This window comes from Isoptericola variabilis (assembly GCF_050311655.1).
Lineage (GTDB): Bacteria > Actinomycetota > Actinomycetes > Actinomycetales > Cellulomonadaceae > Isoptericola > Isoptericola variabilis.
Map to the genome: position 1 here is coordinate 1 of NZ_JBNOZM010000010.1, position 57671 is coordinate 57671.

Genomic DNA, 57671 nt, shown 5'->3' on the forward strand with positions numbered 1-57671 from the left:
CGGGCGGCGCGACGGGGGCCGCGCCGCGGTGCACCGTGTGCGCCTCGACCCCGGCGCCCTCCTCGGGCGTCTCGACGCCGGCGGGCCGCCCCGCCGGGTCGGCGGCGCCCGGCACGCCGGTGATGAGGCCGCCCGCAGCCGGCGGAGCGGCGGGGAACGCCCACGGGTCCGCCACGACGGCAGGCACCCGGCCTACGGCTCCGGGCGCCGACGGGGACGCCGGCGCGAAGCTGCGGGGCGCCACACCGCGCACGTCCCGCACCACGCTCCGGGCGGCCTTGTCGTGCCAGCCCTGGCGACGCCCGGACGCGTCGAACGTCGGCGAGACGAGCACCAGCACGGTGCCCACCAGCGGAAGGACTCCGCACGCCGCGAGCACGAGCCAGCGCAGGACGCCGCGCCCGGCGCCGATCGGTCCACCACCGTCGGCGGCGACGGTACGGACGCCGAGCAGCCGGTTGCCGACCGTGAGCCCTGTGGTGCCCTCCCACAGCGCGAGGCCGAGCCAGCCGAGCAGGCTCACGAGCCCGCCCACGAGGGACACCGTGAGGTACGCGCCCGCGGCCTCGCGCGCGGCCGCGTCCGCCCCCATCTGGGTGGACGCCGAGGCGAGGTCGGCCAAGCGGGCGGGCAGGCGAACGGCGACCGCCGTGATCGTCGCGGCCACGCCGGCGAGCAGCGAGAGGACCAGCAGGTCCAGCACGTAGGCGCCCGCGCGACGGCCCACGCCGGCCAGCGGAGGCTCCCCGGCGGGCTGCTGCGGCGACGCCGCGCGAGCCACGTCGTCCGGCGCGCGGCGCGTGCGCTCGCGCAGCTCCGGCTCCGTGGTGACCTCGAGGCTGCCCGTCGGCGGGCCCGGGGTGCGGTAGGCCGTCGCCACGGTGGGCGTGCCGCACACCGAGCAGAACGCGCCGCTCTGCTCGGAGGCGCCGCACGCGGTGCACGTCGTCGTCATCGATCCTCCTGCCGCCGCCCGGGCCGGGCGCCGTCCTTGCGGCGCCGGGCGCGTGCCATCCTGTCATGCAGCGGGCGCACGACCGCCCGTCCGAGGCGTCCCAGCGCCGCGGGCACGCTCGCCAGCGCCCGACGGGCGACGTCGCGCAGCGGAGGCGCGTCCGCGCCCCGCACGGACCGCAGGGAGAGCCGTGCCGCGACCCTGCGGCGCCAGGGCACCCCCGCGCGCATCGTCACGACCACGTCGTCCACCTCGGCCCAGAACTGCGACACCTCCTCGTCGGAGGGCACCCCGGCCCCGAACACGGTCGCGTCCGCGCGGTGCGCGAGCAGCGTCGTCGTCGGCGCCGCCGACGGCACCTGGTCGGCCAGGATGCGGGCGCCCTCGCGACGCGTCGCGGCGCGCGGCACGCCCGCCCCCAGGTCGGTCGCGGCGTCGACGACCTCGCGCCAGCCGCCGCTCACCCGGTCGGCCGCCACCGGCGCCGTCCTGCGCCTGCCTCGCCGGCGGCGCTTGTAGCCGAGGATCAGGAGCAGGGGGGTCGCCAGGACCGCGAGCGGCAGGGCGACGGTGACGGCGATCATCGCCACCTGCCGCCAGTCGATGGCGGACTGGTCCTCGTCCTGGTCCTCTTCCTCGACGTCTCCCGCCTCCGCCTGCGGCGGCTCCTCGGGCGACTCCGGCGACTCGAGGACCGGGGGCTTCGGGACCTGCTTGGAACGCGGCAGCGGCTCCACCTTGTTGTCCTCGTCGGGAATGACGTCGAACGGCACCCAGCCGTAGCCCTCGAAGGGCACCTCGACCCAGGCGTGCACGTCCCCGCCGGTGACGGTGTACGGCTCGCCGGCCTGGACCGCGTCCTTCTCCGGATAGAACCCCATCACCACGCGTGCCGGGATGCCCGACTGCCGCGCCATGAGCGCGAACGCGACGGCGAACTGCTCGTCGTCACCCACCATCTCCTCCTGCGCCAGGAGCGTGTCGATGCGGGCGGCCGAGTGACCGGGCCGTGAGGGCGGCTGGTTCTCCAGGCCGCTGGAGTACACGCCGGTCGCGACGAGGGTGTCGCGGATGTTGACGAGCCGCTCGAACGGCTCGGTCGCGTCCGCCGCGAACTGCGCGGCCTTGGCGGGCACCGCGTCCGCCACGTCCTGCGGCTTCGGCAGGGCCACGTCCTCGATCGGTACCGAGGCCAGCTCCTCCTCCGTGGGCGGCGGCGACACGATCGCGTCGATCTCGTACGAGTCGCCCGGCCGCAGCCCCGCGGTGGTCAGGGCCGTGCCCGACGTCGCGTTGTAGTAGGTGCTGGACGCCAGCTCCGCGGCGCGCTCCCCGGAGAAGCTGATGCCGCCCAGCTGACCGACGTCCGGCAGCCAGACGCCCCCGTACCCGGTGACGGTGACCTGCACGGTGCTGCGCGTTCCCGGCGCGACCGTGTCGACGACCTCGCCGGCACGGTTGAACACGCCGGCGGCGCCGCCGCTGGACGCGTCGTACACGGTGCCGGCGTAGGTGTCGAGGGTCGCGAGGCGCACGCGCCCGCCCTCGGGCATGCCCGTCACGGTGAACAGCTCGGCGTCCTTGAGGTCCTTGGTGTAGTGCCGGAAGCCGACCAGCGGGCTGGTGTACTGGTGCAGGTCGAGCGGCGGCGTGATCATCTCCCGCAGCGCGACGCGCTCCCCGGTCGCGGCCTGCGGGGCGAGCGCGACGGCGGCGACGCCGCCGATCGCCAGGAGCACGGCGCCGCCGCGCAGGCGCTGCGCCCGCAGTCGCCGCGTGGCCGACCGGCTCGCGTCGGAGAGCAGCCGGTTGGCACCCATCCGGCTCTCGGCCGCCCGCCACGAGGCCCACAGCAGCCCGATGACGGCCACCACGAGGCCCTGCGCCAGCGGGTACGCCGGCAGGATGGTGCCGAGCAGCGCGACGCCGGCCAGCGCCACCACCACCGGCAGCAGCGCCCAGGCGGCGAGACGCGCGCGCCACGCGATCGTCCCCGCCAGCACCCCGGCGAGGAGGAGCAGCAGGTACGGGACCACCGCCAGGTCGGGGAACGACGCGAGCGGCGGCACGGTGGTGACGAACTCCTTCCATCCGTGCACCGCACCGAGCGCCAGCTCCTGCAGCGTCGTCAGCGAGGGCAGCACGCCGCCGATCGCCGTCTCCGGCAGGGCCAGCACGCCACCGAGGAGGAAGTAGGCGAGCACCGTGGTGGCGGCCGTCAGGAGCACGGACCATCGCAGCCAGGCGCCCAGCCAGGCGACGAGGAGGCCGGCGACGGCGCCGCCGAGGGCCGGCAGCAGGTAGCCGGTGGTGCCCCAGGCGGGGCCGAAGCCGACGGCCACGGCGCCGAGCAGCAGGAGCAGCACGGCGCCGTCCACGGCCCCGGCCCCGGTGAGCGCGCGAGGACGGTCGCCGTCCCGGCCCCGGGCCCGCGTGGTGCCGGCCCGCAGCGCGGTGCGCGACGTGCCGCCGGTGCGCCCCGTCCCGCCGGTGTGCCCGGGCGTCGCGGCGTGCGACGTCCGGTCGTCCGGCGCGGGGGCGGTGCCCTCAGTCATTCATCCTCCGCAGCGCGTTCGGCAGGTCCGCCAGCTCGCCGAGCGTGAGCACCTGCATGTCGGCCACCCGGCCGCGGCTCACCGACGCCCCCGGCACGCACTGCATCGCGACGAGGCGGGCGTCGACGGGCAGGCGCACCGCTGCGGCCCGCAGGTCGGTCGGCGTGACGCGGCTGCCGACGACGACGGCGACCACGGACGCGTCCGTGACCGTCGCCGTCGCGACGCGCGCCACCTCCGCGAGGCTGGTGCGTGCCGGCGTGAGCTCGAGCCGGGTCAGGTCGTCGAGCAGGCGCGTGCGGTGGTCGCCGCGGACACGGCCCTGCTGGACCAGCACCGTCAGGCCGCCGTCCTCCCGGATCGCCTGCAGGCCGAGGGACCCGCACACGGACACGGCGAGCTCGAACTCCTCGGGGTCGGCGTAGTCCTCCTCGCGGGTGGACAGGATGACCGCGAGCCGCGAGCGGCGCGTCTCCTCGAACTGCCGCACCATGAGCTGGCCCGTGCGGGCCGTGGACTTCCAGTGGATGTGCCGGCGGTCGTCGCCGGGCACGTAGTCACGCAACGCGTGGAAGGACACGTCGGAGTCGGAGATGTCCGGGGTGACCCGGCCCTCCAGGTCGTGCAGCAGGCCCGTGGACGAGCCCGAGAGCGGCAGCGTGCGCGGGTGCACGAACAGCTCCTCGGGCTCGGTCCAGGTGAGCTCGCGGCGCAGCAGGCCGAGCGGGTCGGCCCGCACCGAGCGCACCGGGCCCAGGGGGATCACGGCGCGGCGGTGGGTGGGGACGGCGAAGATCTCCTCGTGCTCGGCGTCCGGGCGCAGACGGGGCACCGGGAAGGTCGCGATCCCCTGCCCCACCTGGAGCTCCATGACCGCGGGCAGCATCGTCCGGGACGAGCCGTTGCGCACCAGCAGCCGGCCGACCGCACGGTCGCCGACCACCACGCGACGCGAGGCGACGTCGAGGGTGACGTCGTAACGCAGGCGGCCGAGCACGAACGCGACCGCGCCGAGCAGCGCCACCGTCACGGTCACCGCGACGACGGCCCACTCCTCCCACCGCAGCACGAGGCCGGCCGCCCACGCGGCGGCGGTGAGGGCGAGGACGGTCCACCCGAACGGCGAGACGACACCCAGCACGGGCCGGGCGCGGGCCCAGCCGCGCAGCGCGACGTCGCCGGCGGCGCGGGACATGCGCCCGAGCGCGTCGGCCGTGCCGCGCGCCCCGGCGGCGAGGCCGCGCGCGGCACGACGGTGCGGCCGGTCCGCGGGCGCCGCGGCCGGCTGGTCCGGGGTCGAGTCGGCGGCCGGGGCCGCCGGCGCCTCGGTCTCCCGCTCGGTGGTGGTGGTCATGAGATCTCCGGGTCGGTTCGCTGGTCGGCTCCGGTCAGGCAGTCCGGCGCTCCTGCGGGGCGGCGACGTCGCTGAGCAGCCTGGCGATGGTGCCGTCGGCGGTGGCCCCGCCGAACTCGGCCTCGGCGTCGAGGACGAGTCGGTGCGCCCACACGGGCTGCACGAGCTCCTTGACGTCATCCGGCAGCACGTAGTTGCGCCCGTGGGCCGCGGCCCACACCTTCATGCAGCGCACCAGGGCCAGCGCACCACGCACGGAGACGCCGACGTGCACGTCGGCCGCCGCGCGGGACTCCTCCGCCAGCCGCGAGACGTACTCGAGCACCGCCGGGTCGACGTGGGTGGCCGCAGCGAGCGAGGCCATCTCCACCACTGCATGCCCGGTGATCACGGGCTGGAGGGCGGCGCTCCGGTCACGCACCGCCGAGCCGGCGAGGATCTCGACCGTCGAGGTGAGGTCCGGGTAGCCGATCGACGTCTTCATGAGGAAGCGGTCGAGCTGTGCCTCGGGGAGACGGTACGTGCCCGCCTGCTCGATGGGGTTCTGCGTCGCGATGACCATGAACGGGCTGCCGGCGGCGTGCGTCACGCCGTCCACGGTGACCTGCCCCTCCTCCATGACCTCCAGCAGCGCGGACTGCGTCTTGGGCGAGGCACGGTTGATCTCGTCGGCCAGCACGATGTTGGCGAAGATCGGGCCCTTGTGGAACTCGAACGTCCCCGACTTCTGGTCGTAGATCGTCACGCCGGTGACGTCCGACGGCAGCAGGTCCGGCGTGAACTGGATGCGGTTGTTGGTGCCCTGCACGCTCGCGGCCAGCGCGCGGGCCAGCATCGTCTTGCCGGTGCCCGGCGCGTCCTCCAGCAGCAGGTGGCCCTCCGCCAGCATGCACGTCAGCGCGAGGCGGATCTGGTTCTCCTTGCCGAGCACGGCCTGCGCCACGTTGCCGACGATGCGGTCGAACGTCTGGGCGAACCAGCTCGCCTGCTCGGGGGTCATGGTGGTCATGCGTCGATTCCTCCGTGGTTCACCAGGTCATCCTGGGGGTCGAGAAGCTCTGTCCGTTCACCGTGCCCGTGATCCACACCTGTTCTCCTGGTCCCCCGAAGTAGCACCAGGCGTCCTTCGGGCCGGCGTTCCCCGAACCGTCGGTGCGGGCGCGGCTCCCGTCGGCCCAGTTGGTCTGGGTGTTGCCGCTGAACCCGTTCGTGCTCGACTGGCAGGTGTACCGGATGTCGGCGTTCGCCGGCGCGTCGCGGATCGTCAGCGTGAGCCAGCGGCAGGACGAGTGCGTGCACACTCCCCATCGGGTCTCACCGACCGCGTTCGAGCCCTTGCCGACGGTGTAGGTGGGCTGCGGCTTGGCCGCCGACGTCCCGGACGCGCAGTTCTCGGCCCGTTGCCCCTCCGTGTCGGTGACCGTGACGCAGATCCGCTTGGTGTCGGAGTATCCGGCCGCCACCGACTGGTTGGACCCACTCTTGGCGGTGCTGGAGATCGCGCCGCTCACCCTGACGGAGATGTCACGTCCGTTCGTGCTGGTGGACCACGAGAACGTCACCCGCTGGTCCTGTCCGCTCACCGCGCTCACGCTCGGTGTCGGCACCGGCCCATACGGAGTGACCGCGTTCGAGTAGTCCGTCCATGCCGAGCAGCCGCCCGCGTTGCAGCCCTGCACCCGGAACCGGTACGAGGTGCCGTTGGACAGCCCGTTGAACGCCATCGACGTGCCGCCCGAGGTCGCCGACTGGCCCTTGTCGGTCTGGACGGTGTACGTGACGGCGGCCCCGTTGTCGTCGGACGCACCCCAGGACACGTTGGCCTGGCCGTTCGTCCCCTTGACGCTCGCGCTCGGGGCACCGGGCACGGTCGGCTTGCCGTACGGCTTGACCGCGTTCGACTGGGGGCTGGTGCCGCCCTTGCCCGCCTTGTTCTCCGCGGTCACGGCGAACGTGTACTGCGACTTGGTGTCGAGGCCCTGGAACGTCGTCGATGTGCCCGACACCGTGCGCGTGTCGACCTTCGAGCCGCCGCGGTAGACGTCGACGTGGTAGTTCTTCACGGCGTCGCCGTTGTCCTTGGGCGCGGGCCACGAGACGCCGATCTCGCCCCCGTCCGGCGCGATCTCCGAACTGGCACGCGTCGCCGTCGGCGCGCCCGGCGCGTCCGGCGGCCCGGCCGGGATCTCCGACGTGGACCAGGCGCCCCAGTCGGACGGGTCGGGGGCGGAGTTCACGGCCTGCACGCGCACCTTGTAGGCCACGCCGTTGGTCAGGCCGTCCCAGACGATGCGCTCGCCGGTGACGCCCACCTTCTGCGTCTCCCCCGACGCCGGCGCCGGGGAGATCTCCAGGTTGACCGAGGTGATCGGCGACCGGTCCGTGTACGACGCGTTGGCCCACGTGACCGTGAGCGACTCGTCCCCGAACTCGAGGGTCGGTGCCGCCGGCGGGTCGGGCTTCTCGTCCGGGCGTGCCTCCGCGGACGCCGGCGAAGGCTTCGAGTCGCCCACCTCGTTCGTGGCCTGCACCGTGAACGTGTACGTGACGTTGTTCGTCAGCCCGTCCAGCGTGCACGTCGTGGTCGCGCACTCGAACGTGTCGCCCTGGCTCGAGGTCACCGTGTACCCGGTGATCTCCGCCCCGTTGTTCTGGGGCGGCGTCCAGGACAGCACGACCGTCTGGGACCGCACCTCCTCGACCTGCGGCGTCGACGGCGCCTCGGGCACCCCGAGCACGTTCACCAGGACGCGGCCCTCGACCTCGCGATCCGGGTCCTGCGTCGCATCCTGCACCGTGTAGCGCACCACCATCGTGCCGACGAAGTCGGCCTTGGGCGTCACGACGACGGAGTCGCCGTCCACGACCGTGCCGCCGCGCCCGGTCTCGACCACGGGCTGTCCGACGATCTTCAGGGGGCCGCGGTCGGTGAACGGGTTCGAGTCGTTCGAGAGCACCGGCACGGAGACCGGCTTGCCCTGGTGCGCGTCGTCCACGCGGTCCTCGACCGCACGCGCCAGCGGGCGCGTGGACGCCACGACGGTGACGGTGAGCTCGCCGTCCACGGGCGGGTGCTCGTCGTCGGTCACCGTGTACGGCACGGTGAGGACGGTCCCCTTCGCCACGTCCGGCTGCGCCTCAAGCGTCACGCGGGCCCCGGAGAGGGTCGCGCCGAGCCCGCCGGGCAGCCGGCCGAGCTGGAAGCGCAGGTCGTCGTCGTCGGGGTCGGTGGCGAACCGGCCGAGGTCGACCACGCTCTCCTCGCCCGCGGCGACCTCGCCGGACGGGTTGCCCGCCTCCGGCGGCAGGTTCTCCGGGGGCAGCACCGTGATCGGCAGGGTGAGCAGCGCGACGGCGCCCTCCGGGTCGTCGACGGACGTGCCGTCGGTGACCTCGAACGTCACGGACGCGGGGCCGTCGTACTCCGCGCGCGGCGTGTACGTCAGCGTGGTCTCGCCCGTCACCTTGACGGTGCCCTCGGTCGCGGTGACCTGGTCCTCCGTCGTCAGGCGCGGGGTACGGCCCTCGACCACGAGGACGTGGTCGGTGATGTCCACGTCGAGCGTCTCGCCCGAGACCACCTCGAGCGGCGCCTGTCCCGGCTTGAGGATCGGCTGGGTCGATTCCATGCCCGGCACGACGACGAACGCCTTGGCGGTGAGCCCGTCCACGTCCGTCACCGTGTAGGTGATGACCTGACGGCTGCGGGTCAGCGGGACCTCGAGCGCGCCGTCGGCGGTGACGGTGACCCCGGCCGACGCCACGTCGGTGCCCACGGCGACCTCGAGGTCGTCCGCCGCGCCGTCCGGGTCCTCGTCGTTGTCGAGCACCGGCACGGTCACCGACGACTTGCCGAGGATGCTCGCCACGGGCACCGAGTCGTCGCGGGCGATCGGCCGCAGCAGCGGCGCGTCGTTCGCCACCGTCACGCTCACGGACGCGGAGGCCCGTGCGGCGTAGGTGTCCTCGATCGCGTAGAAGAAGGTGGTCGTGCCCTCCTCGGCCGGTGTCTTCACCACGATGCGCTCGTCGACGACCTCGGCCTTCAGGTCCTCGCCGCCCTCGACCGCGCCCGGCACGAGGCCGATCTGGTCGCCGTCGGGGTCGGCGTCGTTCGCCAGGGCGGGCACCGCGACGCGCCGCTCCGGGCGCACCGTGATCTCGTCGTCCGCGGCGACCGGCGGCTGGTTGGTCTCCGGGGGCTGCGCGATGCCGACGCGGATGACGCCGGTGGCGACCTCGCCGCGCGCGTCCTGGACGGTGTAGCGGAACGAGTCGCTGCCCTTGGCGTTCTTGCCGGCCTCGTAGTCGACGTAGCCGTCGGTCACCTCGGCCCGGCCCTGCGTGGGCCCGGTGGCGAGACCCGTGAGCTGCACGGAGTCGCCGTCCGGGTCGATCCCGTCCAGGGGCACCGGGATGCGGGTCGTGCCGCCCGACAGCACGCGCGCCTCGACGTCCTGCGGCACGGGGGCGGCGTTCTCCTTGCCGCCGCGGATGTGGATCGTGACCTGGGCGGAGTCCTCCTGCCCGTTCGGGTCGCGCACCTTGTAGATCGCGTAGGCCGTGCCCTGCTCGGCCCCCGCACGGAAGCGCAGGCGCCCCTCGGAGACGAACAGCTCGCCCTGCGCCGGGTCGACGGACTGCTCCAGCTCGTCGTCGAGCGTGAGCTCCAGCCCGTCCGGGTGGGTGTCGTTGTCCAGCACGTCGATGTTCACGTAGTCCCCGACGCGCACCGTGACCTCGTCGGCGGCCGCGTTCGGCGGCTGCAGCCGGTCCGGGGGCGGCACGGGCAGCACGCGCACCTCGCCCGTCGCGGTCTCCGTGCCGTTCGAGACCGTGTACTCCAGCACCACCGCCTCCGCCAGGCGGCGGGTCTCGGTGAGGCGCAGCATCTGGTGTCCGAGGACGGCGACGCTCAGCCCCGAGTCGTCCGGGACGCGTACCGACTGCACCACGAGCACGCCGCCCGCGGGGTCGGTGTCGTTGGCCAGCACGTCGACCAGGGTGGAGCCGCCCGCGGGCAGCAGCGCCGTGTCCGCCACCACGACCGGCGCACCGGTCGCCGCGTCCGGGTCCTGCACGTCGACGCGGACCACGCCCGTGGTGGACGACGGTCCGTCCGTCACCTGGTAGAGCACGTCGTAGGACTTCGGCTCCTGCGCCAGGAAGGTGAACGTGCCCGCGTCGTAGTTGCGGGTGATCTCCGCGGGAGCGGCGTCGCTGACGTTCGTCAGGCGCAGGTCGTCGCCGTTCGGGTCGGAGTCGTTCTTCAGCGGCGCGATCGTCACGGGCTGCCCGGCGGTGACGACGACGTGGTCGCCCACGGCGACCGGCGGCTCCTGGCCGCCGAGCACGTCCACCCACAGCGTGCCCTCGACCACGCCGCCCAGCCCGTCGCCCACCGTCAGCGTGACCTTCTTGCGGCCGGTCGCGGACCCGCCGTCACGGAACTCCACCGTGCCGTCCGGGTACGCGCGCACCTCGTCGCCCTGCACGGTGGGCGCGGCGGTCGCCAGGTAGACGTCGTCGCCGTCCCGGTCGCGGAAGTACGGCAGCACCTTGATCTGCGCGGAACCGCCCTGCTGCACGCGCAGCACGGGCTCGCCGGTCTGCTCCGGCTTCTCGTTCTCCGCGAGCGGCACCACCCGCAGCGCGACCTTCGCCTGGTCGGTACCGCCGCGGCCGTCGGCGACCTCGTAGGTGAACGACGCCGAGCCGGACGCGTCGGACGGCACCACCACCTGCAGCGCCTTGCCGCCCAGCACCTGCTGCACGGTGAGGCCCTCGGGCTGGTCGCCCTCCAGCCGCGCGGTGATGACGTCGCCGTCCGGGTCCAGGTCGTTGGCGAGCACGTCGAGCACCGTGGTCCGGCCGGGGCGGACGCCGAACGAGTCGTCGTTGGCCTCCGGCGGGTCCTGCTTCTCGCGGTCCACGACCGTGTTGTCGACGAGCTCCGGCTTGGCGTCCTCGGCGTCCTCGTCCTGGCCCTCGGCACGCTCGGGGAGCTTGATGTCCCAGTCGTCGACCTTCTCGTACTCGTCGAGCGCCATCCACAGCGTGCCGGCGGTGAGGTCGTTGAGCACCACGGCGTTGCGGTTCACGCGGTAGGCCAGGACCGTCGTCTGGTCGATGCCCTTGAGCACGTCGTCCACGTCGCGGTCGGTGCCCTCGCAGTCACGCACGATCTGCCCGGTTCCGGACCACGCGCCGTACAGGCAGCCCCCCAGCTGCACCGGTTGCGCGGGCGAGCCGGACGCCTGGCGCTGGGTGGCGGCGCCGCCGCCCAGCGGCTGCAGCACCAGCGCGCTCGACGTCGCGTACGCCACCGACGCCGTGGGCGCGCCCGGCAGCTGGAGCTGCGCGCCCTGCGCGTCGGCGACCTCCACGACGTCCCCGCCGGGCAGGCGCAGGCGGCCCGACGTCCGGTCGAGGACGACCACGTCGTCGCCGACCGTGGTGAGCACGACGTCGTCGCCCTCGCTCAGGAGGTCGAGCGTCGAGGTCCGCGGCTCCTCGCCGGGCTCCACCGTCCACAGCACGTCCCGCTCGGGCACCACGGCGTACGCCGTGCCCGACTCGGAGACGACGACCTCGGCGGCGCCGTCGAGCTCCGCGGTCGGGTCGTCCTCCGCGGTGTTCAGCCCGGGGAGCCGGTCGAGCGTCGTGACCCACAGGGCGCCCGTCTCGTCGTCGACCACCGCCGCGCGCCCGCCGCCCATGGCGACCTTCGCGCCTGCGGGGACCTTGGTCGTGGAGGCGAACTTCAGGCGCGCGACGTCCACCACGCTGGCGCTCGACGAGCCGTCGTCAGCCACGAGCACCTGCCCGGCCTGCTGGTCGACGTCGAACGCGGAGCTGCCCGCGAGCAACGTGCCGTCGAGGGCCTTGGCGTCGGTGTTGAACCGCCCCACGAGGCCGGAGGCCTGGTTGGTGACCCAGACACCCGAGTCGTTGAGATCGACGTCGGCCGTGGCCTCGCCGTCGTACAGGACGGCGGCGGCGACCACACCCGCGGACAGCGCGAGGACGACCGTCGTCGCGATGCTGGAGCGACGGTCGCCACGCAAGCGCGTGAGCACGCTCAAGATTTCCCCCGATGTGATGGCGCCCCCGGCCGACAGCTTCCGTCGGCGGCACTCAGCGCCCGCACAGGATAGCCAGGCTTACCCCGCGGGGGACAGCCGTTCCCACCCTGCGGGCATGGGGAGAGCTCCCCATGCCCGCAGGTGCGGGGACGGCCAGCGGCGTCACCACGGCCGCCTCTCGTACATCTTGCCGTCGATCTTCACGGCCACGTCCTTGCCGGGGTAACCGAAGACGCAGCTCAGCTCGAAGGACTTCGATGCGCCGAAGGACTCGGTGTACACGTAGCCGTTGTTCAGCACCGGCTCCCAGCCGTTCGATCCGTCGCCCCAGCACTCCACCTTGTGGGACCCCTGGCGGAAGTTCTCGACGTGCACGTTGAACTGGTGGCACGACGTGGACCCGCAGCCCTCCACGTTCTTCTGGCTGCCCCGTGTCACCCACGCCTTGGCGTCGAGCGCCGACGCCGAGGCGCAGGCCTGGTTCGTCTGCCCCTCGCTGTCCGTGGACGTCACGCAGATCTTCTTCGACTGGCCGGGGTCCGCGGGCACGGACCTGGTGCCGCTCTTGGCCGTGCTCGAGAACGCGCCCGTCACCTTGACGTCGATGGGACGCCCGTTGGTGGTCGTGCCCCAGACGAACTTCACGGCACCGCTCTGCCGGCTCGCGGTGACGCTGGGCTTCGGCACCGGGCCGAACGGCGTCACCTCGTTCGAGTAGTCGGTCCAGCCGGAGCAGCCCGCGGCGTTGCACGCCTTGACGCGGAACTGGTACTTCGTGCCGTTCTGCAGCCCGGAGTACGTGTACGACGTCGCCGTCGTGGTCTTGCTGCCGCCCTGGCTCGTGCCCACGGTGTACGTCACGGGGTTGCCGTTGGCGTCGGCCGCGCCCCAGGTCACCTCGGCCCGGCCGCTCATGCCCGTGCCCACGCTGGCCTTCGGGGTACCGGGCGCGCCCGGCTTCCCGAACGGCGTGACTTTGTTGGACTGCGGGCTGGTCCCGCCCTTGCCGGCCTTGTTCTCCGCCGTGACGGCGAAGGTGTACGTGGCCTTCGTGTCCAGGCCCTCGAGGTCGAGCGAGGTGCCGCTCGTCGTCTCGGTGGACACCTTCTGCCCGCCCTTGAAGACGTCCACGAAGTACGTCTTCACGGCGTCGCCGTTGGTGGCCGGCGCCTTCCACGCGACGTGCACCTGGCCGCCCAGCGGCGTGTCGACGCGCGCAGCGCTCGGGGCCGCCGGAGCGTCCGGCGGGCCCGCCGGCACCATGCTCGTCGACCAGGCGCCCCAGTCCGACGGGTCCGGCGCCGAGTTCACGGCCCGCACGCGCACCTTGTAGGCCGTGCCGTTCGTCAGGCCCTCCCACACGATGCGCTCGCCCGTGACGCCGACCTTCTGCGTCTCCCCCGACGCGGGCGCCGGCGAGATCTCCAGGTCGACGGAGGTGATGGGCGACCGGTCGGTGTAGGTCGCGTTGTCCCACGTCACGACGAGGGAGCCGTCACCGAACTCGAGCTGCGGCGCGGCCGGCGGGTCCGGCTTCTCGTCCGGACGCGCCTCCGCCGACGCCGGGGACTTCTCCGACGGGCCCACGGCGTTGTTCGCCACCACGGTGAACGTGTAGGTGACGTTGTTGGTCAGCCCATCGAGCGTGCACGTGGTCGTGGCGCACTCGAACGTGTCGCCCTGGTTCGACGTCACCGTGTAGCCGGTGATCTCCGCGCCGTTGTTCTGCGGCGGCGTCCAGGACAGCACGACCGTCTCGGACCGTACCTCCTCCACCTGCGGCGTCGACGGAGCCTCGGGAGCGCCGAGCACGTTGATCGTGATCCGGCCCTCCACCTGGCGGTCGGGGTCCTGGGTGGTGTCCTGCACGGTGTAGCGCACCACCATCGTCCCGACGTAGTCGTCCGCCGGGGTGACGACCACCTGGTCGCCGTCCGTCGTCGCCTGCGCCACCCCCGTCTCGACGATGGCGTCGCCCACGAGCTCCAGCGGGCCGCGGTCGGCGAAGGGGTTCGAGTCGTTGGCCAGCACCGGCACCGAGACCGCCTCGCCCTGGTGGGCGTCGTCGACCGTGTCGTCGACCGCCCGCGCCAGCGGACGGGTGGAGGCGACGACGGTCACGCGCATCTCCCCGTCCACGGGCGGGTGCTCGTCGTCGGTCACCGTGAACGGCACGGTCAGCTCGGTCCCCTGGGGGATCTCCGGGGACGCCTCGAGCGTGACCCGGGTGCCCGACAGCGTCGCGCCGATCCCGTCGGGCAGGCCGCCCAGCTCGAACCGCAGCTCGTCGCCGTCCGGGTCCTTCGCGAACCGGCCCAGGTCGACGGTGCTCTCCTCGCCCGCCGCGACCTCGCCGGACGGCGAGCCCGGCTCGGGCGGCAGGTCGTCCGGGGGCAGCACGGTGATCGGCAGCGTCAGCACCGCCGTGTGGCCCTCGGGGTCGTCGGGGCTCCTTCCGTCGGTGACCTCGAAGGTCACGCCCGCGGAGCCGGTGAACCCCTCGCGCGGCGTGTACGTCATCGTCGTGGTGCCGGTGACCTCGGCGTTGCCCTCCAGCCCCTGAACCTGGTCCGCCGTCGTCAGTCGGGGGCTGCGCCCCTCCACGACGAGCACGTGGTCGGCGATGTCGATGTCGAGCGACTCGCCCGCGACCACCTCGAGCGGCGCCTGGCCGGGCGCCAGGATCGGCTGCACCGACGTCAGACCCGGAACGACGACGAAGGCCTTCGCGGCCTGCCCGTCCACATCGGTGACGGTGTAGGTGATGACCTGACGCTGCTCGGCGAGGGTCACGGCGACCTCGCCCTCCGGGGTCACGGTGGCGTTCGGCGACGTCGCCTCCACGGTCAGGTCGTCCGCGGCGCCGTCCGGGTCCTCGTCGTTGTCGAGGACGGGGACCGTCACGGACGTCTTGCCCAGCAGGTCCGCCACGGGCACCGTGTCGTCCCGCGCGACCGGCGGCAGCAGCGGCGCGTCCTCGGCGACCGTGACGCTCACCGAGGCGGACCCCCGCGCCGCGTAGGTGTCCTCGATCGCGTAGAAGAACGTGGACGTGCCCTCGTCCCCGGGCGTGTGCACGAGGATCCGGTCCTTGTCGACCTCGGGCGACAGGTCCTCCCCGCCCTCGACCGCGCCGGGGACCAGACCGATCTGGTCCCCGTCCGGGTCGGAGTCGTTCTCCAGCGCCGGCACGGCCACCCGGCGGTCGGGTCGCACCGTGATCGCGTCGTCCTGGGCCACCGGCGACTGGTTGGTGGCGGGCGGCTGCGCGATGCCGACACGGATCAGGCCCGTGGCGACCTGCCCGCGCGCGTCCTGCACCGTGTACGTGAACGCGTCCACGCCGCTGGCATCCTTGCCGGCCGCGTAGTCGACGTACCCGTCGACGACCTCCGCCCGTCCCATCGCGGGGCCCGAGGCCAGGCCCGTCAGCTGCACGGAGTCGCCGTCCGGGTCGATGCCGTCGAGCGGCACGGGGATGCGCACGGTGCCGCCGGCGAGAGCGCGCGCCTCCACGTCGCGCGGCACGGGGGCGGCGTTCTCCTCGCCGCCCCGGACGTGGATCGTGACCTGGGCCGAGTCCTGCTGGCCGTTCGGGTCGCTCACGGTGTAGATCGCGTAGGCGGTCCCCGGCTCCGGACCCGCGCGGAACCGCAGCCGCTCCTCCGAGACGAAGAGCTCGCCGCGCTCCGGGTCCGCCGCCTGCTCGAGCTCCTTGTCGAGGGTGAGCTCGAGGCCGTCGGGGTGCGTGTCGTTGTCGAGCACGTCGATGTTCACGTAGTCGCCGACGCGGACGGTGACCTCGTCCGGCGCGGCGTTCGGTGGCTGCAGCCGGTCCGGCGGCGGCACCGGCAGCACGCGCACCTGTCCCGTGGCCGTGTCGTTGCCGTTGGAGGCCGTGTACTCCAGCAGCACCGGCTCGGACACCCGGCGGGTCTCGGTGATGCGCAGCGTCTGGTGCGCCAGCACGGCCACGCTGACCCCGGAGTCGTCCGGCACCTGCACCGACTGCACGACCAGCACGCCGCCTGCCGGGTCCGAGTCGTTCGCCAGCACGTCGACCAGGGTCGACCCGCCCGCCGGCAGCATCCCCGTGTCGGCCACGACCACGGGCGGGCCCGTCGCCTCGTCCGGGTCCTGCACGTCGACCCGGACCACGCCCGTGGTGGCCTCGGGGCCGTCGCTCACCTGGTAGAGCACGTCGTAGGACCCCGGCTCCTGGGCGAGGAACGTGAACGTGCCCGCGTCGTAGTTGCGCGTGATCTCGGCGGGCGCCGCGTCGTTCACCTTCGACAGACGCAGGTCGTCGCCGTTGGGGTCGGAGTCGTTCTTCAGCGGCTCGACCGTGAGGGGCTCTCCGGCCGTCGTGACCACGTGGTCGCCGACCGCCACCGGCGGTTCGTTGCCGTCGCCGAGCACCTGGACCTGCAGCTCGCCCTCGATCACCTCGCCCCGGCCGTCCCCCACGACCAGCTTGACGGTCTTGCGGCCCGTCGCGGAGCCGTTGTCGCGGAACTCGACCGTGCCGTCCGGGTAGGAGCGCACCTCGTCGCCCTCGACGGTGGGGTCCGCCGACGCGAGGTACACGTCGTCGCCGTCCGGGTCGCGGAAGTACGGGAGCACCTTGATCCGGGCCGACTTCCCCTGCTCGACCCGCAGCACGGGGTCGCCCGACTGCACGGGCGCCGCGTTCTCGTCCTCGGGCACCACCCTCAGGTCGACCGTCGCCCGGTCCGTGCCGCCGCGGCCGTCGGAGACCTCGTAGGTGAACGACGTCGCCCCGGACGCGTCGGCGGGGACCACGGCCTGCAGGGCCTTGCCGCCCAGCACCCGCTCGATCCGCACGCCGTCGGGCTGGTCGCCGACGAGTCTCGCGGTCATCACGTCGCCGTCGGCGTCCAGGTCGTTGGAGAGCACGTCCAGCACGGTGCTGCGGCCGGGACGCGTCCCGAACTCGTCGTCCTTCGCCGTCGGCGGGTCCTCCTTCTCGCGGTCCACGACGGTGTTGTCGACCAGCTCCGGCTTCGCGTCCTCGGCGTCCTCGTCCGAGCCCTCGGTCTGCTCGGGGAGCTTGATGTCCCAGTCGTCGACCTTCTCGTACTCGTCCAGCGCCATCCACAGCGTGCCCGCGGTGAGGTCGTTGAGGACGACGTTGTCGCGGTTGACGCGGTACTCGAGCCGGGTCTCGGAGTCGATGCCCTCGAGCACCTCGTCGACGTCGCGGTCGGTGCCCTCGCAGTCGCGCACGATCTGCCCCGAGCCGGACCAGGCCCCGTACAGGCAGCCGCCGAGCTGCACCGGCGAGGCCGGCGAGCCGGAGGCCTGGCGCTGCGTCGGCGTCCCACCGCCCAGCGGCTGCAGCACCAGGGCCGACGGCGTCGCGTACGCGACGGAGTCCGCCGGAGCCCCCGGCAGCTGGAGCCGCGCCTCCTGGGCATCCGGCACCTCGATCACCTCGCCGCCCGGCAGCCGGAGCTCTCCCGCGCTCCGGTTCAGCACGACGAGGTCGTCCCCCACCGTCGTGAGCAGGACGTCGTCGCCCTCGGAGAGCATGCCCAGCTCGGTCGTCGTCGGCTCCGCCCCCGGCTCGACGGTCCACAGGACGTCGCGGCCCGGCACCACCGCGTAGGTCGTCCCCGACTCGGAGACCACGACCTGTGCCGCGCCGTCGAGCTCCGCCGTCGGCTTCGCCGTCGTCGTGTCGAGTGCGGGCAGCTGCTCCGTCCTCGTCACCCACAGCGCACCCGACTCGTCGTCGACGACCGCGACGTTGCCCCCGCCCAGGGAGACCTCGGCGTCCGGCGGCAGCGGCGTCGTGGAGCCGAACTTCAGCCGGGAGACGTCGACGAGGTTGGCCGCGCTGCTGCCCTCGTCCCCCACGAGCACCTGGCTCGCCTGCTGGTCGACGTCGAACGCCGTGCTGCCGGCCAGCAGGACGCCGTCGAGCGCCTGGGCCTCCGTGTTGAACCGCCCGATCTTCCCCGAGGCCTGGTTCGTCACCCAGACGCCCGAGTCGTCGAGGTCCACGTCGGCCGTGGCCTCGCCGTCGTACAGGACGGCGGCGGCGACCACACCCGCGGACAGCGCGAGGACGACCGTCGTCGAGACGGTGGTGCGACGGTCGGTGCGCAGTCGGGCGAACAGGCCCAAGACTCCCCCAGGAGCATCGATCGACGACGACCCCGCGGCGCAGGCGCAGGACCAGGACACCGGTCAGCAAGGTCAGGACGCACGCCAGGGTGCCAGATTTCACCCACCCCGGGCAACGGATCTCGGCGTGCGGGCATGGGGTGCGCTCCCCACGGTCGGGCCGCCCGTCAGCGGGCGAGACGCTCCACGACCGAGCCGTACAGGCGCGGGAGCCGGGCGGCCGCCGGCACCACCCCCCGCCTCCACGGCGACGCGGCGGCGGCGACCAGGCCCGTGGTGAGGAGGCGGTAGTCCCGGGTGACGCGCGTCCACGAGCGCTCGTACGCGGCCGGGTCGTCGAGATGGGCGACGGCGGCACGCGCCTGCGCCAGGCCGACGCGCAGACCCTCGCCCGTGAGCGCGTCGACGTAGCCGGAGGCGTCGCCCACCAGGCGCACCCGGCCGGCCGTGCGGGCCACGGACCGCACCCGCAACGGCCCGGCCCCGCGCACGGGCCCGTCGGCTTCCGCGCCCGACAGGCGGCCGGCCAGCTCGGGCAGCGTCGCGAGCTCGGCGTCGACGTCCATGCCCCGCGGCCCGAGCAGGGCGACCCCCACGAGGCCGTCGGACACCGGCGTCACGTACGCCTCGACCCGCGGCCCCCAGTGCACCTCCACCAGGTCCGACCAGGGGTGCACTCGGTAGTGCCGGCGCAGCCCGAAGCGGCGCCGGCGCCGGACCGCGGTGCCGCGAGGCTCGTCGTCGCGCACCTCGAGCCCCACCTCCCTCCGCACCAGCGAGTGCAGGCCGTCGCACCCCAGCAGCCACCGCGCGCGCACCCCGCCCGCGGTCACGCCTCCCGCGTCCTGCACGACGGCGTCGGCCCGCCGCGGGAGCACCACAGCCCCCGCGTCGAGCGCGGCCGCGTGCAGGGCGGCGTGCAGCACCGTGCGGCGCACGCCGCGCCCGGTGCCGCCGGCGAACCGATGGTCGGCGGCGCGGCCCTCCTGCCGGTAGGAGATCCCCCGCAGCTCCCACCCGTCCGGGTCGACGCCGAGGTGCCGCACCGCGGCGAGCGTGCCCGGCAGGAGGCCCTCCCCGCACGCCTTGTCGACCGGGGCGGGGCGCGGCTCGAGCACGATCACGTCCAGGCCCGCACGGCGCGCCTCGACCGCCGCGGCGAGCCCCACCGGCCCGCCGCCGACCACCAGGACGTCGGCGTCGGGCACGGGGGCGCGGCCCGTCACGCGACGTCCGCGGCGCCCGGAGCGTCCGCGAGGCGCAGCGCGCGCTCCTCGGCGGGGATGCGGAAGGCGAGGAGCAGCCAGGCGTTCAGGACGGTGAAGGCCAGCGCCGTCACCCACGCCGTGTGCACCAGCGGCAGCGCGACCCCCTCGACCACCACGGCCACGTAGTTGGGGTGCGCCAGCCACCGGTAGGGGCCGCGCCGCACCAGCGGCAGCCCGGGGACCACGATGACGCGCGTGTTCCACCGCTCCCCCAGCGTCGCGATGCACCACCAGCGCAGGCCCTGGCTCGCGAGGACGAGCGCGAGCATCGGCCAGCCCAGCCACGGCACGAAGGGCCGGTCGGCGACGACGACCTCCACGACGCACGCCACCAGCAGCCCCGTGTGCAGCGCGACCATCGCCGGGAAGTGCCCGCGGCCCGACTCCACGCCCCCGCGCGCGAACGACCACCGCGCGTGCCGCGCCGAGACGACGAGCTCGGCCAGCCGCTCCAGTCCCGTCGCGAGCACCAGGGCCGCGTAGAGCGCCACGCTCACGCCGGGCCCCCGGGCTCGCCGCGCAGCAGCACCAGCTCGGCCGTGACGCCCGGCCCGAACGCCATGAGCACGGCCCACCCGCCGGGCGGTGGCGCGCCGTCCTCCAGGGTCGCCGCGAGCACGTGCAGCACGGACGACGACGACAGGTTGCCCTCGGCCGCCAGCGTCGCGCGGGTGCGGGCCAGCGCCTCCTCGGGCAGGTCGAGGGCGTCGCGCACGGCGTCGACGATCTTCGGCCCGCCGGCGTGCACCACCCAGGTGCCGACGTCGCCCGGCTCCAGGCCGTGCGGCGCGAGGAGGTCCTTGACGTCGCCGGCGAGGTGCGCCCGCAGCAGCTGCGGCAGCTCCGCCGACAGCACGATGCCGAACCCGGTGTCCCGCACCTCCCACCCGAGGTGCCGCTCGGTGCCCGGGTAGAGGCGGCCGCGGGCGTCGACGACGCGCGGGGCGGGGCGTGGGCCGCGGGGCGCGACGTCGTCCCCCGCGACGACCACCGCGCTCGCCCCGTCCCCGAAGAGACCGGACGAGAGGAGGTTCGCGGTGGAGCCGTCGTCCCGCTGGAGCGTGAGGGAGCACAGCTCGACGGACACCAGCAGCGCCACCTGGTCCGGGTGCCCCACGAGGTGCTCGTGCAGGTGACCGAGCCCGGCCGCGCCGCCCGCGCACCCGAGCCCGAAGGAGGGCACGCGGCGCACGTCCGGCCGCAGGCCCAGGAGGCCCACCAGCCCGGCGTCGACCGACGGCGCCCCCACGCCCGTCACCGACGTGAAGAACAACAGGTCGACGTCGCCCGGCGCGACGCCCGCGGCCGCGAGCGCCTCGCGGCACGCCCGCTCGGCGAGCGCGGTGCCCTCGCGGGCGAACACAGCGTTGGCCTCCGCGAACCCGAACGGCCGCTCGTAGCCGGCGAGCGGGAGCACGAGGTGCCGCGTGCGCACCCCGGCCGCGGCGTGCAGCCGGCGGGCCAGCTCGCGCCGCGGCCCCGCGGCGGTCAGCAGCGGGGCGACCGTCTCGGCGATCCGGTCCTGCGCGTGCGCGGGCCCGGGCAGGACGGGGGCGACGGCGAGGACGCGCGACATGCTTCGCATCGTGGCACCGGCGCCGTTCCCCCGCGCGGGGGCGGGTCCCGTGCCCGTCTCCCGGCGGGAGCGGGCCGGGCGGCGTACGTTGCCCCCGTGGGCGAGACGACGGGGACCGCGCGGGCCACGCCCGCGGCGCGCGTGCGGGGCCTGCTCCTCGCCACGCACCCGGCCCCCGCGGCCGTGGTCACGGTGCTGGCCCTGGTGTTCGCCGTCGGCGTCGGCCTCCCCGCCGGGCGTGCCCTGCTCGTCACGGCCGCGGTCGCCGCCGGGCAGCTCTCGGTGGGGTGGAGCAACGACTGGCTGGACGCTGCGCGCGACCGGCGCGTCGGGCGCACCGACAAGCCGACCGTGACCGGCGCCGTCACTCCCCGGGCGCTGCGCGCCGCCGCGGTCGCCGCCCTGGCCGCGTGCGTCGTGCTGTCCTTCGCGACCGGCCCCCTGCCGGGCCTGCTGCACGTCGCCGCGGTCGGCAGCGCCTGGTCGTACAACGCCTGGCTCAAGGCGACGCCGCTGTCGTGGCTGCCCTACGCCGTGAGCTTCGGCTTGCTCCCCGCGTTCGTCGTGGCCGCGGCCGGCGACGGGCGCGTCGTCGCCGCGTGGACGGTCGGGGCGGCCGCGCTGCTCGGCGTCGGGGCCCACCTCGCCAACGTGCTGCCGGACCTCGAGGACGACGACGCCACCGGCGTCCGCGGGCTGCCGCACCGCCTGGGGCGCCGGGCCACGAGCGTGCTGGCCCCCGTGGTCCTCGCCGCGGGCAGCGTGGTGATCCTCCTCGGCCCGCCGGGCCCGCCCGCCGCGGCGTCGGCGGCGCTCGCCGGCGGCGCCGCCGTGCTGGCCGTCGTCGCCGGGACCGTGGGGGTCCTCCGGCCGCGCAGCCGGGCCCCGTTCCTGCTGAGCCTGGCCGTGGCGGCGGTGTGCGTGGCGCAGCTCGTGGTCGCGGCGGACGCCGTGGCGCTGCCCCGCTGAGCCGCCCCGCGTCCATCGCCTCTGGGTCCGTCGCCTCTGGACGCCTGTGGACGGCGCCGCCCGGGGCCGGAGCGCGCCGCATAGCATCCGCAGGTGCCCCCGATCCTGCAGCGCGCCCGTGCCGAGGTCGCGCCCCACCGTCGCCCGGTGGCGTGGGGCGGCGCCCTCGCCGCCGTCTGGGCCGTGTGGGCGAGCGGGCCCGGCTGGGCCACGCCGGCCCTCGTGGTCGCCGCGGTCGCGGGCGCCGCGCTGTGGGTGGTCGACGCCCGCACGCACCGGCTGCCGGACGCGCTGACCTACCCGGCGACGGCGGTCGTCGCCGCGCTGCTGGTGCTCGCGGCGCTGGCCGGCGGGACGTGGGACGCCGCGCTGCGGGCGCTCGCCGGGGCGGTCCTGCTCGGCGGGGCGTACCTGCTGCTGCACCTCGCCCACCGGTCCGGGATGGGTCTCGGTGACGTCAAGCTCGCCGCGCTCCTCGGCCTCGTCACCGCCTGGTACGGCTGGTCGCCGCTCGTCGCCGCCGCCGTGCTGCCGATCCTCCTGGGCGGCACCGTGGCGATCGTGCTCATGGTCTCGCGGCGGGCGTCGCGCGGGACGGCGCTGGCCTTCGGGCCGTACCTGCTCGCCGGCGCAGCCGTCGCGCTGACGCTCTCCCGGCTCGCTGCCGGCTAGCGCGTCGCCCTCGGGCCGGCCGCGCCGTGGTGCCGGTCAGGCCGTCCGGTCGGCCAGCGCCTGGGCGAGGTCGGCGAGCGCGTCCTTCACCGGCCCGTCGGGAAGCGGCGCCAGCTCGGCGGCCGCCTCGCGCGCCCACCGGCCCGCGAGCGCGCGCGTCTCGGTCAGCACGTCGTGCGCCCGCAGCTCGGCGACGACGGCCGCGAGGGCGTCGTCCCCGGCGAGGTCGCCGTCGAGCCGGGCGACGAGCGCCGCGTCCGCCGCGGTCGCCTCGCCCCGCGCGACCCGCTGGCGCAGCAGCAGCACCGGCATCGTCGGCACGTGCTCGCGCAGGTCGGTGCCGGGCGTCTTGCCGGACTCGTCGCCGGAGGACGCGATGTCGAGCACGTCGTCGGCGAGCTGGAACGCGACGCCCACCTTCTCGCCGTACGCCGCCACGGCCTCGACGACCGCGGGCTCGCAGCCGCCGAACATCGCCCCGAGCCGCGCCGACGTCGCCAGCAGCGACGCCGTCTTGTCGCTGAGCACCTGGAGGTAGTGCTCCACCGGGTCGTCGTCGGCGCCGGGGCCCATCGTCTCGTGCAGCTGGCCGAGGCACATGCGCTCGAAGGTGCGCGACTGCAGCACCACGGCCTCCGGGCCGAGGCCCGCGACGAGCGCGGACGCGCGCGCGAACAGGAGGTCGCCCACCAGGATCGCGACGGAGTTGCCCCACACCGTGTGCGCCGCGGGCGCCCCGCGCCGCAGCGGCGCGGAGTCCATGACGTCGTCGTGGTACAGCGACGCGACCTGCGTGAGCTCCACGACGACCGCCGCGTCGACGAGCTCCGGGCGGGACCCGTCGCCCAGCTCGCCCGCGAGCAGCGTGAGCAGCGGGCGGAACCGCTTGCCGCCGGCCGCGACGAGGTGCCGCGACGCGTCGTCGGCGAGGGCGTCGGCCGAGGCCACCGCGTCGTCGAGCGCCGCGTCCACCCGCGTCATGCGCTCGGCGAGCCGGTCGGCGAGCGCCGGGTCGGACAGCGGGATCGCCGGCGGTGCCGGGGACGGCGTGGGCCCGGGCCGGGGGGCCGAGGCGGAAGGTGCGCGAGTCACTGTCCGAACCTATCCGTCCGGGGCCCCGAACACCGCACCGAGACGCGCCTCGGCCGCGTCAGGTCGCTCACGGACACCACGGCGTGACCGACGTGCCGGCGCCCCGTGCTCGGGACGGCACGACGGCGTGCCGCCCCGTCCGCGGGCCACCCTCCCGGGGCCGTCAGGGACGGAACTGCGCCGCCTGGCCGACGAGGTCCAGCGCGCCCGCCGGCAGGATGCCGAGCAGCAGCACGCCGACCGCGCACACGGCAATCGCGAACGCCGCCGGGCCGCGCGAGCCCACCACCGTCACGACCGTCCGCGACACGAGCGTGCGCGTCGCCGCGCCGGTCACCGTGGCGGTGCCACCACCGCTGCCCGGCTCCCCGACCTCCGTCGGCGCCGCCGAGGCCGCACCCGCCGACGCCGTGCCCTGCTCCCCGCCGGGCGGCGGGGTGAGCACCATGAGGACGATGACGCGGACGTAGAAGAAGACCGACACGGCGGACGCGAGCACGCCGAGCAGCGCGAGCGGCCACGCCCCCGCCTCGACCGCGGCCGAGAAGACGCCGAACTTCGCCACGAACCCGGCCGTGAGCGGGATGCCCGCCATCGACAGGAGGAACAGGGAGAACGCCGCGGTGAGCCACGGGGCCTTGCGCCCCAGGCCGGCCCACTGCGCCAGCCGCGTGGCCTCGCCCAGCACCACGCCGTCGTCGGGGACCGGCCCGTCCGCCCGGTCCGCGGACTCGTCGCCCGACACCGTCCGCTCGCGCACCAGCGTGACGATCGCGAACGCGCCGACGGACGCGAGCCCGTATGCGAGCAGGTAGAAGAGGACCGCCCGCGAGCCGGCCTCGTCCATCCCCACGACGCCGACCAGGAGGAACCCCGCGTGCGCGATCGCGGAGTACGCGAGCAGGCGCTTGACGTCGGTCTGCACGGCGCCGACGACGGTGCCGATGAGCATCGTGAGGATGGCGACCGCCCACAGCGCGACCTCGACGTCGTGCCGCACCGCGGGGTTCAGGCCGTTCGCCAGCGTGAACAGCACCCGCACGAGGGCGCCCATCGCGGCCGCCTTGGTGCACGCCGCCATGAAGCCCGTGATCGGCGTGGGGGCGCCCTGGTACACGTCCGGGGTCCAGGCGTGCAGCGGCGCGGCGCCGATCTTGAACAGCAGCCCGCTGAGCACCAGCAGCAGCCCGACCACCACGAGGGCCGTCATCGACCCCAGCGGCGAGACGGACGGGTCCGCGAGCACCCGCACCACGCCCTGCAGGCGCACGGTGCCGGAGAAGCCGTAGACGAGCGCGATGCCGAAGACGAACAGCGCGGACGCGAACGCGCCCAGCACGAAGTACTTGAACGCGGCCTCCTGGCTGAGCAGCCGGCGGCGGCGCGCCGTCGCGCACAGCACGTACAGCGGCAGGGACAGCACCTCGAGCGCGACGAACATGACGATCAGGTCGTCCGTGGCCGGGAAGAGCAGCATGCCGCCCGTCGAGAACAGCAGGAGCGGGTAGATCTCGGTCTGCTGCAGGCCCGCGCGGCGCGTCTCGTCCTCGTACGCGGTGCCCGGCACGGCCGCCGCGGCGGGGGCGAACGCGTCCTGGCCCGTCGTGGTGCGCTCCGCGACGACGAGCACGCCCAGGAGCGCGCACACCCCGATCACGGCCTGCACGCCCAGGCCGAACGGCGTCAGCAGGTACGACCCGCCGACCACCGACACCGCGTTCTCCTGCACCCGGTCCCACAGCAGCCCGACCGCCACGAGCGAGCCCGCGAGCGCCGCCAGGGTGAGCGTGAGCTGCGTGGTGCGGCGGGCCTTCGCCGGCACGAACGCCTCCAGCAGCACGCCGAGCACGCCCGCCGCCAGCACGATCAGCACCGGCGAGACGGCCGCCCAGTCGATGGGCGGGGCGACGAAGTCGTTCACAGCGGAACCCCCTCAGAGATGGCAGGTGCGGGGTCGGTCTCCCCGACCTGCTGGACGGCGACCTCGCCCGGCGCCCGCACGTAGTCGAGCACCGGCCCGGGCACGAGGCCGAGCACGAGCAGCGCGCCGACGAGCACGCCGGCCACGGACTTCTCGCGGCCGTCGAGGTCGCGCGCGGACGCTAGCTCCGGCGTCGTCTCCCCGGTGAACATGCGCTGGTAGGTGAGCAGCACGTACACGGCGGCCAGCACGACGGCGGGCACGGCCACGAGCACCGCGGCGGGCCAGCGGGCGTACGACCCGAGGAACACCATGATCTCGGAGACGAACGTCGCGAGGCCGGGCAGCGCCGCCGCCGACAGGCCGGCGACGAGGAACGTGCCGCCCAGGATCGGCGCCACGCGGCGCAGACCGCCGTAGTCGCCGATGAGCTGGCTCTGGCGCGGGTGCCGCGCGATGGCGAACCCGGCGACGAGGAACAGCGCGCCGGTGGAGATGCCGTGGTTGAGCATCATCAGGCCGGACCCCGCGGTGCCCAGCGACGTGAACGTGAAGATGCCCAGGATGATGAACCCGAAGTGGGACACCGACGTGTAGCCGATGAGGCGCAGCAGGTCGCTCTGCCCGATCGCGAGGATCGCGCCGTACAGGATCGAGATCACCGCGAGCACGACCACGAACGGCGCCGCCCACCGGCTCGCCTCCGGGAACAGGGGCAGGCACAGGGTGAGCATCCCGAAGGTGCCCACCTTGTCGAGCACGCAGATGAGCAGCGTCGAGGTGCCGGCCGTCGCGTGCTGGGTGACGTCGGGCAGCCACGTGTGCACGGGGAACATGGGCGCCTTGATCGCGAACGCGAGGAAGAAGGCGCAGAACATGAGCTTCTCGGCCGTGGGGTCGAGGGTCAGCCCCGTGAGGTTGTCGGTGAGGAAGGTCTGCGGGCCGCGGTCCGCGGCCGGCACCTGCAGGTAGAGCGCGATGACGCCCACCAGCATGACCAGGCCGCCGGCCAGCGAGAACAGCAGGAACTTCACCGCCGCGTACCGGCGCTGCGGCCCCTGCCCGAACCCGCCGATGAGGAAGTAGGCGGGGATGAGCATGGCCTCGAACACGACGTAGAAGAGGAACACGTCGCGGGCGACGAAGACCGTCACCATGAACGCCTCGAGCAGCAGCACGGTGGCGAGGTAGCGGCGCAGCCGCACGTGGTCGCCGCCCTGCTCGCGCCAGGCCGCGAGGATCACCAGCGGCACCAGGCCCACCGACAACGCGACCAGCAGCAGCCCCACGCCGTCGACGCCGACGGCGTAGCTGGCGCCGATCGCGGGGATCCAGGAGTGCGTCTCGGTGAGCTGGTGGCTGCCCGCGTCGCCGGTGTCGAAGGCGGCGAACGCCCCGACCAGCAGGAGGACCTCCACGAGCGCGCCGACCAGCGCGACCGTGCGCGCGGCGCCGGCGCCGAACCGGCCCCCGGTCACCGGGCCGGCGGCCGGGCGGCCCCGGCCGACGCCCGTGAGCGCCGTCGCCGCCGCGGCCACCAGCGGCCACACGATGAGGACCGTGAGCCAGGGGAACCCTGTGGACATCGTCATCCCTTCGTTCACCGTCCGATCAGCTCGCCAGGACCCAGACGACCAGCCCGACGACGCCGAGGCCGCCGAGCATCGTCGCCGCGTACGACCGCACGTAGCCGTTCTGCATCCGCCGCAGCCGCGCCCCGAGGCGCCCGATGCCGCCCGCCAGACCCAGCCAGCCGCCGTCGACGGCCGTGCGGTCCGAGTACACGAGCGCCCGGGTGAGGTACTGCCCCGGCCGCATGACCAGCGACTCGTTGACCGCGTCCTGGTACAGGTCGACCCGCGCCGCCCGCACGACGGCGGGCGCCGGCGGCGGCTCGACGGGCACGGCCGCGACCGCGTACTGGCGGAACGCGAGGAGCGCGCCGAGCACCACGAGCAGCAGGGTCAGGGTCATGAGCAGCCACACCGGCAGCACCGGCTCGTGGTGCTCCGCGTGCCCGGTGACCGGCTCCAGCCAGGTGACGAACCGGTCGCCCAGGGCCAGGATCCCGCCGAGGAACACCGACCCCGCGGCCAGGACGATCATCGGCCAGGTCATGAGGCGCGGGGCCTCGTGCGGGTGCCGCACGGGGGCGCCGTCGTCCCCCGACCCCTCGTCGGGCCGCCACCGCCGGCGTCCCGCGAAGGTCATGAAGAACAGTCGCGACATGTAGTACGCCGTGATCCCGGCGCCGAGCAGCGCCGCCAGGCCGAAGACCCACGGCCGCCAGCCCTCGCCGACGAACGCCGCCTCGATGATCTTGTCCTTCGACCAGAACCCGGAGAACGGCGGCACGCCCAGGATGGCGAGCCAGCCGAGGCCCATCGTGATCGCCGTGACCGGCAGCAGCCGGGCGAGACCGCCGAAGCGGCGCATGTTCACGTCGTCGTCCATCGCGTGCATCACGGACCCGGCGCCGAGGAACAGCCCCGCCTTGAAGAAGCCGTGCGTGAGCAGGTGGAAGATCGCGAACGCGTACCCGATCGGCCCGAGGCCGGCGGCGAGCATCATGTAGCCGATCTGCGACATCGTCGACGCCGCGAGCGCCTTCTTGATGTCGTCCTTGGCGGTACCGACGATCGCCCCGAACAGCAGGGTCAGCGCGCCGACGATCGCGACGACGAGCTGCGCGTCCGGCGCCGCCTCGAGGATCGGGCCGGACCGCACCAGCAGGTACACGCCGGCGGTCACCATGGTGGCCGCGTGGATCAGCGCGGACACCGGCGTCGGGCCCGCCATGGCGTCCCCGAGCCACGCCTGCAGCGGCAGCTGCGCCGACTTGCCGCACGCGGCCAGCAGGAGCATCAGGCCGATCGCCGTCATCACGCCCTGACCCGCCGCCGTCGCGCCCTCGCCCGCCGCGGGCAGCACGGTGGCGAAGTCCACGGCGCCGAAGGTCGCGAGCAGCAGCATCATCGCGACGATGAGCCCCATGTCGCCGACGCGGTTCATGACGAACGCCTTCTTGCCTGCGACGGCGTTCTCGCGCTTGCCGTCCCAGAACCCGATGAGCAGGAACGACGCCAGGCCGACGCCCTCCCAGCCGACGAAGAGCAGCAGGTAGGAGTCGGCGAGCACCAGCAGCAGCATCGCCGCGACGAACAGGTTGAGGTACCCGAAGAACCGGCCCCGGTCGACGTCGTGGTCCATGTACGCCACGGAGTACACGTGGATCAGGGTCCCGACGAACGTCACGAGCATCACGAACGTCATCGACAGCGGGTCCACCTGGAACCCGAGGTCCACGTGCAGGGGCCCGGCCTCGATCCAGGTGCCCACGGTGCGGGTGCCCACCCGCTGGTCGGCGGGGGTGCCGAGCATGTCGAGCAGCATCACCAGCCCGACGACGAACGTCGCCGCGCTGGCCAGCACGCCCAGCCAGTGCCCCCACCGGTCGGTGCGGCGCCCGGCGACCAGCAGCACGAGGGCGCCGATCATCGGCGTCGCGACCAGCCAGGGGGCGAGGGAGAGAGTCTGCATCGTCGTCTGCGTGTCCACAGGTCGCCTCTCAGCTGTGCAGCAGGTTGACGTCGTCGACCGAGGCCGACCGGCGGGAACGGAAGATCGTGATGATGATCGCGAGCCCCACCACGACCTCGGCCGCGGCGACCACCATGACGAAGAACGCGAGCACCTGGCCCGTCACGTCACCGTGGATGCGCGCGAACGTCACGAACGCGAGGTTGGTGGCGTTGAGCATGAGCTCCACGCCCATGAACACCACGATGGCGTTGCGCCGCAGCAGCACCGTCGTCGCGCCGATCGCGAACAGGATCGCGGCCAGCCCCAGGTAGTGGGTGATCTCCATCAGCGCACCTCCCCGTCGTCGCCGGTGATGTCGTCGCCGGTGCCCTCGTCGGTCGTGCCGGTCGCGACCGGGTCGCCCGCCTGCTCGACCGTCGTGTCCGCCGCGGGGCCGACGCCGAGGAGGCGCAGGTCCTCGCGCGTCACGAGCGTCTCCTCCTCGGCGAGGACCGCGGTGGCGGACCGCTCCTGCCCGCGGATGCGCAGCACGCGCGGCACGGAGTGCGGCAGCGGCTCGCCGTCGGGACCGAGCGCGGGCGTGTCCATGGCGTTGTTCTGCGCGTAGACGCCGGGCGCGGGCAGCGGCGTGAGCGTGCGGCCCTGCGGCAGGGCGGCCACGCGCGCGGCCGCGAGGACGCGCTGCGTGGGCCGCACGCTGAGCCGGCGGCGGTGCGTGAGCACCAGGCCGGCCAGCGCGGCGGTGACGAGCAGCACGCCGACCACCTCCATCGCGAGGACGTAGTCGCCCAGCAGCACCCGGGCCAGGGCCACCGGGTTGGTGAGCTCTTCCGTCGCCGCCAGCCCCACCGCGGGCGGGAACGCGGCCTGCGCGACCACGCCGAGCAGCACCACGACGAGCCCGAGGCCGAGCAGCACGCCGAGCCAGCGCTGGCCCTTGATGGTCTCCGTCAGCGAGTCGGCGGAGTCGACGCCCACCAGCATGAGCACGAACAGGAAGAGCATCATCACGGCGCCCGTGTAGACGACCACCTGGACGACGCCGAGGAACGGCGCCTCCTGGGCGACGTAGAGGATGGCCAGGCCGACCATCACGAACATGACGCACACCGCGGCGTGCACCGCCTTGCGGGCGAACAGCAGCCCGAGCGCGGCGAGCACCATGAGCGGCGCGAGCACCCAGAAGAGCGCGGCCTCCGCGCTCGACGCGGTCACTCCCGGCCCCCCGTCGGCTCGGCATCCCGCAGGTCGGGGGTCGGCAGGGTGGCCACGTGCCCGCCCTCGAACGCCTGCCGGGTGGCGACGGCGGCCTTGGTGGCGCTGCCGCGCAGCCGGTGCCGGCGCGGGGTCGGGGGCGGCGCGTCCCCGTGCACCACGCGGTCGGCGGCGTCCAGCGTCGGGTCGTCGGGCCGGTGCTCGCGCACCCAGCCGACCTGCTCCGCCGTCGGGGCGGTCACCTCGCCGCGGTAGTACTCGGTGTCCGTGGTGCCCTCGACCATCGGGTGCGGTGCGGCCAGCATCCCCTCCGCGAGCGGGGCGAGCAGGTCCTGCTTCTCGTAGATCATCCCGGCGCGGTCGGGCCCCGCGAGCTCGTAGTCGTTGGTCATCGTGAGCGCCCGGGTGGGGCACGCCTCGATGCACAGCCCGCAGAAGATGCAGCGCAGGTAGTTGATCTGGTAGACGCGGCCGTACCGCTCGCCGGGCGACATGTGCGCGCCGTCGGGCAGCTCGGCGTTGTCCGCGCCCTCCACGTAGATCGCGTCCGCCGGGCACGCCCACGCGCACAGCTCGCAGCCGATGCACTTCTCCAGCCCGTCCGCGTAGCGGTTGAGCTGGTGACGCCCGTGGTACCGGCGCTGCGGCGGCGTCTTCTTGCGCGGGTACTGCTCCGTCACCGTGGGCCGGAACATCGACGAGAACGTCACGCCGAACCCGGCCACCGGGGCGAACATCTCCCCGAGCGGACCCTTGGACGGGCGCAGCGGCTCGTACGGCTTGTCGGTCATCGCGTCTCCTCGGATCGGTCGACGGCGGAGTCGGCGGCGGGCGCGCCCGGGACGTCGGCGGCCTGCATCACGTGCCGGCGCGCGCGGGGGGACGGCGGCAGGGCCTGCCCCGGCAGCGGCGGGACGGGGAACCCGTCGGCGAAGGCGTCGAACTCGCCGGCTGGGCGGCGCGCCCGGCCTGCGCCGTCCGGTGGCCCGGAGCCGTCGGTCGCCTTCGCCTTCCGGTCGGGCCACAACCACAGGGCGGCGACGACCACCACGGCCGCGACGGCGACGCCGGTGATGAGCTGGGTGCGGGTCACGCCCGCCAGGCCGAGGTACTGGAACACGCTCAGCACCACGACCCAGACCAGCGCGACGGGGATGAGCACCTTCCAGCCGAACGACATGAACTGGTCGTAGCGCAGGCGCAGCAGCGTGCCGCGCACCCAGACGAACACGAACATGACCAGCCAGAGCTTGACGAGGAACCACAGCACCGGCCACCAACCGGTGTTGAACATCCCGTCGTTGATCGCGGACAGCGGCCACGGCGCCCGCCAGCCGCCGAGGAACAGCGTGGTGGCGACGGCGGAGACGTTGAGCATGTTGATGTACTCCGCCAGGAAGAACCAGGCGAACTTCATCGAGCTGTACTCGGTCATGTAGCCGGAGACGAGCTCGCCCTCGGCCTCCGGGAGGTCGAACGGGAGCCGGTTGGTCTCGCCGATCATCGAGATGACGTAGACGACGAACGCCGGCAGCAGCGGGAGGAACCACCAGATGCTGGTCTGCGAGGCCACGATCTGGGAGGTCGACATCGAGCCGGCCATGATGAACACGCTGACCAGCGAGAGCCCCATGGCGAGCTCGTACGAGATCACCTGGGCCGTGGACCGCACGGACCCGAGCAGCGGGTAGGTCGAGCCCGACGACCAGCCGCCCAGCACGATGCCGTACACGCCCATCGACGCGCAGGCCAGCACGTACAGGACCGCCACGGGGAAGTCGGTGAGCTGCGCCGGCGTCGTGTAGTCCGTGAACGGGATCGTCACCTCGGGGCCGAACGGGATGACCGCGAACACCAGCAGCGCGCAGAACACGGAGATCATCGGCGCCAGCAGGTAGACGACCCGGTCGGCCCGGGTGACGTTCACGTCCTCCTTGAGCAGCAGCTTCATCGCGTCCGCGAGCGACTGCAGCAGCCCGAAGGGACCGTGCCAGTTGGGGCCGGGGCGCACCTGCATGCGCGCCACGACCTTGCGCTCGAACCAGATCGCGAAGAGCACGCTGGTCAGCAGGAAGACCACGATGAGCACCGCCTTGATCAGCGACACCCACAGCCAGTCGTTGCTGAAGTCGGACGCGACGCCGGGGATCATGCGGCCCCTCCCTGTGCCTTCTCGTCGGTGGGGCCCGCGACCCCGCCGGCGGCGACCGCCTCCGGCGGACCGATCCGCACCAGGTCGCCCGGCGCGGCGCCGAGCGAGTCGTGCACGCGGCAGCCGCGCGACGCGAGCGGCAGCCACACCACGTGGTCGACCATCTCCGTGATGGCGACGGGTACGGTCACCGACCCCCGGTCGGTGGACACGGTCACCCGGTCGCCGTCGTACACGTCGACGGCGGCCGCCGTGGCCGCGGACATCCGCGCGACGGGCCGCTTGGCCGTGCCGGCGAGGAACTGCTCGCCGTCCTGGAGGGCGCCGTCGTCGAGCAGCAGGTGCCAGCTCGCCAGCACGGCGGACCCGGCCGGCACCGCCGGCGGCTCGACAGGCTCGGACCGCGGCGCCGGCACGCGGGCGCCGCCCCACGCGGGCAGGGCCGCGATCGCTCGGTGCGCGTCGAGCGGGGTCGCCGCACCCAGCGCCACGCCTGCCTGGGCGGCGAGCGCGTCGAGCACGCGGTGGTCGGGCAGCGCCGAGGACTCCAGGGCCTGCCCGAACGCGCGGACGCGGCCCTCCCAGTTCCAGTACGACCCCGACCTCTCGACGGGAGGAGCGACAGGGAGCACGACGTCCGCCAGCTCGGTCACCTCCGAGCGCCGGACCTCGAGCGAGACGACGAAGCCCGCGGCCTCGAGCGCCCGCCGGGCGTGCGCCGGGTCGGGCAGGTCGGCGAGCTCCACGCCGCCCACGAGGGCGCCGCCGAGCTGGCCGACGGAGAGGGCGTCGAGGATCTCCGCGACGTCCCGCCCCGGGGCTGCCGGCAGCGCGTCGGCGTCGACGCCCCAGGCCGCGGCCACCTCGGCGCGGGCCGCGGGGTCGGTGAGCGGACGGCCGCCCGGCAGCAGCCCGGGCAGCAGGCCCGCCTCGACCCCGCCGCGCTCCCCCGCGCGGCGCGGGATCCACGCGACGCGGGCGCCGGTGACCTCCGCGAGCCGCAGGACGGCGCCGTAGGCGCCCGGCGCCGACGCGAGCCGCTCGCCCACGAGGATCAGGGCGCCGGGGGTCGCGAGCCCGTCCGCCACCGCGCCGAGGGTCGCCGTGTCGGAGTCGGCGGGCACCAGCCCTCCGCCCGCCCGGGTGGCGAGGATGCCCAGCCACTCCGCCTCGGTGCCGGGCGCCGCGGGCAGCAGCTCGCCGTCCAGGCGGGCCAGGCCGCGGCTCGCGAACGGCGCGATCGACCACACCTTCGTGCCGTGCTTGCGCACCCCCTTGCGCAACCGCAGGAAGGTGACGCCGGCCTCCTCCTCGGCCTCGAGCCCGGCGAGCAGCACGGCCGGGGCGGCCTCGACGTCGCCGAACGTCACGCCGACGCCGGTGCCCGCGACCGCGTGCCCCAGGAACGCCGTCTCCTCGGCCGAGCCCACCCGGGCCCGCTGGTCGACGTCGTCCGTGCCGAGCACCGTGCGCGCGTAGCGCGACCAGGCGAACGCGTCCTCGACGGTCAGCCGGCCGCCGGGCAGCACCCCGACCCCGCCCGCCGCGCGCGCGGCGGCCAGGCCCTCGGCCGCCAGCTCGAACGCCTCGACCCACGACGCCGGCCGCAGCTCACCGCGCGACACGACGGCGCCGTCGCCGTCCACCACGCGGTCCCGCACCAGCGGGACGGTGAGCCGGTCGGGGGCCGCCTGCCACGTGAACGCGAAACGGTCCTTGTCGGTGATCCACTCCTCGTTGACCGCCGGGTCCTCCCCCGACAGCCGGCGCAGCACCACGCCCCGCCGGTGGTCGACGCGGATGGCGGAGCCGCACGAGTCGTGCTCGGAGATCCCCGGCGTCGAGACCAGGTCGAAGGGCCGGGAGCGGAACCGGTAGGCCGCGCCGGTGAGCGCGCCCACCGGGCAGATCTGCACGGTGTTGCCGGAGAAGTACGACGCGAACGGCTGGCCCCCGGCCGTGGCCGCCGCCGACCCGAAGGTCTCCTCGGCGGGCTCGCCGGGCGGCGGGGTGAAGTCCAGCACCGTCTCGTCGAACCGGCCGATCTGCTGGTGCGCGCCGCGCTCCTGCAGCGCGATGAACGCGTCGCCCGCGATCTCGTCGCTGAACCGGGTGCAGCGCTGGCACAGCACGCAGCGCTCGCGGTCCAGCAGGATCTCGGTGGACACGGCGATGGGCTTGGGGAACGTGCGCTTGACGTCCTCGAACCGGGACTCGGCGCGCCCGTTGCTCATCGCCTGGTTCTGCAGCGGGCACTCGCCGCCCTTGTCGCACACCGGGCAGTCCAGCGGGTGGTTCATGAGCAGCAGCTCCATGACCCCGTGCTGCGCCTTGTCCGCCACCGGCGAGGTGCGCTGCGTCTTGACGACCATGCCGGGCGTGACCGTCATCGTGCACGAGGCCTGCGGCTTCGGCATGGGCCGCACGTTGCCCTCGCGGTCGGGCATCGCGACCTCGACCAGGCACTGCCGGCACGCGCCCGCGGGCTCGAGCAGCGGGTGGTCGCAGAAGCGCGGGATCTGGATGCCCACCTGCTCGGCCGCGCGGATGATCAGCGTGCCCTTGGGCACCGTCACCTCGACCTCGTCGATGGTGAGCGTGACCGTCTCCACCGGGGGCGCGGCCGCGGTGGACTTGTCCGTGGTCGCCGTCATCAGTGACCTCCCGCCCCGGCGAGCGCCGGCGACTGCTTGGGGGTGTACGGGAACAGGGCGCTGGCGCGCGGGTCGAACGGGCACCCGCGTGAGTCGATGTGCGCCTGGTACTCGTCGCGGAAGAGCTGGATGCTCGACGTCACGGGCGACGTCGCGCCGTCGCCGAGCGCGCAGAACGCGCGGCCGAGGATGTTGTCGCACAGGTCGAGCAGCAGGTCGACGTCGCGCTCCTCGCCCTGGCCGGCCTCGATGCGGTGCAGCACCTGCTTGAGCCAGTAGGTGCCCTCGCGGCACGGCGTGCACTTGCCGCACGACTCGTGCGCGTAGAAGTCGGTCCACCGGCTCACCGCGCGGACCACGCACGTCGTCTCGTCGAAGAGCTGCAGCGCACGGGTGCCGAGCATCGACCCGGCCGCGCCCACCGACTCGTAGTCGAGCGGGGTGTCGAGGTGATCGGCCGTGAACAGCGGCGTCGACGAGCCGCCCGGCGTCCAGAACTTCAGCTCGTGCCCGGCCCGCATCCCGCCGGCGAGGTTGAGCAGCTCGCGCAGCGTGATGCCGAGCGGTGCCTCGTACTGGCCCGGCCGGGTGACGTGCCCGGACAGCGAGAACAGGCCGTGCCCCTGCGACTTCTCGGTACCCATGCCGGCGAACCAGTCCGCGCCGCGCGCGACGATGCCCGGCACCGACGCGATCGACTCGACGTTATTCACCACCGTGGGCCGCGCGTACAGGCCCGCGACGGCGGGGAACGGCGGCTTGAGCCGCGGCTGGCCGCGCTTGCCCTCGAGCGAGTCGAGCAGCGCCGTCTCCTCGCCGCAGATGTAGGCGCCCGCCCCCGCGTGCACCGTGATTTCCAGGTCGAATCCGGAGCCGAGCACGTCCTTGCCCAGGTACCCGGCGTCGTACGCCTCGGCCACCGCGGCCATCAGCCGCCGGTACACGTGCAGCACCTCGCCGCGCACGTAGACGAACGCGTGGTGGCAGCCGATGGCGTAGCTGGTGATCGCGATGCCCTCCACCAGGTGCTGCGGGCTCGCCAGCATGAGCGGGATGTCCTTGCACGTGCCGGGCTCGGACTCGTCCGCGTTGACCACGAGGTAGCGCGGGCCTCCGTCCGGCGGGGGCAGGAAGCCCCACTTCATGCCGGTCGGGAAGCCGGCGCCGCCGCGACCGCGCAGCCCCGAGTCCTTGACCGTCTGCACGAGGTCGCCGGGCTCCATCGTCAGGGCCTTGCGCAGCCCGGCGTACCCGCCGGCCGCCTCGTACGACGCGAGCTTCCACGACCGGTCGGCGTCCCACGTGTCCGTGAGCACCGGCATGAGGTCAGTCATCGCTGCCGCCCTTCTCCGGCTCGGGGTTCGCGTCGCCGCCCGACGGCGACCGGCCGGGGTTCTGGTCCCCCGGCGCGGCGGGCTTGCGCTCCGCGCTCGACTGGGCCGTGCCCGTCTCGGGCGGGACCTCGCCGGTCGACGCCGTCGTTCCCTCCCGCGGGGCGGGCGCCGCCGGCTCCGCGCCGTCGACGGCGGCCGCCGCGCGCGCCAGCCGCAGCCCGGCGAGCGTCGGCTCCCCCGCGCCCACGCCCTCGTCGGCGCGGCCGTCGGTGAACCCGGCGAGCACGCGGCTCATCTGCTTGAAGCCGCACACCGACGACGCGCCGCGCGTGGGCGCCACCTCCTCGCCCGCCCGCAGGCGGTCGGCGAGGTCCGTGGCCGACTCCGGCGTCTGGTTGTCGAAGAACTCCCAGTTGACCATCACGACCGGCGCGTAGTCGCAGGCCGCGTTGCACTCGACCCGCTCGAGCGTGATCGCGCCGTCGTCGGTGGTCTCGTCGTGCCCGACTCCGAGGTGCTCGCTCAGCTCGTCGAAGATCGCGTCGCCGCCCATCACCGCGCACAGGGTGTTGGTGCACACGCCCACGGTGTACGTGCCGTTCGGGTGCCGCTTGTACTGCGTGTAGAAGGTCGCGACGGCGCTCACCTCGGCGGGCGTCATCTCGAGCTGCTCGGCGCAGAACAGGATGCCGTCGCGGCTCACGTACCCGTCCACCGACTGCACCAGGTGCAGCATCGGCAGCAGCCCGGAGCGCGGGTCCGGGTAGCGCGCCTTGATCTCCGCGGCGTCGGCGGCCAGCGACGCGAGCGTGTCGGCGTCATACCGCGTGGCCGAGCGGGCGCTCGTGGGTTCTGCCGTCATCGGTCGACCCCTCCCAGCACGGGGTCCAGGGACGCGACGGCGACGACGACGTCGGCCACCTGGCCGCCCTCGCACATCACCGACACGGCCTGGAGGTTGTTGAACGACGGGTCGCGGAAGTGCGCCCGGTACGGCTTGGTGCCGCCGTCGGACACCGCGTGCACGCCCAGCTCGCCGCGCGGGTGCTCGACGGTCTGCCACGCCTGCCCGGCCGGCACCCGGAAGCCCTCGGTGACGAGCTTGAAATGGTGGATCAGGGCCTCCATCGAGGTGCCCATGATCTGGCGGATGTGGTCGAGCGAGTTGCCCTGCCCGTCGGCGCCGATCGCGAGCTGCGCCGGCCACGCGATCTTCTTGTCCGCCACCATGACCGGCGCGCCCGACGTCGCCTCGAGGCGGGTGAGGGCCTGCTCCACGATGCGCAGCGACTGGTAGCACTCCTCCAGCCGCAGCACCACGCGGGAGTAGCAGTCCGCGTCGGTCGACGTCGGCACGTCGAAGTCGTAGGCCTCGTACCCGGAGTACGGGAACGCCTTGCGCACGTCGTACGGCAGCCCCGTGGAGCGCAGCACCGGCCCGGTGACGCCCAGCGCCATGCAGCCGGCGAGGTTGAGCACGCCGACGTCGGTGAGCCGCGCCTTGAAGATCGGGTTGGCGAGCATGAGGTCGCCGAGCTGGCCGAGGTACATCCGGATCTTCGGCAGCGCCGCCCGCACCTGGTCCTCGAAGCCGTCGGGCACGTCCTGCGCGACGCCGCCCGGCCGCACGTACGCGTGGTTCATGCGCAGCCCGGTGACGGCCTCGAACAGCCGGAGGATCTCCTCGCGGGCGGTGAAGCCGATCGTCATGACCGTCGTCGCGCCCATCTCGTTGCCGCCCGTGCCGAGGCACACGAGGTGGGACGCCACCCGGTTGAGCTCCATCATCAGCACGCGGATGATCGACGCCCGCTCCGGCACGTCGTCGGTGATGCCGAGCAGCTTCTCCGTGGCCAGGCAGTAGGCGGTCTCCTGGAACAGCGGCGCGAGGTAGTCCATCCGGGTGCAGAACGTGGTGCCCTGCGTCCAGGTGCGGAACTCCATGTTCTTCTCGATGCCCGTGTGCAGGTAGCCGATGCCGCAGCGGGCCTCGGTGACCGTCTCGCCGTCGATCTCGAGCATGAGGCGCAGCACGCCGTGCGTGGACGGGTGCTGCGGGCCCATGTTGACGACGATGCGTTCCTCGCCCACGGCCTCCCGGGCGATCTCGTCCCAGTCGCCGCCGGACGCCTCGAAGCCCGGGATGCCCGGGTCGAACTCGTCCGCGGTCGGCGGCCTGGTGGCGCTGAAGGTTCCAGTAGTCACGAGTACGACCTCCTCGTGTCCGGCGGCGGCACCGTGGCGCCCTTGTACTCCACGGGGATGCCGCCGAGCGGGTAGTCCTTGCGCTGCGGGTGGCCCGGCCAGTCGTCGGGCATCTCGATCCGCGCCAGGCCCGGGTGGTCGTCGAAGACGATCCCGAAGAAGTCCCAGGTCTCGCGCTCGTGCCAGTCGTTGGTCGGGTACACCGCGGTGCTCGAAGGGATGTGCGGGTCGGCGTCGGGCACCGACACCTCGAGACGGATGCGTCGCCCGTGCGTCACGGACGTCAGGTGGTAGACGGCGTGCAGCTCGCGGCCCGTGTCCTGCGGGTAGTGCACGCCCGAGACGCCGAGGCTCAGTTCGAACCGCAGGTCCTGGTCGTCGCGCAGCGCCCGGCAGACGGCCGGCAGGTGCTCGCGCGCCACGTGCAGCGTGAGCTCGGCGTGCGGGCTCGGCGGGTCGGTGTGCGGGTCGACGACGACGCGCTCCACCGCGTCGTCGAACGCGACCCCGGCGTCGCCCAGCACCTCGGCGAGCACGTCCACGGCCTCGTCGAACCAGCCGCCGTACGGCCGCGTCGCCGCGCCGGGCATCGCGACCGGCTGCACCAGGCCGCCGTAGCCGGAGGTGTCGCCCGAGCCGTGCACGCCGAACATGCCGCGACGCACCTCGACGACCTCCGGCCCGCGCCCGCCGCGACCGGCCTGCTCGCTGCCGGACACCAGCTCCCCGGAGCGGGGCCCGAGGACCTCCTCGGGCTGCGGGACCGGCTTGTCCGCGGCGCCGCCGGCAGCCGTCGTGCCCTCGCTCATCGCAGCAGCCCCTTGAGCTCGAACGTCGGCGTGGCCTCCAGCGCCGCCGCCTCGGCCGCCGCGGCCGCCTCCTTGCGGTTCACGCCCAGCGGCGAGTCCTGGATGTGCTGGTGCAGCGCGAGGATCGCGTTGATGAGCATCTCCGGGCGCGGCGGGCAGCCGGGCAGGTACACGTCGACCGGCACGATGTGGTCGACGCCCTGCACGATCGCGTAGTTGTTGAACATGCCGCCGCTGGACGCGCACACGCCCATCGACAGCACCCACTTGGGCTCGCTCATCTGGTCGTAGACCTGCCGCACGACGGGCGCCATCTTCTGGCTCACCCGGCCCGCGACGATCATGAGGTCCGCCTGCCGCGGCGACGCCCGGAACACCTCCATGCCGAACCGCGACAGGTCGAACCGCGACGCACCGGCCGCCATCATCTCGATGGCGCAGCACGCCAGCCCGAACGTCACCGGCCACACGGACGCCTTGCGCAGGTAGCCCGCCAGGTCCTCGATCGTCGTCAGCAGGAAGCCCGACGGAGCCTCTTCCAGGCCCATGACCCCTCCCCTTCGTGAACATCGGCGTGAGGATCTCCGGCGCCGATGCCGTCCGTTGTGCCGTGTCGTGCTGGGTAGTGCTGGGTGGTGCTGGCCGTGCGCCGGGCCTAGACCCAGGTGAGGCCGCCGCGCCGCCACTCGTAGACGAACGGCACGGTGATGAGGGCGAGGAACGTGAGCATCGCGACGAGGCCGAAGCCGGCCAGCACGGCGAAGTCCACCGCCCACGGGTAGAGGAAGACCACCTCGATGTCGAAGACGATGAACGTCATCGCCACCAGGTAGTACTTGACCGGCAGCCGCCCGCCGCCGACCGCGTGCGGCGTCGGCTCGATGCCGCACTCGTAGGCGTCGAGCTTGGCCCGGTTGTAGCGCTTGGGCCCGATGACGGCGCTCGCCGCCACGCCGCCCACGGCGAGCACCAGGGCCACGCCCATGAGCATGAGGACCGGCACGTACGGGTTCGTCATCGCGACCCTCCCGTCCGCACGGCCGTCTCGACCTCGTGCATCTCGACCACTCCCTTGTGCTCGTGTGCGCTCATGCCGCCGGGACCACCCTCGTGAGCCCCGCGATGACCCGGTCCACCCAGTCACCGCCGCGCGGCTCGTAGCAGTCGGACAGCAGCTTGAGCACGAACCGCATGACCACCGGCCGCGGCAGCCCGTGCTTCACGCAGATCCGCATGATCTGCGGGTGCTCGATGAGCCGCACGAACCAGCGGCCCAGCGTGTAGTAGCCGCCCAGGTCGGCCCGCATGCGGTCCGCGTAGGACGTGAGCGTGCGCTCCCGGGCGTCGTCCGTGGCGCGGGTGCGCGCCTGGGCGATCGCGTCCGCGGCGACCCGGCCCGCCTGCAGGGCGTAGGCGATGCCCTCGCCGTTGAACGGGCTGACCATGCCGGCCGCGTCGCCCACCAGCATCGCGCCGTCGCGGTACAGGGGGCTGCGGTTGAAGCCCATCGGCAGCGCGGCGCCGCGGATCGGCCCCACCTGGTTCTCGGGCGTGAAGCCCCACTCGGCCGGGGCGTGGCGCATCCAGGCCTGCATCATGCGCTTGTAGTCGTGCCCGACGGCGGACTGGCGGGCGGGCGTGGAGCTGACGGCGCCCAGGCCGACGTTGGCCGTGCCGTCGCCGAGCGCGAAGATCCAGCCGTAGCCGGGCAGGAGGTTCGACGCGCCCGGGGCGCCGTCCCACAGCTCGAGGTGCGACTCCATCCAGGCGTCCTCGTGGCGCGACGTGCCCTCCGTGCGGAAGTACGTGCGGACGGCCGTGCCGAGCGGGCGGTCGTCGCGGCGGGCGATGCCGAGCCCCGTCGCGAAGCGGGAGGAGACGCCGTCGGCCGCGACGACGACGGGCGCCCGGTAGGTGGTCTCGGTGCCGTCGGCGCGGCCGTTGCCGTCGAGGGCCTGGGTGCGCACGCCGACCACGCGGCCGTCGCGCTCGTCCAGGACCGGGCCGGTCACCCTGGTCCGCTCGAGCAGCTTGGCGCCGCTCGCCTGCGCGTGCTGCGCCAGCCGATGGTCCAGCGACATGCGCGAGAGCGCCATGCCGTAGCCGGGGTACGAGTCGAGGTCGGGCCAGGGCAGCTCCCACGACCGGGCGCCGGCGACCACGCGCAGGCCCTCGTTGCGGATCCACCCGTCGTCCTCGCGGGTGCCGAGCCCCATGCGGGCCAGCTCGCCGACGGCGCGGGGCGTCAGCCCGTCGCCGCACACCTTGTCGCGGGGGAAGGAGGCCTTGTCGAGCAGGAGCACGTCGAGGCCCGCGGCGGCGCACCAGTGGGCCGTGGACGAGCCGGCCGGGCCGGCGCCCACGACGATGACGTCGGCGTCGTCGACGCGACCTGACCGCACGTGCTCACCTCGCTCCCTCGAGCGCCCCGGCGACGGTGCCGGAGTCGATTTGTGAACCCCATCACAACTCTTGCGAGCACTCTAGTCACGTTCTGGCGGCGCTGTGTAGGAAGGTAACCCTTCCTTGGCGGCGCCGCGCTCCGCGGAGTCGCAGGACGGCGCGTCCCCGCAGGTCCGGCAGGGTGCCGCTGCCGGCATGTCGCGGGGTGCGTGCAACGGTGGTCGTGCCTACGGTCGTCCGCACGACCCACGACCCGGCCACCAGCGGCCACCATCCGCACGACCATGAGGAGGCGCGACATGAAAGCAGGACCGGCATTCGTCGTCGGCGCGGCGCTCGGCTACCTGCTCGGCACCGAGAAGGGCCGGCAGCAGCTCGACAAGGCCAAGGACTGGGCGACCGAGACCTGGAAGGACCCGCGCGTGCAGGCCAAGGTCTCGGACGTCACGAGCAGCGTGACCGAGTTCGCCAAGGAGCAGGGCAGCGCCCTCAAGGACCGCACCGCCGGCAGCTCACCCAGCTGACCGCGAACTGTTCGGCAGCGGGTGGATCCGTTCGGCACCGTCACGTGCCGAACGGATCCACCCGCTGCCGAACAGATGCGGACCGCCGGCGCGGGGTCAGCGGGCGCCCGAGACCTCCGCGTCGTCGAGGTCGGCGCCGTAGCGCTCCCGCTCGATCTCCTTGAGGCTCTTGCCCGCGGTGTCGGGCGTCCAGACGACGCCGATCACCAGGGAGGCCACGAGGAGCGCGACCATGATCCCGCCGACGAACGGCACGCCCTGCTCGGCGAGCATGGTCGGGAACAGGTAGCTCAGCAGGCCGACCGCGATGCGGGCGACGAAGAACAGCACGCCCTGCGCCGAGGCGCGGTACGCCGTGGCGAACAGCTCGGCGGTCCACAGCGCGTAGAACGCCTGGGCGCCGATGCCGGCGGACACGCCCCACAGGACGGCGTACGCGATGAGCAGCGGCATCGAGACGTGCGGCACGAAGGCGAGGATCATCCACGCCGCGACGGCCATGGCCGCGCCGATGCCGTACAGCAGCCGGCGGCTCACCCGGTCGCCGTACCTCATGAAGCCCCAGAAGGTGGCCGCCGACGTGAGGCCCCAGACCAGCACCTGGAGCAGGTTCTGCGCGACGGCGCTCTCGACGCCGGCGGTCTGGTAGACGCGCGGCATGAAGATGCCGGCCTGCCCGGCCACCGTGTTCCACAGGGCGTAGACGCCGATCAGGAACAGCAGCGCCTTGACGTTCTGCGGGTGCGACACCAGCTCGCGGAAGCCGCGCCGCTTGCGGCCCAGCGCGACCTGCTTGGCGTTGGACTCCTTCCAGACGTCCGACTCCGCCAGCCCGCGCCGCACCCACCAGGTGACGAACGCGATGACGAACAGGTGCGCGAAGATGATGCGGCTTCCCAGCAGGCCGAGCGGGACCAGCGCCGTCGCGAGCACGAAGCCGACGAACGGCCCGAGCGACCACGCGAGCTGGGCGGTGCCGACGTGCTTGGCCCGCTGGTCGTCGGGGGCCTCCTCCGCGATGTACGTCCACGCGACGGGCACGCCCGCGCCCACGGCGATGCCGGTGAGCACGATGCCGGTGAACAGCATCCACGGGGCGCCGGCGAAGACGATGAACGCCGTGCCGAGCATGTACAGCAGCAGGTCGTAGGTGTAGATGAACTTGCGCCCGTAGCGGTCGCCGAGCGGGCCGCCGATCATGGCGCCCACCGCCGCGCCGAACGCGTTGGCGCTCAGGGCCGCGGCGAGCCCGACGGCGAGGTTGGTCAGCCCGAAGTGCTCCTGCCAGAGCGTGAGGCTGGTGGCGAGCGCGATGATCGAGCCCGCCTCGATGTAGTTGGACATCGCGACCGCGACCGTCGCCCGGTACCCGTGCAGGCGGTTCCCGCCGCCCGTCGTCGGGCGCGCCGCGCTGTGTGGTGTCGTCATCGACCGTGCCTTCCCTGCGTACGTCGTCGTGCTGCACGTCGTCTTTGAATCGTTTCAGGATCGGACCGACGATACGCCGGGTGCCTCGCAGGCGTCAAAGAGCCAGGTCCCGAATGCTCGGCCCGAGCTGCCGCCGTAGCGGCGGAGGCGGTCAGGCCGGGCGGACGGCCCGGTGCAGCGCCACGATGCCGCCGGTGAGGTTGCGGTACGACACGCGGTCCCAGCCGGCGTCGAGCAGCCGGCGGCCGAGGGCGGCCTGGTCGGGCCAGCTCCGGATGGACTCCGCGAGGTAGTCGTACGACCCGCGGTCGCGCGTCACCGCGCCCGCCACCACCGGCAGCGCGCGCATCAGGTACTCCAGGTACACGGTGCGGAACGGCGCCCACGTCGGCGTGGAGAACTCGCAGATCACCACGCGACCGCCGGGCCGCACGACGCGCAGCATCTCGCGCAGGGCGGCGTCGGTGTCGACGACGTTGCGCAGCCCGAAGCTGATCGTCACGGCGTCGAACGCGGCGTCCGCGAACGGCAGCCGGGTCGCGTCTCCCGCGACGAACGACAGGTCCGGCCGACGCTCCTTGCCCACGGCGAGCATGCCGAGGCTGAAGTCCGAGGGCACGACCAGCGCGCCGTCGTCGGCGAAGGGCTCGCTCGACGTGCCGGTGCCGGCCGCGAGGTCGAGCACCCGCTCGCCGGGGACGGCCGCGACGGCGTCCACCACCGCGCGGCGCCAGCGCCGGTCCTGCCCCAGGGAGACGAGGTCGTTGACGAGGTCGTAGCGCTTCGCGATCCCGTCGAACATCGACGCGACCTCGGCGGGCTTCTTCTCCAGGCTGGCGCGGGACATGGACGTCATGGTCCCACGCACCGTTGACGCCCCGAGCGTCGCTCGCCTACCGTCGCCCGCAGAGGACGGCGCGGTGCCGTCGCTCCCTGGATCGGCAGACAGGACCACTGAGCCGGCGCGACGCGGCGCCGCTCCCCGGGGTGCCGCCGCCATGGAGGCACCGATGAGCACCTGGATCAAGAACCCGCTGGCCGTCTTCACCGCCGACGACGCTCACGACGACACGCCGGGGGCGCCCGACGCGCGCGGCGGCGTCGTGGTCACGGACGGTGTGATCACCGAGCTGGTCGCCGCGGGCGCGAGCCCGTCGACGCCGGTGGACGAGACGTTCGACGCGTCCGAGCACGTGGTCACGCCGGGCCTGATCAACACGCACCACCACTTCTATCAGACCCTCACGCGCGCCTGGGGGCCGGTCGCGGACGCCGAGCTGTTCCCCTGGCTCACCACGCTCTACCCGGTCTGGGCGCGCCTCACGCCGCGCGCCCACGAGCTCGCCACGAAGGTCGCGCTGACCGAGCTGCTGCTGTCCGGCTGCACCACCGCGGCCGACCACCACTACGTGTTCCCGGCAGGCCTCGACGACGCGATCGACCTCCAGGTCGAGGCGGTCCGCGAGCTCGGGATGCGCGCCACGCTGACGCGGGGATCGATGACGCTCGGCACGGACGACGGCGGGCTGCCGCCGCAGTCGGTGGTGCAGGACCCGGACACGATCCTCGCCGACTCCGAGCGCCTGATCGCGGCCTACCACGAGCGCGGAGCGGGCGCGCGCATCCAGATCGCGCTGGCGCCCTGCTCGCCGTTCTCCGTGACGACCCAGAACATGCGCGACACCGCCGAGCTGGCCGAGCGGCACGACGTCCGCCTGCACACCCACCTGGCCGAGACGATCGACGAGGAGGACTTCCTGCGCGAACGATTCGGCATGCGCACGGTGGACTACCTCGAGTCGGTGGGCTGGCTCACGGACCGGGCCTGGCTGGGCCACGGCATCCACTTCGACGACGCCGAGATCGCCCGCCTCGGCGCCGCGGGCACGGGCGTGGCGCACTGCCCGACGTCGAACATGCGGCTCGCGTCCGGGATCGCGCGCGTGGTCGAGCTGGAGGACGCCGGAGCGCCGGTGGGGCTCGGGGTGGACGGCTCGGCGTCGAACGACGCGTCGACGATGATGCCCGAGGCCCGCCAGGCGCTGTACCTCCAGCGGCTCAAGTACGGCGCCTCCGTGCCGGTGGCGCGCGCCCTCGGCTGGGCCACGCGCGGCTCGGCGCGCGTGCTGGGCCGCGACGACCTGGGCGTGCTCGCCGTCGGCAAGCAGGCCGACCTGGCCCTGTGGCGTCTCGACGAGCCGCGCTTCTCGGGATCGCACGACCCGGTGGCCGCCCTGCTGCTGTGCGGTGCGGACCGCGCCGACCGGGTGATGGTCGGTGGCGAGTGGCGCGTGGTCGACGGCGCCGTGGTCGGCCTCGACCTGCCCGCACTGCTGGCCGAGCACCGCGAGGCGGCGCGGCGGCTCGTGGCGGGCTGAGCCCGGGGCCGGCGCAGATCCACCCCGCGGAGAGGGTTGACACAGATCACACTTGCCGGTCGAATAGTGGAATGCTTCTTCCGTAGACCGGAAGAGTTCAGACCATCGATAGCGAACGAGGAGGTCCGCTATGTCACGGTCCGCATCCCCCCGGGCGACGACCAGCCCCGCCCGCCCCGAGGACGAGCGCCTGCCGCTCGGCGCGACGTTCGGGTACGGCTTCCAGCACGTCCTGACGATGTACGGCGGCATCATCGCGCCGCCCCTCATCGTGGGCGGCGCCGCCGGGCTCACGTCGGCGGAGATCGGCACGCTCATCGCCGCGTCGCTCTTCATGGGCGGCCTCGCGACCATCCTGCAGACGGTCGGGATCAAGTTCTTCGGCTCCCAGCTCCCGCTGGTGCAGGGCGTGTCGTTCGCCGGCGTCTCGACCATGGTCGCGATCGTCGGGGGCGGCGGCGGGATCCCCGCCGTCCTCGGCGCGGTGCTCGTCGCGTCGGCGATCGGGTTCCTCATCACGCCGTTCTTCGCCCAGATCATCCGGTTCTTCCCGCCCGTGGTCACCGGCGTCGTCATCACGACGATCGGCCTGACCCTCATGCCGGTGGCGGCGAACTGGGCGATGGGCGGGAACGCGGAGGCGCCCGACTACGGCTCCACGAGCAACATCGGGCTCGCGTTCGGCACCTTCGCGATCGTCATCCTGCTGTCCAAGGTGGGCTCCGGCGTCGTCTCGCGGCTGTCGATCCTCATCGCGATCGTCGCCGGCACGCTGATCGCCCTCGTGCTCGGGATGGCGGACTTCTCCGGCGTCGGCGACGGCCCGGTGTTCGCCTTCCCGATGCCGCTCAGCTTCGGCGCCCCGACGTTCGAGATCGCGGCCATCGTCTCCATGCTCATCGTCATCCTGGTGACGCTCACGGAGACGACGGCGGACATCATCGCCGTCGGCGAGATCGTCGGCACCAAGGTGGACCGCAAGCGCATCGCCAACGGCCTGCGCGCCGACATGGCGTCCTCCGTCGTGTCGCCGATCTTCGGCTCGTTCACGCAGTCCGCGTTCGCCCAGAACGTGGGCCTGGTCGCGATCACCGGCGTGAAGTCGCGCTTCGTGGTGTCGGCCGGCGGCTTCATCCTCGTGGTCCTCGGCCTGCTGCCGGTGCTGGGCCGCGTCGTGGCTGCCGTGCCGACCCCCGTGCTCGGCGGCGCCGGCGTGGTGCTGTTCGGCTCGGTGGCGGCGTCGGGCATCCGCACCCTGGCCAAGGTCGACTACAAGAACTCGATGAACCTCGTGATCGTGGCGGCGTCGATCTCGTTCGGCATGATCCCGATCGCCAAGCCCGACTTCTACGACCAGTTCCCCACGTGGTTCGGCACCATCTTCCACTCGGGGATCAGCTCGGCCGCGCTCATGGCGATCCTGCTGAACATCCTGTTCAACCACATCAAGGCCGGCACGCCCGAGAACCCGTCCGTCTTCGTCAAGGGCACCGCGAGCAAGGCCGTCGACGACGACCAGCTCGAGGACCTCGCCGACGACGGCGTGCTCAACCGGTCGAACCAGCGCCGGGACAACGCCTCGACGTCGTGACCGAGGCGACAGCCCCGGACCTCCGGTGAGCGGGGCGTGGCGGGCCTCCGGGCGTACTCTGGAGCCGATGTCCGCCACGCCCCTGCCGGCGCCGCGCCCCCTCCCGGGCACGACCACCGGCACCAGCCCCGATCCCGCGACGGCGCCGGCCACGGAGCCTCTCGCGCTCCTGGTCCGCACCTCCCGGATCGACGACCTCCCCGGCGGCCTCACCGCCCTCGTCGACCTCCTGCCGGACACCCGCCCGCTCAGCTGGGTGCGGCGCGGCGACGGCATCGTCGGCTGGGGCGAGGCGCTCCGCTTCGACACCTTCGGCCCCGGCCGGTTCGCCGACGCCGAGGCCGCCTGGCAGGCCACCCTCCAGCGTGCCGTCGTGCGCGACGACGTGCGCCTGCCCGGCACGGGACCCGTCGCGTTCGGCACCTTCGCCTTCGACGACGCCGGCCAGCTCGACGACCAGGACGGCGACGACGCCGGCCACCCGCGGCCGGACGGGTCGCTCGTCGTGCCGCGCGTCGTCGTCGGCCGCCGGGCCGGCGTCACCTGGATGACCACCATCACCCCCGGCGCGAGCCTGGACGCCGCCCCCAGCACCGCCGCCCTGCGCCGCGAGCCGCGCACGGACGTCGTCGCGCCCGGCCGCGTCCGCTTCGCCGACGGCGCCGTCGCCGCCGCCGACTGGCCCGCCGTCGTGCGCGAGGGCGTGGCCCGCATCCAGTCGGGGGCGCTCGAGAAGGTGGTGCTCGCGCGCGACGTGCTCGCCACCACCGAGCACCCCCTCGACCCGCGCTGGCTGCTGCGCCGCCTCGCCGACCGCTACGAGGCCTGCTGGACGTTCTCCGTCTCGGGCATGGTGGGCGCGACCCCCGAGCTCCTGGTGCGGAGCGAGAAGGGGCTCGTCACCTCCCGCGTGCTGGCGGGCACCATCCGCCGCGAGGCCGGGATGTCCGACGACGACGCCCTGCTGCACGCCGCGCAGCTCGCCCGGTCCTCCAAGGACCTCGAGGAGCACGAGTACGCCGTGCGCTCCGTGGCGGCCGCGCTCGAGCCGTTCTGCTCGTCGATGAACGTGCCGGACGCGCCGTTCGTGCTGCACCTGCCGAACGTCATGCACCTCGCGTCCGACGTCACCGGCGTCCTGGACCGTGGCGCGTCCGCGACGTCTGCTGCGCCGTCGTCGCTGACCCTGGCCGCCGCGCTGCACCCGTCCGCCGCGGTGTGCGGCACGCCGACCAACGTCGCCCGCGACCTCATCCGCGAGATCGAGGGGATGGACCGCTCCCGCTACGCCGGCCCGGTCGGGTGGGTCGGGGCCGACGGCGACGGCGAGTGGGGCATCGCGCTGCGGTCCGCCGAGCTCTCGGCCGCCGACCCCCGGCACGTGCGGCTCTTCGCCGGCTGCGGCATCGTCGCCGCCTCCGACCCGGAGGCCGAGCTCGCCGAGTCCGAGGCGAAGCTCGTGCCCATGCGGTGGGCGCTCGGCGCGGACTGACCCGCACGCACGACGACGCCGGCCGACCCGGACTGGCACACGTCCTGGTCGGCCGGCGTCGTCCTGCGCGACCTCCTCGGCGCGCGAGGCGGGCGGGCTACTCCTCCCAGACCTGCTCGCGGAACCCGGACCAGACCTGCTTGTCCGAGGTGGCCCCCATGAGGCCGATCCGCGCGTCGGTGAGGCCCAGCAGCATCTCGACCGGCGACGCGCCCGCCGCGATCTTGTCCCCCAGCTCGGCCCAGTCGTCGCCGTCGGGCAGGTCCGCGTGGATGGACGAGATGTACATCTGCGCGTCGCCCTCCATCGACACGTAGTCCGCGTCGGTGACCGTGCCGCCGATCTTGCCGTCGTTGTCGGCGTACGTCTTGAGCCAGAACCCCGGCACCTTGACGTAGTCGACGTCGATCCGTAGCGCGTCACGGCGGGGCCCGCCGTTCGTCACCGGCACGTTGACCACGTCGATGCCGTTGATGCCGGTGAGCGGGAGCTGCAGGTCGCGCGTCTCGAGCTCGCCGTCCTGGGAGAAGACGTTCGCGTCCTCGCGCTTGCCGCAGTCCCCCGGCAGCGAGACGTTGATGTCGTACTCGCCGCCGAACGTGATCCGCGCGCAGGGGCCGAGCTCGAGCTTGAACTCCTTCTCGACGTCGTCCTGCGCCTGCTCCTCGGCCGGCTCGTCGGCCTTGCCGTCCTCGTCGGCGTCCTCGCCCTCGGCGTCCTTGCCGCCGGCGTCCTTCGCGGCCTCGCCCTCCGGGTCGGACGGGTCTGCGGCGTCGCCCGGTGTGGCGCCGTCGGCGGCGGAGGTGCCGTCCTCGGTCGCGCCCGTGCCGCTGCCGTCCGTGGCGTCGTCGGCGGCGTCGGTGTCGCCGGAGACCCCGGCGTCCTCCGACGTCGACGGCGAGGGGCTGGGCGTCGGCTCGGCGTCGTCGTCGCTGCCGCAGGCCCACTCGAGCCACCCCAGCGGGTCCCAGCAGTCCGACGCCGCGCGCACCTGCGACGTGGGGGCGGCGGCGGCCTCGACCGCCGTCGTGCCCGTCCCCGCGACGGCGAGCACGGCGACCGCCGCGACGACGGCGACGTGCCGCCCGCCGCGGGCCGGCTCGTCGTCGAACGGCAGGATCTCGGCGAGGGTGACGTCCTGCCCGTCCCGCGGGTCCGCGGGCACGGCGGGCGTCTCGTCCGTCTCCGATGCCGACGACGCCGTCTCGGCGCCCTCGGCGGTGGGCGGCATCCACGACACCGCGAGGATGCCGCCCACCACGCCGAGGATCATCCCGACGCCGAAGCCGCCGAGGTTCACGCCGAGCAGCGAGTAGACCGAGATCGCCAGCGTGATGACGCCGTAGAACACGCGGAACTGCGGCTGCGCCAGGATCAGCGCGCCGAGCAGCACCAGCCCCACCGGCAGCAGCGTGGACTGCATGCCCTCGATGCCGAGCTGGATCTCGAAGTTGTCGATCTGCAGCCGGCCCGAGAACCACAGCACCACGCCCGACAGGATCGCCAGCGTGCCGCCCCAGAAGGGCCGGTCCCGCCGCCAGGCGGCGAACCGCTGTCGGCGGGTGGCCGGCACCTCCGGGTTCGACGCCGCGGTCGGCTCCGGGGACGCCTCGGGGATCGAGGTGTTCTCGTCGTCGCTCACGCCTGGTCTCCCTGGTCGCCGGGGCCGCTCAGAAGCACTCGGTGCCGTCGGAGATCTTGAGGTGCAGGTCGGTGAGCTTGAAGACGGCCGCCGACGTGCTCGACGAGACCTGCTTGAGGTCGTCGATCGTGATGGCGTCGGAGTCCATGGCGAAGTCGCCCTTGCTGCCGTGCGCCTTGGTGTTCACGGTGGACGCGTCGACGCCGATCCGGATCTGGTTGAACTGCGCCGTGCCGCGCAGGTCGCTCATGCCGATCTGGAGGTCGGTCGCCTTGACCGGGTTCTTCGGGTTGGTGCCCGCGGAGATGAGCAGGCCCAGCGGCATGCCGGGGACCTTCACCGACTGGCACAGGTTGTGCAGCGTGGCGTCCTTGATGTTGGCGATCGCCACGGGGTGCGACTTGCCGTCCGCGTCCTTCGCCTCGCCCGCGTACTGCGAGAAGCCGGTCCCGTCGAGCTTGTCGGCCGCGATCTTGAACTGCTGGCCCGAGATCGCCATCGACACCGGCACGGCCCCCTGGGCGACGCCGCCCATGAGGACGCCGATCACCGCCACCGTCGGGACCGCCGCGAGCATCGCACGGCCTCGACGCGTGCGCGTCAGTGCGCTGAGCTTCATTTCCCCTCCAACAAGACGACATGGCGACCCCTGTGTCGCCGACGAGTGGCGACGGTACGCCCCTTACTGAGGCAACGTCAATAGCACTGGTTGCCCGCGGCGCTTCACCCGTCGCGCGACCCCGTCACCTCGTGAAACGGCCATATGCTCGGGGCATGGCAGCCGCGCGACGCACCCGGATGAGCCCCGACGAACGCCGGCAGCAGCTCGTCGCGCTCGGCGTGGCCGCGCTGGCCGACCGCCCCCTGGAGGCCGTCACCGTCGAGGACCTCGCCGCCCAGGCCGGCGTCTCCCCCGGCCTCGTGCACTACTACTTCGGCAACCGGCAGGGCCTGCACTCCGCCATCGTCCGCACCGCGCGCGACGCGATGCTCCACGCCACCCAGCCGCGGCCCGAGCTGCCGCCGCGCGAGCGCCTGCGCGACACCCTCGACCGGTTCGTCGAGTTCGTGCACGACCACGACGCGACGTTCTACTCCCTGGTGCGCGGAGCGGCGTCCGGCGACGAGCACGTCCGGGCCACCATCCAGCACGCGCGCGACATGCTGGCCGGGCACCTGCGCGACGCCTTCCAGGAGATCGGCGTCGCCCCGACCCCCCTGCTCGAGGTCGCGCTGCACTCCTGGATCTCGTTCGCCGAGCAGGCGCTCGTCGAGGCCGCGACCGACCCCGGCATCGCCCCGTCCGACCTCGCCGACTTCCTCGAGCGCAGCGCGCTCGGCGTGCTCGCCGCCCTGCACCCCTCGGCGGACTGAGCGGACGCTGTGAGCGGGCGTCTGGCCCTGTTCCGGCGTCGGAACAGGGCCAGACGCCCGCTCACAACCCTCGGACCGCCCGGTCCGCACGGCAAAGCCCCGCGGACCGCGACGGGGAGGGGGAGTCGTCGCGGGCCCGCGGGGCTGCTGGTGCGGCCGGCCGGGTGCGCTGACCGGCCGGCCGCGGCTCAGTTGGTGCCGTTACCGCCCTGGAGCAGGTCCTGGAGCCAGCCGGGCAGGTTGCCCGGGTCGGACTGGTCGGAGCCGCCCTGGCCCTGGTCCTGACCGTTCTGGTCACCCTGGCCCTGGTCGCCCTGGTCGCCCTGACCGTTCTGGTCGCCCTGGCCACCCTGGTCGCCCTGACCCGTCGAGGCGGACTCGTCGCGGACGGCGAGCGTCACGTCGACCGTCTGCGTCTTGCCCTCGCGGACGTAGGTCAGCGTGACCTTCTGGTCGGCCGCCTTCTCCCGGACGTACGCCGTGAGCGACTCGGCGCCGTTGACGGCGTCGTCGTCGATCGCGACGATCACGTCGCCGGTCTGGAGGCCGGCGTCCGCGGCGGGAGACCCGGACGACACCTCGACCACCTTGGCGCCGCGACGCGTGACGCCGTCGGCGGTGGCCGTCGCGTCCTGCATCGTCACGCCGAGGAACGCGTGCTCCGCCGAGCCGTCCTTGATGAGCTGGTCGGCGATGTTCGTCGCGAGGTTCACCGGGATGGCGAACCCGAGACCGATCGAGCCGGACTGCTCGCCGCTCATGCCGCTCGACATGGTGGCGATCGACGACGTGATGCCGATGACCTGGCCCTGCGCGTTGAACAGGGGGCCGCCGGAGTTACCGGGGTTGATCGCCGCGTCGATCTGGATGGCGTTGGTGACGACCTGCGTGCTGCCGTCCTCCCCCGACGCCGAGACCGGGCGGTCCACCGCCGACACGATGCCGGTGGTGGCCGTGTTGGCCAGGCCGAGCGGGTTGCCGACGGCGAGGACGGCGTCGCCCACCGTGACGTCGTCGGACGTACCGAACGACGCGGGCTTCAGGTCGTCCGGCGGGTCCTTCAGCTCGACGACGGCCAGGTCGGTGGTCGGGTCGGTGCCCACGATCGTCGCCTCGTACAGGCGACCGTCGGAGAGCGTGACCTGCACGGTGTCGTTCTGCGCGCCCGACACGACGTGGTTGTTCGTGAGGATGTGGCCCTTGTCGTCGTAGATCACGCCGGAGCCCTCGGCTCCGCCGGACTGGCTCTGCACCTGGATGGCGACCACGGACGGGGCGACGGCCGTCGTGACGGCCTCCCAGTTCGGGTTGCTCGAGGTCGAGTTCTTGACCGGGGCCTCGTCGGTGGACTGCGCGGACGAGCCGACGCTCGCCAGCGACGACGGGTCGCCGGCGTCGAACGCGCCGGTCGCCGCCGCCGTGCCCAGGCTGGCGAGGACGGCCGCGATGACCGCCGCGCTGGCCACCGGGACCCACACGGACCGCTCGCGCTTCGTGGCGGTGCCGCCCGGCCCCTGCGGCGTGGACGTCTGGCCCAGCGCGTAGGGGTTGCCCGGGCCCTGTCCGTACGGCTGGCCCTGCTGCGCGTGCGGGGACTGCTGGGGGTGCTGGCCCTGCGGGCGCTGCGCCTGCGAGTACTGCTGCGACGGCCCCTGCGGGTGCGCGGACTGCTGGGTGTAGTACGGCGACCCGGGAGCCATCTGCCCGTACCGCGGCTGCTGCGCGCCGTACTGCTGCTGCGGCGCCTGCTGCGGAGCGGACGGCTGCGGGGCCCCCTGCTGGGGCGTCCCCTGGGTGGGAAGCTGCTGGGTCGGCTGCACGGTGAGGTGCTGGGTGTCCTGCGTGGCCGGCTCCGGTGCGGTGCGGTCCGCACCGGCCTGCTCCGCCGACCGCTCGGTCGGCTGCTCGGCGGCGCTCTCGCTCCGGTTCGGCTCGTCGGCGCCCGACGGCTGCGGTGCGCCCGGGGTGTCGGTGCTCATGGTGCCCTCCTCGATGTGTGCCTCCAGGAGACCACCCCATCCTGGCGTGGCGCTTGGCTCAACCTGAGAACTTGCTGCAAATCACGTCACGCCAGGTCAGAGCGTTCCCCGGACGGCGGCGCCGACGCGCGCCGCGAGGTCTCGCGTCTCGGCGAGCCGGTCGGCGCGCGGGACGTGCACCTCGATCACCTGCACGCCGCGGCTCGGCGCCTGCAGGGCGTGCCGCAGCGAGCCGACGTCGAGCACGAGCTGGTGGTCCACGCCGTAGCCGGCGCACAGCTCGGCCAGGTGCGCACCGTGCGGCGTGCCGAAGACGCGCTCGAACGTGGCGGCGCCCCGCGCGGACGACGTCGCGAGCTCGCCGTGCTCGAGCGTCGCGAAGATGGAGCCGCCGTCGTCGTTGACCACCACGATCTCCAGGTCGACGGCCGGCTCGTGCGGCCCGCGCAGCAGCCCGCCGGCGTCGTGCAGGAAGGTGAGGTCGCCGACCAGCGCGCGGGTGCGGCGGCCCTGGCGGGCGGCGGCGTGCGCGACGCCCGTCGCGGTCGACACGGTGCCGTCGATGCCGGCCAGCCCCCGGTTGGCGAGCACGTCGGGCAGGTCGCCGGCCTGCGGGTGGTCCAGCCCGAGCACCAGGTCCAGGTCGCGCACCGGGTTGGAGGACCCGACGACGAGCACGTCGTTCGGGCCGAGCACGGACGCGACGGCCCGCGCGACGGCGAGCGCACCGTGCGGGGCGGTGAGCAGCCCTCCCCCGACCGCGTCGTCGGAGGTCGCGGCGTCGACGACGGCCGCCGCCGCGCGGCCCGCGGCCCGCCAGCGGGCGAGGAACGCGCTCTCGGACGCGTCCCCGCGGGCGTCGACGGGGGCCGCCGGCGCCGACCACCGCTCGGCCAGGGCGGGCACGACGCGCTCGGCGTTCCGCGCGGCGTCCGGCCACGGGCCGCCGCCGGGCGCCACCACCGTGACGACGACCTCCGGGCGGCCCAGCAGCCGCTGCACCGGACGCGACAGGGTCGGGCGGCCGAAGACGACGACGTGCTCGACGTCGTGGGTCAGCTCCTCGACGCCCAGCGCCGAGCGGTACGCCGCCACCGCGTTCGGCCCGCCGCAGGCGCCCGACGACGGCTCGGCGAGCAGCGGCCAGCCCTGCGCCTCCGCGACGGCGCGCGCGACCGGGCCGGCGCCGTCGCCCGCGACGACCAGCGTGCGCGCGGGGTCGCCGTGCAGGGCCGGGTCGTCGCCCGGCCCCGGCGAGGGGGGCACGACGGCCGCGCGGCGGAACCCCTCGGGCCACGTCTCCTCCGGCGGCAGGGGCGCGAGCGGCGCGGGCGGGTGCAGCGGGTCGCGGAACGCGAGGTTCACGTGCACGGGCCCCGGGTGCCCGTCGCGCAGCCCCTGCGCCGCCGCGAGCGCCCGGCCGAGCGTGCCGAGCAGGTCGCGCACCTCGCCGGCGCGCCCGTCGGGGGCGGGGACGTCGACGGCGTACCGCACGGCGGTGCCGAAGATGCCCACCTGGTCGGTGGTCTGGGAGGCTCCGGTGCCCCGCAGCTCGTGCGGACGGTCGGCGGCGAGCACCACGAGGGGCACGCCGGTGTGGTGCGCCTCGAGGACGGCGGGGTGCAGGTTGGCGACGGCGGTGCCGGACGTCGTGACGACGGCCACCGGCCGCGGCAGCTCGGCCTGCGCGCCCTCGCCCGCGCCGCGCACGACGGGCTCGGCGCCCCGGGACAGGCCCAGGGCGAGGAAGCCCGCGGACCGCTCGTCGACGCGCACGTGCAGCGTGAGCAGGCCGGCGTCCGCGGCCTCGGCCAGCGCGTACGCGAGCGGCGCCGACCGCGACCCGGGCGCCAGCACGACGTCCCGCACCCCCTGGAGCGCGAGGTCCGCCACGACGGCCCGCGCCGCGACGAGCGACGGCGGGAGCGGCGCGGTCATGCGGCCGCCTCGAGCAGCGCGGACAGGCGGGCGTACCGGGCCAGCCACCGCTCGCGGGTGGCCGGGTCGGGCTCCGCCGCGGCGAGGGCGGCAGCGTCGGGCGCGGGCCGGCGCACGGGCAGCGCGCCGTCGACCGGGAGCAGCGGGTCGGCGACGACGTCGTGGGCGAGGAGCTGCGACGTCGCAAGGCCGCAGGCGAAGGGCAGCTCCGGCAGCGCGGCCGCGAGCGCCACGCCCGCGGCGAGCCCGACCGACGACTCGAGGGCGGACGACACGACGACCGGGAGCCCCACCTGCTCGGCGAGGTCGAGGCAGGCGCGCACGCCGCCGAGCGGCTGCACCTTGAGCACGACGACGTCCGCGGCGTCCTCGCGCACGACGCGCAGCGGGTCGGCGGCGCGGCGGATCGACTCGTCCGCGGCGACCGGGACGGGCGAGCGCAGCCCGCGGCGCACGGCGGCCAGCTCCGGCACGGTGGCGCAGGGCTGCTCGACGTACTCCAGGCCGCCGGCCGCGGCGTCGAGCACGGGGATGCGGGCGAGCGCCTCGTCGGTGGACCAGCCGCCGTTCGCGTCGACCCGGATCGCGCCGACGCGGCTCCCTCCAGCCCGGCCGTGCACCTCGTCGAGCGCGGCGCGCACGGCGGCGACGCGCGCCTCCTCCGCCTCGAGGGGCTCCAGCGCCCCCGGGCGGCCGTCGACCGACGGGCCCCGCTGCGCGACCTTCACCTTGGCGGTGCGGCACCCGCCGGACGCGAGCACGATCTCCCGCGCCCGCTCCGGGCCGACGGCGGGCACGGTGACGTTGACGGGCACGCGGTCGCGGACGGGCGCGGGGAAGCCGACGTCGGCGGCCTCGCGCGCCGCGCGCAGCCAGGTCATGGACTCCGCGTCGTCGTAGTCCCAGAACGGGGACAGCTCGCCCCAGCCGGCGTCGCCCCGGAGCAGCAGGCCGTCGCGCACGTCGAGGCCGCGGAACCTGGTGGTCAGGGGGGTGCGGTACACGATCTCACGCAGCAGCTGCACCCGTTCAGGTTACTGGCCGGCGCCCGCACCGGCGCCGGGCGCGGGCACGCCGGGACGCCGCGACGGCCTCGCCTCGAGCTCGCCCCGAGGCCGCCCGCGGTCAGTCGGTGAAGTCCGTCAGCTCCGGCACGTAGGTCAACGGGCTCGGAGCGGGACGTCCGCCGATGCGCTCGGCGTCGCGGCGGACCGTCTCGGCGTCGTACACGAAGATCTCGTGCGCGACGTCCTCGGGGTCCACCACGGCGTCGTCAGGTTCCCGCACGCTCATGCCTCCAGGGTGCGCCCGCTCCCGCCGCGCGGGCGGGAAGGGCGCCGGGCGCGCCGCGGCCGCCGGGTTCCACCCGCCGCGCGCGGGATCCGCACGGGTTGCACGAGGCCGCGACGTGCG

40 protein-coding genes are annotated in these 57671 nt (G+C 74.1%); 7 read left to right on the forward strand and 33 right to left on the reverse strand.

The genetic code is table 11. From position 1 onward, the window contains the following. The 9 genes from ACQP60_RS19075 to ACQP60_RS19115 all read right to left on the reverse strand — a co-directional run. The coding region (locus ACQP60_RS19075; RefSeq protein WP_429735848.1) for an RDD family protein at window positions 1-955 on the reverse strand (955 nt) is incomplete at its 3' end. Next, window positions 952-3510, reverse strand: coding sequence for a transglutaminase-like domain-containing protein (locus tag ACQP60_RS19080; RefSeq protein ID WP_429735850.1), 2559 nt, complete (start codon window positions 3508-3510; stop codon window positions 952-954). The genes ACQP60_RS19075 and ACQP60_RS19080, both read right to left, overlap by 4 nt. Beyond that, window positions 3503-4864, reverse strand: a complete 1362-nt coding sequence (locus ACQP60_RS19085; protein WP_429735852.1) for a DUF58 domain-containing protein — start codon at window positions 4862-4864, stop codon at window positions 3503-3505. Before ACQP60_RS19085 ends, ACQP60_RS19080 begins: the two co-directional genes overlap by 8 nt. 34 nt (window positions 4865-4898) lie before the next feature. Further along, window positions 4899-5873 (reverse strand): AAA family ATPase, encoded by a 975-nt coding sequence (locus ACQP60_RS19090; protein ID WP_429735855.1) that lies wholly within the window; start codon window positions 5871-5873, stop codon window positions 4899-4901. 19 nt (window positions 5874-5892) lie between these two features. After that, window positions 5893-11943, reverse strand: coding sequence for an Ig-like domain-containing protein (locus ACQP60_RS19095; RefSeq protein ID WP_429736185.1), 6051 nt, complete (start codon window positions 11941-11943; stop codon window positions 5893-5895). 168 nt (window positions 11944-12111) lie between these two features. Next, window positions 12112-18099: an Ig-like domain-containing protein gene (locus ACQP60_RS19100; RefSeq protein ID WP_429735858.1), complete on the reverse strand. Its 5988-nt coding sequence runs from the start codon at window positions 18097-18099 to the stop codon at window positions 12112-12114. Between the two features lie 167 nt (window positions 18100-18266). After that, complete coding sequence (locus ACQP60_RS19105; RefSeq protein ID WP_429735861.1) at window positions 18267-19325, reverse strand: NAD(P)/FAD-dependent oxidoreductase; 1059 nt, start codon at window positions 19323-19325, stop codon at window positions 18267-18269. Further along, window positions 19322-19858, reverse strand: a complete 537-nt coding sequence (locus tag ACQP60_RS19110; RefSeq protein WP_429736187.1) for an isoprenylcysteine carboxyl methyltransferase family protein — start codon at window positions 19856-19858, stop codon at window positions 19322-19324. Before ACQP60_RS19110 ends, ACQP60_RS19105 begins: the two co-directional genes overlap by 4 nt. Window positions 19859-19860: 2 nt before the next feature. After that, window positions 19861-20943, reverse strand: coding sequence for a type III polyketide synthase (locus ACQP60_RS19115; RefSeq protein WP_429735864.1), 1083 nt, complete (start codon window positions 20941-20943; stop codon window positions 19861-19863). 96 nt (window positions 20944-21039) lie between these two features. On the opposite strand from ACQP60_RS19115, the gene ACQP60_RS19120 reads away from it, so the two are divergent. Together ACQP60_RS19120 and ACQP60_RS19125 are read left to right on the forward strand one after the other, a co-directional pair. Beyond that, the gene (locus ACQP60_RS19120; RefSeq protein ID WP_429735866.1) at window positions 21040-21912 is read left to right on the forward strand and encodes a UbiA family prenyltransferase; all 873 of its coding nucleotides are present in this window, start codon (window positions 21040-21042) and stop codon (window positions 21910-21912) included. Between the two features lie 93 nt (window positions 21913-22005). Further along, window positions 22006-22584 (forward strand): prepilin peptidase, encoded by a 579-nt coding sequence (locus ACQP60_RS19125; protein ID WP_429735869.1) that lies wholly within the window; start codon window positions 22006-22008, stop codon window positions 22582-22584. Between the two features lie 36 nt (window positions 22585-22620). Here ACQP60_RS19125 and ACQP60_RS19130 read toward each other — a convergent pair whose 3' ends face one another. The 16 genes from ACQP60_RS19130 to ACQP60_RS19205 all read right to left on the reverse strand — a co-directional run bounded on the left by ACQP60_RS19130 (window position 22621) and on the right by ACQP60_RS19205 (window position 41911). Beyond that, window positions 22621-23676 carry a polyprenyl synthetase family protein gene (locus ACQP60_RS19130; protein WP_429735872.1) on the reverse strand — a complete coding sequence of 352 codons (1056 nt, stop codon included), beginning with the start codon at window positions 23674-23676 and terminating at the stop codon, window positions 22621-22623. 163 nt (window positions 23677-23839) lie between these two features. Beyond that, window positions 23840-25597 carry an NADH-quinone oxidoreductase subunit NuoN gene (gene nuoN, locus ACQP60_RS19135; protein WP_429735875.1) on the reverse strand — a complete coding sequence of 586 codons (1758 nt, stop codon included), beginning with the start codon at window positions 25595-25597 and terminating at the stop codon, window positions 23840-23842. Next, entirely contained in the window at window positions 25594-27183 is a 1590-nt protein-coding gene (locus ACQP60_RS19140; protein WP_429735878.1) for an NADH-quinone oxidoreductase subunit M, read from the reverse strand. The genes nuoN and ACQP60_RS19140 overlap by 4 nt, the downstream gene beginning before the upstream one ends. 25 nt (window positions 27184-27208) lie before the next feature. Further along, a complete protein-coding gene (gene nuoL / locus ACQP60_RS19145; RefSeq protein ID WP_429735881.1) occupies window positions 27209-29137 on the reverse strand; it encodes an NADH-quinone oxidoreductase subunit L in 1929 nt (642 codons plus the stop codon). 28 nt (window positions 29138-29165) lie between these two features. Continuing rightward, window positions 29166-29465, reverse strand: a complete 300-nt coding sequence (gene nuoK, locus ACQP60_RS19150) for an NADH-quinone oxidoreductase subunit NuoK (protein WP_429735884.1) — start codon at window positions 29463-29465, stop codon at window positions 29166-29168. Continuing rightward, window positions 29465-30355, reverse strand: a complete 891-nt coding sequence (locus ACQP60_RS19155) for an NADH-quinone oxidoreductase subunit J (protein WP_429735886.1) — start codon at window positions 30353-30355, stop codon at window positions 29465-29467. Before ACQP60_RS19155 ends, nuoK begins: the two co-directional genes overlap by 1 nt. Continuing rightward, complete coding sequence (nuoI, locus tag ACQP60_RS19160; RefSeq protein WP_429735888.1) at window positions 30352-31146, reverse strand: NADH-quinone oxidoreductase subunit NuoI; 795 nt, start codon at window positions 31144-31146, stop codon at window positions 30352-30354. Before nuoI ends, ACQP60_RS19155 begins: the two co-directional genes overlap by 4 nt. Then, window positions 31143-32507, reverse strand: a complete 1365-nt coding sequence (gene nuoH / locus ACQP60_RS19165; RefSeq protein WP_429735890.1) for an NADH-quinone oxidoreductase subunit NuoH — start codon at window positions 32505-32507, stop codon at window positions 31143-31145. The genes nuoI and nuoH overlap by 4 nt, the downstream gene beginning before the upstream one ends. After that, a complete protein-coding gene (locus tag ACQP60_RS19170) occupies window positions 32504-35161 on the reverse strand; it encodes an NADH-quinone oxidoreductase subunit G (protein ID WP_429735892.1) in 2658 nt (885 codons plus the stop codon). The genes nuoH and ACQP60_RS19170 overlap by 4 nt, the downstream gene beginning before the upstream one ends. Then, entirely contained in the window at window positions 35161-36495 is a 1335-nt protein-coding gene (nuoF, locus tag ACQP60_RS19175) for an NADH-quinone oxidoreductase subunit NuoF (protein ID WP_429735894.1), read from the reverse strand. Before nuoF ends, ACQP60_RS19170 begins: the two co-directional genes overlap by 1 nt. Next, on the reverse strand, window positions 36488-37357 hold the full coding sequence (gene nuoE / locus ACQP60_RS19180; protein WP_429735896.1) for an NADH-quinone oxidoreductase subunit NuoE: 870 nt from the start codon (window positions 37355-37357) through the stop codon (window positions 36488-36490). Before nuoE ends, nuoF begins: the two co-directional genes overlap by 8 nt. Continuing rightward, complete coding sequence (locus ACQP60_RS19185) at window positions 37354-38700, reverse strand: NADH-quinone oxidoreductase subunit D (RefSeq protein WP_429735898.1); 1347 nt, start codon at window positions 38698-38700, stop codon at window positions 37354-37356. Before ACQP60_RS19185 ends, nuoE begins: the two co-directional genes overlap by 4 nt. Further along, window positions 38697-39509 (reverse strand): NADH-quinone oxidoreductase subunit C, encoded by an 813-nt coding sequence (locus ACQP60_RS19190; protein ID WP_429735900.1) that lies wholly within the window; start codon window positions 39507-39509, stop codon window positions 38697-38699. The genes ACQP60_RS19185 and ACQP60_RS19190 overlap by 4 nt, the downstream gene beginning before the upstream one ends. Beyond that, the gene (locus ACQP60_RS19195) at window positions 39506-40057 is read right to left on the reverse strand and encodes a NuoB/complex I 20 kDa subunit family protein (RefSeq protein WP_429735902.1); all 552 of its coding nucleotides are present in this window, start codon (window positions 40055-40057) and stop codon (window positions 39506-39508) included. The genes ACQP60_RS19190 and ACQP60_RS19195 overlap by 4 nt, the downstream gene beginning before the upstream one ends. 107 nt (window positions 40058-40164) lie before the next feature. After that, entirely contained in the window at window positions 40165-40527 is a 363-nt protein-coding gene (locus ACQP60_RS19200; protein ID WP_429735904.1) for an NADH-quinone oxidoreductase subunit A, read from the reverse strand. Between the two features lie 70 nt (window positions 40528-40597). Continuing rightward, the gene (locus tag ACQP60_RS19205; RefSeq protein ID WP_429735906.1) at window positions 40598-41911 is read right to left on the reverse strand and encodes a geranylgeranyl reductase family protein; all 1314 of its coding nucleotides are present in this window, start codon (window positions 41909-41911) and stop codon (window positions 40598-40600) included. A 300-nt stretch (window positions 41912-42211) separates the two neighbouring features. On the opposite strand from ACQP60_RS19205, the gene ACQP60_RS19210 reads away from it, so the two are divergent. Next, a complete protein-coding gene (locus tag ACQP60_RS19210) occupies window positions 42212-42436 on the forward strand; it encodes a YtxH domain-containing protein (protein ID WP_429735908.1) in 225 nt (74 codons plus the stop codon). A 96-nt stretch (window positions 42437-42532) separates the two neighbouring features. Here ACQP60_RS19210 and ACQP60_RS19215 read toward each other — a convergent pair whose 3' ends face one another. Both ACQP60_RS19215 and ACQP60_RS19220 read right to left on the reverse strand, forming a co-directional pair. Next, the gene (locus tag ACQP60_RS19215) at window positions 42533-43864 is read right to left on the reverse strand and encodes an MFS transporter (protein WP_429735910.1); all 1332 of its coding nucleotides are present in this window, start codon (window positions 43862-43864) and stop codon (window positions 42533-42535) included. Between the two features lie 151 nt (window positions 43865-44015). Further along, window positions 44016-44711, reverse strand: a complete 696-nt coding sequence (locus ACQP60_RS19220) for a demethylmenaquinone methyltransferase (protein ID WP_429735912.1) — start codon at window positions 44709-44711, stop codon at window positions 44016-44018. A gap of 163 nt (window positions 44712-44874) precedes the next feature. On the opposite strand from ACQP60_RS19220, the gene ACQP60_RS19225 reads away from it, so the two are divergent. From ACQP60_RS19225 to ACQP60_RS19235, 3 genes are all read left to right on the forward strand, one after another. After that, window positions 44875-46242 (forward strand): 8-oxoguanine deaminase, encoded by a 1368-nt coding sequence (locus ACQP60_RS19225; protein ID WP_429735914.1) that lies wholly within the window; start codon window positions 44875-44877, stop codon window positions 46240-46242. A 130-nt stretch (window positions 46243-46372) separates the two neighbouring features. Beyond that, the gene (locus ACQP60_RS19230) at window positions 46373-47833 is read left to right on the forward strand and encodes a nucleobase:cation symporter-2 family protein (RefSeq protein ID WP_429735917.1); all 1461 of its coding nucleotides are present in this window, start codon (window positions 46373-46375) and stop codon (window positions 47831-47833) included. A 67-nt stretch (window positions 47834-47900) separates the two neighbouring features. Further along, window positions 47901-49325 carry an isochorismate synthase gene (locus ACQP60_RS19235; RefSeq protein WP_429735919.1) on the forward strand — a complete coding sequence of 475 codons (1425 nt, stop codon included), beginning with the start codon at window positions 47901-47903 and terminating at the stop codon, window positions 49323-49325. 97 nt (window positions 49326-49422) lie between these two features. On the opposite strand, the gene ACQP60_RS19240 is transcribed toward ACQP60_RS19235, so the two are convergent. Next, on the reverse strand, window positions 49423-50967 hold the full coding sequence (locus ACQP60_RS19240; protein ID WP_429735921.1) for a DUF6114 domain-containing protein: 1545 nt from the start codon (window positions 50965-50967) through the stop codon (window positions 49423-49425). A gap of 28 nt (window positions 50968-50995) precedes the next feature. Continuing rightward, window positions 50996-51586 (reverse strand): DUF6230 family protein, encoded by a 591-nt coding sequence (locus ACQP60_RS19245; protein ID WP_429735923.1) that lies wholly within the window; start codon window positions 51584-51586, stop codon window positions 50996-50998. Window positions 51587-51741: 155 nt separating this feature from the next. Here ACQP60_RS19245 and ACQP60_RS19250 point away from each other — a divergent pair, with 155 nt between their 5' ends. Continuing rightward, window positions 51742-52341, forward strand: coding sequence for a TetR/AcrR family transcriptional regulator (locus tag ACQP60_RS19250; protein WP_429735925.1), 600 nt, complete (start codon window positions 51742-51744; stop codon window positions 52339-52341). Between the two features lie 188 nt (window positions 52342-52529). On the opposite strand, the gene ACQP60_RS19255 is transcribed toward ACQP60_RS19250, so the two are convergent. From ACQP60_RS19255 to ACQP60_RS19270, 4 genes are all read right to left on the reverse strand, one after another. Further along, entirely contained in the window at window positions 52530-54320 is a 1791-nt protein-coding gene (locus ACQP60_RS19255; RefSeq protein ID WP_429735927.1) for a S1C family serine protease, read from the reverse strand. A 96-nt stretch (window positions 54321-54416) separates the two neighbouring features. Further along, the gene (gene menD / locus ACQP60_RS19260; protein ID WP_429735929.1) at window positions 54417-56258 is read right to left on the reverse strand and encodes a 2-succinyl-5-enolpyruvyl-6-hydroxy-3-cyclohexene-1-carboxylic-acid synthase; all 1842 of its coding nucleotides are present in this window, start codon (window positions 56256-56258) and stop codon (window positions 54417-54419) included. Next, window positions 56255-57283 carry an o-succinylbenzoate synthase gene (locus ACQP60_RS19265; protein WP_429735931.1) on the reverse strand — a complete coding sequence of 343 codons (1029 nt, stop codon included), beginning with the start codon at window positions 57281-57283 and terminating at the stop codon, window positions 56255-56257. Before ACQP60_RS19265 ends, menD begins: the two co-directional genes overlap by 4 nt. Before the next feature lie 100 nt (window positions 57284-57383). Continuing rightward, window positions 57384-57551 carry a hypothetical protein gene (locus ACQP60_RS19270; protein WP_429735933.1) on the reverse strand — a complete coding sequence of 56 codons (168 nt, stop codon included), beginning with the start codon at window positions 57549-57551 and terminating at the stop codon, window positions 57384-57386. Window positions 57552-57671 lie beyond the last annotated feature (120 nt).

Bases quoted from the DNA above. Each gene is read 5' to 3' on its own strand.
- ACQP60_RS19230 (WP_429735917.1), top strand. From the start codon at position 46,373: ATGTCACGGTCCGCATCCCCCCGGGCGACGACCAGCCCCGCCCGCCCC.
- nuoF (WP_429735894.1), bottom strand. From the start codon at position 36,495: ATGACTGACCTCATGCCGGTGCTCACGGACACGTGGGACGCCGACCGG.
- nuoH (WP_429735890.1), bottom strand. From the start codon at position 32,507: ATGATCCCCGGCGTCGCGTCCGACTTCAGCAACGACTGGCTGTGGGTG.
- nuoE (WP_429735896.1), bottom strand. From the start codon at position 37,357: ATGACGGCAGAACCCACGAGCGCCCGCTCGGCCACGCGGTATGACGCC.
- ACQP60_RS19195 (WP_429735902.1), bottom strand. From the start codon at position 40,057: ATGGGCCTGGAAGAGGCTCCGTCGGGCTTCCTGCTGACGACGATCGAG.
- ACQP60_RS19115 (WP_429735864.1), bottom strand. From the start codon at position 20,943: ATGTCGCGCGTCCTCGCCGTCGCCCCCGTCCTGCCCGGGCCCGCGCAC.
- ACQP60_RS19090 (WP_429735855.1), bottom strand. From the start codon at position 5,873: ATGACCACCATGACCCCCGAGCAGGCGAGCTGGTTCGCCCAGACGTTC.
- ACQP60_RS19220 (WP_429735912.1), bottom strand. From the start codon at position 44,711: ATGTCCCGCGCCAGCCTGGAGAAGAAGCCCGCCGAGGTCGCGTCGATG.
- ACQP60_RS19140 (WP_429735878.1), bottom strand. From the start codon at position 27,183: ATGTCCACAGGGTTCCCCTGGCTCACGGTCCTCATCGTGTGGCCGCTG.
- ACQP60_RS19255 (WP_429735927.1), bottom strand. From the start codon at position 54,320: ATGAGCACCGACACCCCGGGCGCACCGCAGCCGTCGGGCGCCGACGAG.
- nuoK (WP_429735884.1), bottom strand. From the start codon at position 29,465: ATGGAGATCACCCACTACCTGGGGCTGGCCGCGATCCTGTTCGCGATC.
- ACQP60_RS19225 (WP_429735914.1), top strand. From the start codon at position 44,875: ATGAGCACCTGGATCAAGAACCCGCTGGCCGTCTTCACCGCCGACGAC.
- nuoI (WP_429735888.1), bottom strand. From the start codon at position 31,146: ATGACCGACAAGCCGTACGAGCCGCTGCGCCCGTCCAAGGGTCCGCTC.
- ACQP60_RS19245 (WP_429735923.1), bottom strand. From the start codon at position 51,586: ATGAAGCTCAGCGCACTGACGCGCACGCGTCGAGGCCGTGCGATGCTC.
- ACQP60_RS19215 (WP_429735910.1), bottom strand. From the start codon at position 43,864: ATGACGACACCACACAGCGCGGCGCGCCCGACGACGGGCGGCGGGAAC.
- ACQP60_RS19270 (WP_429735933.1), bottom strand. From the start codon at position 57,551: ATGAGCGTGCGGGAACCTGACGACGCCGTGGTGGACCCCGAGGACGTC.
- nuoL (WP_429735881.1), bottom strand. From the start codon at position 29,137: ATGCAGACTCTCTCCCTCGCCCCCTGGCTGGTCGCGACGCCGATGATC.
- ACQP60_RS19170 (WP_429735892.1), bottom strand. From the start codon at position 35,161: ATGACGGCGACCACGGACAAGTCCACCGCGGCCGCGCCCCCGGTGGAG.
- ACQP60_RS19190 (WP_429735900.1), bottom strand. From the start codon at position 39,509: ATGAGCGAGGGCACGACGGCTGCCGGCGGCGCCGCGGACAAGCCGGTC.
- ACQP60_RS19200 (WP_429735904.1), bottom strand. From the start codon at position 40,527: ATGACGAACCCGTACGTGCCGGTCCTCATGCTCATGGGCGTGGCCCTG.
- ACQP60_RS19250 (WP_429735925.1), top strand. From the start codon at position 51,742: ATGGCAGCCGCGCGACGCACCCGGATGAGCCCCGACGAACGCCGGCAG.
- ACQP60_RS19085 (WP_429735852.1), bottom strand. From the start codon at position 4,864: ATGACCACCACCACCGAGCGGGAGACCGAGGCGCCGGCGGCCCCGGCC.
- menD (WP_429735929.1), bottom strand. From the start codon at position 56,258: ATGACCGCGCCGCTCCCGCCGTCGCTCGTCGCGGCGCGGGCCGTCGTG.
- ACQP60_RS19235 (WP_429735919.1), top strand. From the start codon at position 47,901: ATGTCCGCCACGCCCCTGCCGGCGCCGCGCCCCCTCCCGGGCACGACC.
- ACQP60_RS19210 (WP_429735908.1), top strand. From the start codon at position 42,212: ATGAAAGCAGGACCGGCATTCGTCGTCGGCGCGGCGCTCGGCTACCTG.
- ACQP60_RS19080 (WP_429735850.1), bottom strand. From the start codon at position 3,510: ATGACTGAGGGCACCGCCCCCGCGCCGGACGACCGGACGTCGCACGCC.